Raw genomic sequence first — 57,671 nt, 5'->3', positions numbered from 1 at the left:
CTCCCACGTCCTTTGCACCAGGTGTCTGAAGAAAGCTTACCGGCCGTTTACCGTCAAATCCGATTGCTCCATAAGCGAAATCACTGGCTACAACGATGTTATGCTGGGCTGCAAACTGTACGGTCTGCTTGTAGAAAGTATGGCTTGCTACAGCGGACGTTGGATTGTTCGGATAGTTGAGGAACATCAGCTTGGCACGTTCTAGTTGCTGCTTTGTGATTCGTCCGTAATCCGGCAGAAATTGATTCGTTTCAAGCAATGGCATCATGACCATTTCAGCACCGGCAAGGGCCGCACCTGACCAATAATCCGGGTAACCGGGATCCGGAACGAGGCAGACATCTCCTGAGTTCAGCAGAATTTGACTAATTTCCACTAGTCCGGTTTTGCCGCCGAACAATACGGCTACCTCAGTGTCGGGATCCAGAACCACATCGTAATCTTCTTTGTACCGCTGGGCTATTGCTTCTTTTAAGTAACGATGCCCGCTGAAAGGAGGATATTTGTGATTGATTGGATCAGCGGCCGCTTCTTGCAGAGCAGTTACAATATGAGGAGCAGTGGGCAAATCCGGATTCCCTTGTCCTAGATTAATTACATCATGACCGGCAGCGATACGGGCGTTCGTTCGCTCTACAAGCTGGGCAAAGAATTGCTTAGGAAGCCGATCCATGCGTTCTGCCGGCCTAATTGAGATCGAACGGTACGATTCATCTAACATTTCTCATCCACTCCAGCAACCTGATTCGTTATCGGTTATCAAAATAATAACGATAATTTAGCATGTTTCCACTGAAGTGTATACCTTTTTTTTCATCGATTTCCGTGACTTACATGCGGTTTTTCTTTAAATACAACTTATCCGCTCGATTTTTCAGCCTTTCCTGTCGGTTCTGTAGTTAGCAACTGCTGTATAAATGGCTTAACATCGATGTTGATTCGCAATAAATAAGGCTTGCGTTCTTTGGAGAATACGAGAAGTAATGGCTCTTTCTCTGGACAATAGATAAGAAATACATCTTTCACTTGCACGGTCTCTCTAGGGAGGACGACATCAGCCGGGGATGTTAAAGGGATTCGCACAATATACCCGCATTGATGTCCAATTGTAAGCTGTGGGGATGGGCCAGTTATGGACTTGATCCATTGCACTGCAGTTGCTTGAAATTCCTTATTGTTCGGGAACGTCTTGACAATTCGCTGAGCCTTAATATCGAACAATTGGATAGGGGAACTTGCTGTTGAGTCACTGCCTTCATTTGGTGCCCATGCAAATATAATAGGCTTATTCAACATACTCGTACTGCAAACAAGGAAGATAGAGACTGTTAGGGCCCACTTGACCATACGTGGAATACGCATTATACATTTCATCCTTTCAAGACTGTGCTGGAGTTATTGTTCGTGTATATTCTTTCATTTCCGCTTACTTCCTTACATTGCCCATCTTGACTCCATTCCATGAAAAGGTATGATGAATGGTAGAAAGTGCTACGAAAATGAAAGTGTATTCGAAATGCCGATATGGAGGAGGGAATGCAATGAAAGAATTGTGGAATGTGTGTGCGATACAAATGGATGTAGCAATCGGCGAGCCGGACAAAAATATGGAGAGCGTGCTTCATCTGATCGGCAAGGCAATGGATAGAGAAAATAAACCCGATGTGATTGTGCTTCCGGAAATGTGGAATACGGGCTATGCACTTGAACGTATTCAGGATATATCAGACGTAAATGGACAACAGACGCAGCAGATGCTTACCATGCTTGCTGCGCGTTATGGAGTAAATATTGTCGGCGGCTCAGTATCTGTGCGTGAAGGGAATCAGATTTATAATCGCGTATATGTGGCAAGTCGAAACGGTGATATTGTCAGTTCCTATGACAAAGTTCATCTGTTTCAGTTGATGGATGAACATATTTATCTGTCTGCAGGGAATGGACTGGGGACGTTCATGCTGGACGGTGTGAAGTGCGGTGTAATCATCTGCTACGATCTTCGGTTTCCAGAGTGGTCCCGTACAATGGCGCTTCAAGGTACGGAGGTTCTTTTTGTCCCGGCAGAATGGCCGCATCCGCGTCTCCATCATTGGAATACGCTATTGATGGCAAGAGCGATCGAAAATCAGATGTATGTAGTAGCCTGCAATCGGGTAGGCACAAGCAAGGGAGTTAACGGACAAGAAACTACTTTCTTCGGTCATTCCGCAATTATTGATCCGTGGGGAGAGACGATCGCTGCTGCTGGGGAAAAGGAAGCATTGGTTCAAGCACCAATTGCTTTGCCACTTGTAACAGAGGTACGTAGTAGAATTCCTGTGTTCGCGGATCGAAGAGAATCGCTATATCAATCTGCTTTCGCAACTTATGGAAATACTTTCAAATCCGAGCATCTATGATGTCAAGAAAAGAGAGGCCTAAGCGAAACGAGAAGATGCTCGCACGACGCAGGGTTATCCTTTTTCTTATCCCCTTGTGTGCGGTCTGCTTGACTCTTCTAATCTGGTCGGGATATGGGGCTAATACAGTAAAGTTACTGCTTGGGAAGGCTCCTCAAGTCCAACTGAATTCAATTTCCCCTAAGGAAAGTCGTGAATCAATCGAGCAGAAGGTAGGGCAGGAGGGGGCAGAGGACGGCATTCAGGTGGAGCAGTGGCTGCAAAAGCTTACGTTGGATGAAAAAATTGGTCAAATGCTGCTGCTTGATCTATCTGCGCTTGCTGCAGAGCGACCCTCGACTCCTGTATCCCAACTTGTGACGCAATTGGCACCAGGGGGGATTATCTTATTCAAAGACGACATCAAGAGCGTGGAGCAAACGATTACGAATAACTTGCAAATGCTTCGCTCCTCGCAACTTCCTCTATGGATTGGAGTGGATCAGGAGGGTGGTGCAGTGAATCGCATACCGTTCGTCAGCGATTGGAATGGCAATATGGCAATTGCTGCGACCGGGGATCCCCGATTCGCTTCTGAAACTGCGTTTGAAATGGGGAAGATGCTACGCCTTCTTTTTTTCAACCTTAACTTCGCTCCAGTCGCTGACGTGAATGATGATCCATTCAATCCAGTTATTGGACTGCGTTCCTTCGGTTCTGAGCCTGATCAGGTATCCGCGTTTGTTCGCTCCTATGTCGAGGGGGCACATAAGAGTGGATTGCCTGCAATTGTAAAACACTTTCCTGGTCATGGTTCTACACGCACAGACTCACATGTCGGCTTGCCGAAGCTTCCCTATACATTGAAGCGGTTTGAGCAAGTGGAGTGGCTTCCCTTCAAAGCTGCAATAGAAAAAGGGGTGGACATGATCATGTCGGCCCACATTCAAGTTCCTCAAATAGAACCAAAGACAGCAACCTCACGAAAAGATGGCTCAGCGATCATGCTGCCTGCAACCTTATCTTCCCGCGTGCTTTCAGAGATACTGCGCAATCAATTGAAGTTTCGGGGTGTGATCATAACAGATGCACTCAATATGAAGGCGATAGCGGATAACTTTGGCTCAGAAGAAGCAGCTGTGATGTCGATTCAGGCAGGGGCAGATATTCTGCTTATGCCTCCTAAGCCCTATGAGGCCGTTGCTGCTATTCGCAAGGCGGTTACAAAGGGGACTCTTAGTAAGGAACGGATTGATGACAGTGTTCGCCGCATCTTGCAATTGAAGCTTGCTTATAAGATTATGGACGCTAAGCGAGCTTCGCGAATGAATGTGGATCAAGCGATTGAAAAGGCAAAGCTGTATATTGCGTCTAATCAAGCGGATAAACTGATGGATCGCATTGCAGAGCATGCAATTACAGGCTGGGGGGCACAAATGCCAAGCGAGCAGCCGCATGAGTTAATTACCTCAACGATGAATAAGGTGCTGCTAGTAGGTCATGATGATCGCAGTCTGGAACTTATGCAGCAGGCGCTGCAAGCAGAATTGTTGAAGCCAGGTGAATCAGCGTACAACGGGGCATCTTCACCGGCAACCAGGAATGCGATTGCGCAGCGAACATATTCCGTAACTTGTGAAATAGGTAAGCTGAAAGATAAGAACTTAGCTGCTCAAATTCGCTCCGCAGATGCTGTGATTATTGTGACGAACGATATATACCGACAGCCGCGAAGCGTCGAGGCAATTACGGGCCTCCTTGCTCAACTAGAACAGCAAAAAAAGCCTGTTGCAGTAATTGCAGCGGGTCTCCCTTATGATGTTCAAGTGTTGAGGAACGCTCCTGTCGGCTACGCCACTTATGGTCTAACAGAACGAAATGTGCGGATGGCCGCCCGTATCCTGCTTGGACGCGCCTCTGCCTTCGGTCAGTTGCCGGTAACGGATAAGTGATAGATTAACGGACAGCCAGCATTTATCCGTATGGCCTAGTCCGGATTGCGAGAACATAACGAACGCATTGCACGACAGGATTCAGTTCGCCACCATAGTACTACATGGATTCCCCGGCACGAGCGCGTGAGCCGAAGCGGGCAGTAATCGTCTCCTCTAAGGTTTGCATAAAGGCTTCTGCCGCATGCGACATATAGCGGCCTTCTCGATAAGCGATGACGAGTGTGCGGGAGGGCCTGCCTGTCAACGGGATATATGCCGGAACGAACTCACTTCGTGGAGCAGTTGCGATAAATGACGGCACTAAAGCGACACCCATCCCAGCAGCTACAAGGGATTGTACGGTCTCAATATTTGTGCTTTCGAACACAACATTTGGTGTAAAACCGGCGTCTTGGCAGAGCCGAACGGTAATTTGTCTAAATCCTTGACCGCGCTTCAATAAAATAAAGGGCTCATCAAGCAGATCGGATAGAGAAACAGGAGTTGCTTTGGAGCCCCCACTTTGCTGGACAGCAAGACGGTGCTGCGGAGGTACAGCGAGCAAAATCTCCTCCTCAACTACAGGCCGATAAGTGAGAGAATCGTCAGTCAGTGGCAAAGATAACAGGCACAGATCATTTTTGCCTTGTGCAGTCATTCGCTCAAGGTTGGAAGTTGAAGTGTCTTCAACAAGTACCAAATCAATGGCGGGGTAGCGCTGATGGAATTGCGGAAGCACGTGAGGGAGAATATGAGAGCCGGTTATCGGCATCGTCCCGATGACAACCTTTCCTTTTTTCGTTTGGCTTATATCGGCCATTTCGTTTTTGAGTTGTTCCATTGCATCGAGCATTTTCTGCGCGCGGTCAACAAATACCTCTCCAGCATGGGTTAGTTCCACTGAATTGGTCGTGCGTTGAAACAAAAGGACGCCGATTTCCTTCTCCAGTTTCGACAGTTGCTGGCTTAACGACGGCTGTGCAATATGCAGCTTCTCCGCAGCCCGCGAGAAGTTCCGCTCTTGTGCAATTTGTACAGCATAGAGCAGCTGTCTAAATTCCATGTCCGTTCATCCTCCTTATTGAACTGTTATAGGTTAAACCTATTATATTTATAGATATTATATCTTGGATCAATGAATAAGGAAATGCTATATTTGGTGGCAAGAGAAATAGAGAGAGAAGCGTAAAATCGCGGAGAGGTGAAGGAAATGACGACAAAGAAGACCATGTACGAAAAGATTTGGGATCGGCACGTCATTGTTCAAGAGGAAGGCAAACCGAGCATTTTGTACATTGATTTGCATTTGGTGCACGAGGTAACATCCCCCCAGGCTTTTGAGGGATTGCGTATGAGCGGCCGCAAGGTAAGACGTCCGGATCTTACTTTTGCAACGATGGATCATAATGTACCAACGAAGGATCGCTTCAATATAGCAGATCCAATCTCGAAGCAGCAAATTGATACCCTATCACAGAACTGTGCAGATTTCGATGTCACTCTGTTCGACCTGAACAGCATTGACCAAGGTGTCGTGCACGTTATGGGACCTGAGCTTGGTCTCACTCATCCTGGAAAAACAATTGTATGCGGAGACAGCCATACATCTACACATGGTGCATTCGGTGCTCTTGCATTCGGTATCGGCACAAGTGAGGTTGAGCATGTGCTTGCAACTCAATGCTTGCAGCAAGCGAAGTCGAAGACGATGGAAGTACGCTTCGTTGGCAAACGTAAGCCAGGCGTTACTGCGAAGGACATGATCTTGAGCTTCATTGCACAAAATGGGACTGATTTTGCAACAGGCTATGTGATTGAATATACAGGTGAAGCAATTCGGGAATTAACGATGGAAGAAAGAATGACAGTGTGCAACATGTCCATTGAAGCGGGTGCCCGTGCCGGACTTATCGCTCCAGACGATACAACCTTCCAATACTTGCGCGATCGTCAATATGTACCGCAAGGTGAGGCTTTCGAAGCCGCGATTGCAGAGTGGAAGGGCTATGTAACGGATGAAGGGGCTTCTTATGATCTTGTCGTTGAAGTGGATATGGATCAGCTAATCCCACAAGTGACATGGGGAACTAGCCCAGGTATGGGTACCGATATTACGTCGAATGTGCCAAACCCTGTTGATTTTGCAACTGAAAATGAACGCAAAGCTGCTGAGAAAGCGCTTGAGTATATGGATTTAAAACCTGGAACGCCAATGACTGATATTGCGGTCGATTACGTGTTTATCGGCTCCTGTACGAATGGGCGCATTGAAGATTTGCGTGCAGCTGCAGAGGTAGCTAGAGGCTACAAGGTAAATGAGAAGGTCACGGCCATCGTCGTTCCAGGATCTGGTCGAGTTAAGCTTCAAGCGGAAAAGGAAGGATTGGATCAAATATTCGTGGATGCAGGCTTCGAATGGCGCGATGCCGGATGCAGCATGTGCCTCGCAATGAACCCGGATGTGCTTCAGCCAGGACAGCGCTGTGCATCGACTTCCAACCGCAACTTTGAAGGGCGTCAGGGGCGTGGTGGCCGTACACATCTGGTATCGCCAGCAATGGCGGCAGCTGCGGCAATCAAGGGACACTTTGTTGATGTACGCAATTGGGAAATTAAAGCGGAAGTATTAAACTAAGGGAGGAACGAACGATGCAACCATTTACATCCATGAATGGTCTTGTTGCCCCAATCGATCGGGTCAACGTAGATACAGATGCTATCATTCCGAAGCAATTTTTGAAGCGTATTGAACGGAGCGGATTCGGACAGTTCTTGTTCTATGAATGGAGATTTGATGAGGACGGCAACGTTATCCCTTCGTTCACGTTGAATCAGCCACAATATGATGGAGCTTCCGTCCTGCTGTCCCGCGCGAATTTTGGCTGCGGCTCATCTCGTGAGCATGCGCCATGGGCGATTCTCGATTATGGCTTCCGTTGTGTCATCGCTCCATCCTTCGCAGATATATTTTACAATAACTGCTTCAAGAATGGCATCCTACCTATTAAACTGTCGGAAGAGCAGGTTGATGAGCTGTTTCGCCGTGCTGCAGAGAAGGCAGGGTATCGGTTAGAAGTGAATTTAGAAGAGAAGACAATTACAGATGCTTATGGCTTGAGCTACGCCTTCGATTTGGATGAGCATCGCCGTCAATTTTTGCTGCAAGGTCTCGATGATATCGGACTGACACTGAAGCATGAAGATGCAATTACGGCATACGAAGCTGCAAACGCAGACCGTGTTGCTTACCCAATGGTATAATTGAACGGCAAGATAGCAGTGTATAAAATCCCTGGATCGCTGTAGCGAACCGGGGATTTTTTTAGCGGTCAAGGTCGCTGGCTTTCGTGTGGCAAGTAGTGTAAAGCGCATGTCGGATCAAAAGGTTGCTACATACATGAATAATTTGCTCGATCAGTGCATTTAAAGAGCCGATTCCTTCCGAGGAGATGCTGGAACAAATACCTGAAATGTAAGATGAACTGCGGAGACCCCTGTTTTCATTATTTCTGCAGAAAAGAAGTAGCATGTGTTCAGTAGACCGATTTTCTATTTGCACTTTTTGTATGATCAGGCACGAAATAGTGAACGGTCTATTTTTGGTTGTTACGTATCTTGTCAATATTTATGTTCAAATGTGCAACTTTTGTCTTGCCATGGGGGAGTAGGTGTTTTACATTTAATACGAGGGATATTTTAGCAGATTATTTTTAGCCAAAAAATGTAGAAAACACGCAACTTTTGTACTTTTTATACGTCTAATAATACGTCCGTTCTTAATAGACAAATAGAATAGTGCGGAACATGACGAAAGGATGTAGAGGTGAAGATGCAGAAAAAACAAAAATTTGCGGTTGGATTGCTATTGATGCTGTTATGTTTAGTGTTTCCTTCGATGGGACAAGCTGCGCCTGATACAAGCTTGTACTTAAATGGGAATTCTTTGGCCTTGCCAGAGAACATTTCAATGCTGAACAATTCGGTCATGGTCCCGATTCGCGTCGTTTCCGAGGAGTTGGGTTATAAGGTTGATTGGAATCAGAAGGCGAAGACGGTAGCTATAAATGATAATAGCAGAAGCTTGAATCTCACCGTCAATCAGAAGACGGCGACAGTTGATAACAAAGATGTTACACTCGTTGCACCTCCGATTATTAAGAGCGATATTGCGCTTGTCCCACTTCGTTTTATCGGCGAAAATATGGGACTGAAGGTAGACTGGGATAATTCTACCAAATCGGTGTATATGTTTACATCCGAAGAGGTGGTGACGCCTCCAACTACCAATCCGGGCAATGACTCGTCATCAGACAATGGCAGTAATACGGGAGGCTCTGGCGAAGAGCAAGTGAAGCCAGACAGCAATCATGCAGTTGTTACGGATTTCTCATTTGACAATAACCAATTACATATCGCATTAGATCATAATGTAAGACCGAGCATTACGACAATGGATAGCCCTGACCGGGTTGTTATTGACTTGCCGAATGCAGTGTTTTCGGATCAATTTTATGAGAAATACAGTTTCAAACAGGATGGGCAAGGGGAATATGTAGTATCAGATTACCCAGATGTTCAGCGAATTCGCTTTGCAATGTTCAGTGACAAACCGAACACCGTGCGTTTCGTAATCGATGCAAGCTATCCATTGAATGGCAACGTCACACTGAATGATCAAGGTCTGACAACAATCGCGCTGTCGCAAGCTGTCGGGAATAATGGCAACAACAATGGCGGTACAACGAAACCGCCAGTTACACCAAATAAGCCGAATGGTACGTATACCGTTGTCATTGATGCCGGTCATGGAGGCAAGGATTCCGGTGCGATCAGCTTGACCAAGAAGACGGAAAAGGACTTTACTTTGGCACTTGCCTTGAAAGTCGGAGAGTTACTTCGTAAAGAAGAAAAGATCAATCTTGTTATGACGCGCGAAGACGATTCATTCCCTGAATTATCGGATCGTTCATCGCTTGCGAACAAAATTGGTGCGGATATATTCGTATCGATACATGGAAACAGTGCGAAAAATAGCCCTTCTGTAACAGGTACGGAGACGTTCTATTATCACAAGAGCAGCGAAGCACTTGCCAAGACGTTGCATAAAAATTTATTGAATGGAACGCAATTTAAGGATCGGGGTATCAAATTTGGAGATCTCCATGTCGTTCGAGAAACGAAGATGCCGTCGGCTCTGCTCGAAATAGGCTTTTTAACGAGTACGAATGACGAACCTCAGATGTTCGATGAGCAGTTCCAATGGCGCGTTGCAGAGAACATTGTCAAAGGAATTAAAGAATATTTGGGCGTTTCCTGATTCCTGATAATGCAACCTTTTGCAGACTGTAGCGTTATGAACGATGTAAAGGAGGTCATGATTGATGAAGACACGCAAATGGTGGGCGCTGGCAGCAGTAGTACTATCCATTACAATTATAAGTGCATGTGGCGCAAAGCCGACGACGAATGGAGCTCAGCCAGATCAACCAACAGCAGAACAACCGACGACAGAAAAGCCGTCCGGGGAGACGACACAACCTGAGCAGCCAATAACAGACAACAACACCAATGGAGAATCCAAAGCTGACAAAAAGGAGCAAACGCTCGATGTCTACGTTTCGGATGACCAATTGATGGAGCTGAAAAGCTACAAAAAGAAGATTCAGTTTGCAAATGATAATGAAAAATATCAGGCTGCGTTAGAAGCATTACAATCGTCTGATAATGACAAGGACATTCCATTATGGAAAAGCATCGACTTTAAATCCGTAAAAATGGAGAATGGTACGCTTGTCATTGATATTCATATTACGGAAGAGGGCCATCTTGGCGCTGGAGGCGAACAGTTCGCGTTAGAGTCTCTCACGAAGACGATGTTCCAATTCGATGAAGTAAAGGCAATTGATATTCTGGTAGACGGAAAATCAGATGAAAGCTTGATGGGACATGTAACCTTGGATCATCCAATTAAGCGTCCTTAAAAAGAACGAAACGTGTTAGAAAAACAAAATAATACCAGTAATTATTCGAGAACAGGGGCAGGAATTGCCCCTGTTCTTGTCGAAAAAGAACATCTTACGAGGAAATTTATGTGGAAGGGGATGCACCATGCAATCAAATACAAAACCACGTGTGCGCAAAGCACGTGCCTTAACAAGTGCGTTATTGGCCGTATCCATGATGCTGACAACTATGCAATTTGCTATGGCAGCGGAGTCGAATTCGGCTACGAAGACGAATCAAGTAACATCAACCTCGAATACAAGTCCGATATTCAGCGATGTTAAGCTTGGTTATTGGGCAGAAAAACATATACATAAGCTTGCTGCATTGGGTGTTCTTAAGGGGGATAACGGGAAGTTCCGTCCCGGAGATGCTGTAACACAACAAGAAGCGATCGCAATGGCTATTCGCTACATGGGGCTGGAGGGTGAACTCAATTCTACAGATTCCGTAGCCCTTCCTGCTGATTTTAAAGTAGGCACTTATTTCAAGCCATATATCGTTCTTGCACTTCAAAAAGGACTTTTGGACAAAAATGAACTTGCAAATCCAGATAAGAAGCAAGCATGGGGCGATAAGAAGGCAACTCGTGAATGGGTAACGAAAATATTGGTTCGTGCAGTCGGCAAGCAAGCGGATGCGGAACGTGCGATGAGCAAAAAAACAACGTTTGCTGACAATAGTAAAATCAGTGCTACTGCATTGGGTTATGTCAACACAGCAGTTGATCTTGAATTGACAACTGGATTGACCGGCAATCGTTTTGATCCTCAAGGCAATGTAACCCGTGCGCAGCTCGCAACGTTTTTCAGCCGCGGAGAAAAAGTGTACAAGGTGAAGCATGCTTCCGAGGCACTCGGTTATGTAATGAGCATGAATGATCAAGAGATGCGTCTCTACACGGAGGATGGCAAATCAGTATCCTACCGCTGCGACAGCAAAACGATGTACTATAAAACAGACAGCGAGCAGGCGATCAAGGCTTCCGAGATCGGGTTATATATGAAAATCCGAGTTGTTGTACAATCGGGTAATGCAACTTATATTGAATTGATTGACGCAGAGCCGAAGGTGGAGACGTCTACCGTTAAGCTGAGATACGTTGCGCCTTCAGAGAAGAAGCTGTACTTTACGAGAGATGGCTCTGATGCATTGTCTGATATTGTGTATGACAGCAGCGCGACAGTATTCAAAGATGCCAGCGGCAACACGATCGAGCCTTCCAAGCTGGTTACGGACAGTGAGCTTGTTATCAAGCGGGAGACATTTACGAATGAACGCAAAATCATTGAGGTGCAGATTAAATCGGGACCAATCAATAAGTCTGCTAAAGGGACAATCACTTCGGTAGATGCTAAAAACCGTTCGGTTACGATCAAATCCGAGAGTGGAGAAAGCGAAACATACACGGTTGCAGAGGGCGCTTACGTACGGTATAAGGATCAATTGTTGTCCGGGCTTAGCAGTCTCAAGGAAAATGATAAAGTCAATTATACGGTGAAGAATAGCGTCATCACTGAAATCGAATTGATGAACGCTCAACAATTGACCATTACGGGAACCTTATATGAAAAAGGTACTTCGAAAACCAGCATTACGATCCGAAAAGAAGACAATAGGTTGGAAGCGAAATTGCTTGCGCGTGAAGTAACGATTGATATTGATGGCATGAAAAATCCTTCCTTCGATGATATCGTAGCTGGTGAATACGGGGATCGTGTAGAATTAACGCTAAACAGCGATGATCTCGTTACGAACATTAAGGTCATGAACCGGAAGGCCGAAATGTTAATTGGAGCTACGGTTGTAGATTACGATAGAGGGAACAATTTGTTGATGGTGATGGACGAGCGCAAAGAGCCGCATGCTTTCAAGTTGACAAATGAAACGCGTTTTGAGAACAACGGAGTTAAGGTTGCAGTTGATGATATCGCGAGTCAATTAAAAGATGGCAAGCGTAAGGTTAACATTCAATATACAGCTAAAAATGCGCTCCTTGTGCAGTTTGTCAACAAGTTTGAAGGGACGTTTGTCTTTGCTAGCTCAACCGCTAAGACGGTGACGATGAAGCTTGCCAATGGGCAGACGGTTACGCTGCCGTATAAGAGCAACACACTTAGTGTTGAAAAATATGGAAAGAGCGGCGTTTCATTGAATGATGTGAATAATGGTGATACAATTGTAGCTTACTTCACTGATGATCAGTCTTCAGTAACATCACTTGCCGTTCGTCAAACCCTGCAGTTTGAGGTTGCGTCTCGTGATGCAGCGAAGTATCGCATGCGCTTGCGCTCGAACGGTTCAACAATCGAGGAATTTTATGTAGGCAGTGCAACGATTTATGATTTGAACAACAACAAGATCAAGATTGCAGACTTGAAGGATAATGACTATGTCAATGTTGTATTGGACGGACGCTCTATCGTGGAGGTGCGTCAAGTTCAAGTTACATACGGTCGAGTAGAGTCTGTAGATACGAACAACGGTTCGATTCGTGTGCGCGACAATGGCGGTTCTTTGTCTGTCCACCAAGTAGGCAAGAACGCGCAAATTCAGGTTGATAATTCCTCGACATCGAATTTGAGCGCGTTGAAAGAAGGAGACCGTGTGGAGGTGCGCAAGGACACAAGCGATCTTGCAGTTGTGAAGCTGATCAGCGGCGTGAAGCGCAGCTTCTGGCGTTATAATTCCAGTACGAGTGAATTGTACGTCAAACGCACCATGGCAGAAAATAATTATATATTCAATGTTCATCCGAATGCATTTATTCATTCGAAGGGCGAGAAAATCAGCCTGTCTTCCATTAAAGAAGATACCGATATTATGTTGTATATGATTAAGGATCAGGTTGTTGAAATCGAGAAAGTGTCTTAAACTACGATTAGGTTCACTACGAGCCGTCTCACCTTTGCGGGTGAGGCGGTTTTTAGGTGAACCGTCAAGAAGAATGGATAGAAAGGTGAGGTGACTCCTAGATGGCAACAAGTGTCCGCGTCCGTCATATTCTCGATACGATTGCTCAGATGTACCCTGACGCGCATTGCGAGTTGACTCACTCCAATCCGTTCGAATTGACAATTGCAGTCCTGTTGTCAGCCCAATGTACAGACGAGACGGTGAATAAGGTAACGGCCACGCTGTTCCAAAAGTATAAATCACCGGAGGATTATTTAGCTGTTCCACTCGAAGAGCTGGAATCGGATATTCGTCGAATTGGTTTGTTCCGCAACAAGGCGAAAAATATTCAGAAGCTATGCCAAATTCTCATTGATAAATACAGTGGTGAAGTACCTCGGGAGCACGCTCAATTGACAGAGCTTCCGGGTGTCGGCAGAAAGACGGCCAATGTGGTCGTTTCCAACGCCTTCGGTGTGCCTGCAATGGCAGTGGACACACATGTCGAGCGCGTCTCCAAGCGCTTGCGACTAGCTAACGAAGACGATAGTGTGTTGGAAGTGGAGAAGAAGCTGATGCGAAAAATTCCTCGTGAAGAATGGACAATCACGCATCACCGGTTAATCTTTTTTGGACGTTATCATTGCAAAGCGCAATCCCCCCAATGTGACATTTGTCCGCTGCTAGATAGTTGTCGAGAGGGTAAAATACGTATGAAAGCGACCAAACCTAGAAAGACTGGAAAATATAAGAACGTGGATGGGAGTCGGTCGTGATGAAATGTATTTCGGTATACACGAATGATTTTGAACAATTTTCTAATATTTATGAAAAAATTATGCAAACACCTCTTCAAGAGGATGAAGAACGTGAAATTGACGGTGTTACGGTATATGCAGCTGGACAAGTCCCTGATCAGTATGTCGAACGTATGCGCCAAAAACGTGATGTTGTCGTTATGCGTGTGAAGGATGCAGGAATTACAATCTTGCAGCGCGGAGAACAATTCGAAATCATTCTCCCTGAACAGCAAAATATGGTACACTAGAAACCGAGTAGAAGGCAAAAAGAGGAAGCCGATTACTCGGTTTTTTCTATGCCTAGGCATAATATTAGGCGTTCTGTTAGTTATCGATGCGACGAGGGAGACGTGAATGGAGAAGATGAATGCGAGGTTGCACACCAATTCGGCCATTGCGGAGAAAGACAGCGGGGAACTCGGAAAATGGCTGAAGCATACAGCGGAACAGATGCAGCATAGGGGAGATGTGCAGCACGCCGAGAAGATGCTGGAACTTGCGAAGAAATGGCAAGAGTCGATCGTGATGGTTACGTTCTGCGGCCATTTTTCAGCAGGAAAATCAAGTGTGATTAATGCATTGTGCGGCAAGCAGCTGCTGCCATCCAGCCCAATTCCAACGAGTGCAAATGTAGTTACGCTCCGTTATGGCGAGCGCCATGCACGGGTGCTTCGGCGGTTAGGGGATGGATCAGTACGGGAGGAGCCTGTCCAATTTGAGCAATTGGATGAGATATGCCGCGATGGTATAGGCATAGAGCGTGTTGTGCTCTTTGATGAAATTGAGTGGATGGAGCAAGGAGTCGCTCTGCTGGATACTCCAGGGGTCGATTCAACAGATGCTGCTCATCGGGCGGCTACTGAGGAAGCCATGCATCTGGCTGATATTGTGTTCTATGTAACGGATTATAATCATGTGCAGTCAGAGACGAATTTTGCGTTTGCAAAGGAAGTTGCAGATGCGGGCAAGCCGCTTATTTGGATCGTCAATCAGATTGATAAACATCGTGAGCAGGAGCTGACCTTCGAATCCTATCAACAGGATGTGAAAAGTGCACTGGATGCGTGGCAGCTTAAGCCTGAGGGTGTGTTTTACATATCTGTTAAGCAGCCTGAACATCCGCTTAATGAATGGAATGCGCTTGAAGCTTATGTGCGCCAAGCTGCTATGGAACGGTTGCCGCTCGTTCGTTATGGCATTATGCGTGCGGCATGCGAGATGATTGCAGCGCATGCCAAGTTATTGAAGGAGCCTTATGTAAGCAAGCGTGAGCAATTCATTGAACGTATAGGTGACGAGGCTGCCTTGATGACGTGGAAGGAGCAAGTGCGCCAAGCGGAACAACGAGTTGCGGAGCTTACAGCACGGCAAGAGGAAGTAAATGATCTGTTTCAGAAGCAGCTACAGCAGCTGCTTGCCAATGCAAATGTGACGCCTGCAGCTATGCGTGATCAGGCACAGCAATATTTAGAGTCACGCAAGCCAGGCTTCAAGGTTGGCTTCTTATTCTCTGGGGTGAAGACGGAAACGGAACGTAATCAACGTCTGAATGCCCTTACATCCATATGGAAGGATGGATTGCGGGCGAATGTAGAAGTTCATCTCATCCAAATGATTCGTGCACTTGCTGAGGAGGTTGGGGCGGACGGTCAAGAAGCATCTTCTGCTATGGAGAGCGCATTGCCTGATTTGGGCAAAAGCTGGCTGGCAGCTTCGGTATCAGAAGGGGCAAGCGGCTCGCCAGAGTATAACTTGAATTATTGCCGTTCGCTTGCTGATGAAGCTCGAACCTTACTGCGCAGAGCTGCTCTGACCGTTGCAGAGCCTTTGTTGAAGATCAAGCTCCAGCGATATCGAGATGATTTTTTGCAAGCAGAGAAAGAGTTAGCAGAGATGAAGTCGCTTCATCTTGATTACACAGAATTGGAGAGCAGCTTGCAGGCAATTGATCAAATGGAAGCGGAGTTGGCTCGTCAGATCGAATTGTGGCTGCCAGCCGATAAGCAGCAGCATGGATGGAACGGTCTGCTTCCAGATGTTCTTAGCGTGAAGCAGCAAGCGAGCAGCAAGCAGAAAATAAAAGGCGGCCACTCGGTATCGCAGTCGATGAACAATGCAGAATGCAATTCTAATGCTGTCAATAGGCTTGGCAGTTCTGCTCAAGCGGTGAAACGCTCTGATAAACAGGCAATCGTTGAGTCGTGGCTGGAGCTGTCTGATGATGATGGTAACAGAACAAATGAGGAGCAGGATGAATATGCGCAAGCCTATGCAAGTAGATATGGATCAGCACAAGGGCTTTATGAGCATGGTACAACGGTATCCGGAAGCTCTCAGCAGCCAATTGAAAATTCGGAAGCACCTAGACAAGTCCGTCGTAGGCTGACAGATACGGCTGGAAAGCTCGAACAAGCAGCAGGCGTTCTTGAACAGCTGGATTCGATGCGTATGCTTGCGTCAGAGATGCGCGACAAGGCCAAACGGCTAGTTGAGAACCGCTTCACAGTAGCGCTATTCGGGGCCTTCAGCGCCGGGAAATCATCATTCGCGAATGCCCTTATCGGACAGAACGCTCTCCCGGTATCGCCCAACCCGACGACAGCTGCGATTAATACAATCGCTGCTGCAACAGACGCGCACCCGCATGGCACGGCGCGCGTAACGATGAAGCGCGAAGCGAAGCTGTTAGATGACCTTCGCTACGCGCTGGAAACCTTGGGCGAGCAGAGTGCTTCCACCATGGAGATGGAGGAAGCGCTGCATGCGCTCGCCCGGATTCGCCCGGAGACGATTCATCCTTCCGGGCGCCCTTACTACCGCTTCATCCAGGCTGTGAAGCGGGGAATCGATAAGGCTCGAGGCCTATTGGGCCAGGAGCTTATGGTCGATGAAGCAGAATATCGCTTATTCGTAAGCGATGAATCTCGTTCAGCCTTTGTTGAACGTATTGATCTATTTATTGACAGCGAGCTCACGAGACAAGGCTTCGTCTTCGTAGATACACCAGGTGCAGACTCAATTAATGCAAGGCATACAGGTGTTGCATTTGAGTATATGAAACAAGCCGATATCATTTTGTTTGTGACGTACTATAACCACGCTTTTTCACAAGCAGATCGGCAATTTCTTACCCAACTTGGCCGTGTCAAGGATGCCTTCGAGCTGGATAAAATGTTCTTCGTTGTTAACGCATCGGATCTAGCCGCTTCTCCAGAAGAGCTTTCAAGCGTGCTTGATTATGTAGAGGATAGACTGCGTGAGTTCGGCGTACGTAATCCCCGTCTATTTCCGATATCCAGCTTGCAGGCCTTGGAAGGCAAACAGCAGGCACAATCCGAGAAGATTGAAAAGTCAGGGATAGAAGCGTTCGAGCAGTCGTTCCTGCAGTTCGCAGGCAATGAACTAAGTCAACTCAGCATCCATTCTGCCCAAATCAGCTTGGAGAGGGCAGCTAAGCAGTTGAAGGCCATGTGGGACGCCTCTCACGCTGATGCTGCAGAGCGCGAGCGGGAATTGCTCCGCTATCAGAACTTGGTTGAACAAGCCCACAGCAGCTGTTCGGAGTGGCTAAAGCGTGATGAGACAAGTGCATTCCGCCAAGAAGCAGATGAACTGCTTTATCATGTGAGCCAGCGGCTGCAGTTCCGCTTTGGCGCTATGTTCTCTCATGCGTTCAACCCGGCTTCGCTGCGCAGAGATGATCGTAATATCGACAGTTCTTTGCAGCGCTGTTATGTAGAATGGAGCCGCATATTTACCAAGGAGCTTGCGAATGAATTGTACGCAACTTCTCTGCGAATGGAGCAAAGCGCAAAGAAACTTGTAACGAGCTATCGTAATCGCCTCCAGCAGACAATCACGGAGCAGTTGCCTGGATACTCGCCGACAGAAGAAGCTATGACTGCTTGGCCAACCCCTGAGGTATCCGGTGAGATTAACTTGCCGAATGTTACAACACGCTGGATTCGAGGCTATTTCCGTAATAGCAAGGCATTCTTTGAAGGCAATGGCCGAAGTGAGCTTAGGCAGGCATTAGAGCTTCAGACGATGCAGGCTGTCAAGCAGGCGACAGAGGAGCATCGGGAGCGATTCATCAAGCATATGCTCACGCATTATCACCAAGTTGTCCAAAAGTCCTACACAGAACTTTCTGAAGCGTTGGATCGATATATGGAAAGATTAAGCAGCGCTTTACAGGCAGATGTCGATGAAGGTCTGCTTCAAGCGGTGATGAGCGCCATGGAAGAGGTAATATCTGCCGATAAAGTATCAAACGAAAGAGATGAATTTTAGCAAAATTGATATCAAAACCGTATCAATCCCTTACAAACGCTTACCGGACATATGTTTGGTAAGCGTTCTTTATTGAATAATGAACCACAAGTCAGTAAATCAGACGATTTAAGAGAAATGTTTGGATATGTTCCCACTAACCTCGGAAAAATCGAGCACAATCCGCATTATGATGAAATTGGCGTTTTGCTGTTGTGTTTTCATGATGATAAACTGCATTACATCTCACGAGAACGTAGAAAAGGGGAGGAGAATCCATGAACGTCTTCAAGCGGCTAAGCACGTATTACTGGCCGAAAAAAGGCTACTTAATCGCATCTATCATTTGCTTGATGGCGGCAACCGCGCTCGGACTGGTGTATCCCAATCTGCTGCGCATATTGATTGACGACGTCATAGCAAAAGAACGATTCGATTGGGTGCCTTGGCTGGCATTGACGGTGGTCGTCGTTGTCAGCATTAAAGGCACCCTCACATTTTTACACGGCTTTTTTGGCGGAAGACTAGGCAACTACGTTGCCTACGAGATGAGGAATGCATGCTATCGCAAGCTGCAATTTCTCTCATTCCGGTATTATGACAAGGCAAGAACAGGGGACTTGATGTCTCGTTTGACAGCAGATCTCGAAGGAATTCGCAACTTTATTGGCTTCGGGTTCGCCCAAATTTTGAACATGGTGCTGATGGTGATCTTTGGCGCAGCAATGATGTTCTCTATTGACTGGAAGTTAACGCTAACTACGCTTATCCCAATCCCGTTGCTTATTCTGGTAGCACTTCGCTTCGAGTCGAAGATTCATCCGGCTTTCCGTGAAATGCGCGTTGCCTTTAGCCGGCTGACAACGGCGGTTCAGGAGAACATTACAGGTGTACGTACGGTCAAATCTTTCGCGCGTGAAAGCCATGAAGTAGACAAATTCTCTGTTCGTTCCGAAGCATATAAAGAAAATCAAATTCATGCTGCTACATTATGGGGACGTTATTTCCCGATCATGGAGCTTCTTGCTTGCTGCTGTGTCGCTATGCTGCTGGCAGTTGGCGGTACGAAGGTTATCAACAAGGAGCTGTCTCTTGGCGAATTGGTTGCATTCTTCAGTATGATTTGGTACATTATCGGTCCGATGTGGGGGATCGGCTTCCATATCAATAACTACACCCAATCTAAGGCATCTGGAGAGCGTGTGCTTGAACTTCTTGATACACCCGTTGACGTTGCGAACAATGAGCGTGCGATGGTGCTCAAGGATGATGAAGTAAAAGGGCATGTTCAATTCAAAGATGTATCCTTCCGTTACGAAGGAGATGTAAACGCTCTTAGCCACATCTCGCTTGATGCGACGCCAGGTAAAGTGATAGGCCTTCTAGGCGGAACAGGGGCAGGGAAAACGACCATTATCCAGCTGCTCATGCGCGCATATGACGTGAAATCAGGAAGCATCACATTGGATGGACACGATATTCGAGATCTTGATGTGAAGAGCCTCCGGAGCCAAATGGCTACCGTATTCCAAGAGACGTTCTTATTTTCGTCTTCAATCTATAACAATATTGCCTACGGACGGGATGATGTTACGGAAGAGGAAGTGATCCGTGCTGCGAAGCTTGCTCAAGCTCATGACTTCATCATGGAGCTTCCACTCGGCTACGACACAATCGTAGGCGAACGCGGTATGGGGTTATCTGGCGGCCAGAAACAGCGCATTGCAATTGCTCGTGCCTTGCTGAAAGATCCAAAGATTCTAATTTTGGATGATGCGACAAGCGCGGTTGACATGGATACAGAGCATGCGATTCAAGCGGGCTTCCAAGAGGTTATGCGTGGTCGTACCGTGTTCATTATCGCTCACCGCATCTCGTCGCTGCGACATGCTGATGAGATTCTAGTACTGGAACAAGGACATATTGCACAACGAGGTACCCATGAACAGTTGATCGTAGTGCCTGGCACGTATCAAGATGTGTATCGGATTCAATATGCAGATAAACTTGATTCAGATTTGACAGGAAATTCAACGAAAGATTCAACGATGAGCAGAGAGCAGGTGAGAGTATGAGTGAGGCTCGATTTACAGCAGCATCCTCGGCACCGGGGCGAGCAAATGAACACGACAGCGCTGCTTCTGAAAATGTCGAGCGCAAGCGCTCCAGATTCGTTTATCAAGATGATGATGCAATTGAAAAGCCCTTCAACTGGGCCCAAATGCGCCGCCTGCTCGTCTATATGAAGCCATATAAGCGCCAGTTGCTCCCAGTACTGCTCGTCATGATGGTACTGGGTACGATAACGAAGCTCGCGATCCCATTTCTAATTAGTTATGCTATTGACCATGCAATACAGCCGACAGATGGGAATCCGTCGCTTCGAATGTTGTATATCATCGCGGGAACGGTACTTGGACTCTACATTGTTCAATGGGGGGCCAATGCGTTCCGGATCAAATTTATGAATGTGATCGGCCAACGTATTATTTATGATTTGCGTGCAGATTTGTTCAAGCATATCCAGAAGCTGTCGTTCCAGTTTTATGACAAGCGTCCAGCTGGCTCTGTGCTCGTGCGCGTAACGAATGATGTCAATTCCTTACAGGAATTGTTCACGAACGGAGCAGTCAATACATTAATTGATTGCATGCAACTGATAGGTATCATTATTATTCTATTGTTTTTAAATGTACAGCTTGCATTGGCTGTTATGATAACCGTGCCTATTATGTTCTTAGTGTCTACAAAGCTTCGTAAGAAGATTCGATTTGCTTGGCAGGATGTTCGTATGAAGCAATCTCGGATTAACTCACACTTGAATGAAGCCATTCAAGGTGTTCGCGTAACGCAAGCGTATACACAAGAACAACAGAATATGGAATTCTTTGATCATATGAATATGGTGAACAAGAAATCCTGGGATCGCGCTTCTGCCATGAACCAATCGTTTGGGCCTGTGATCGAGATAACTAGCGCAGTGGGTGCATTTATTCTTTTCATGTATGGGTCTTACTTAATACAGAGTCATGCGATAACCGTCGGGGTACTATTTGCTTTTGCGCAATACATAGGGAACTTCTGGGAGCCTATTAACCGCTTAGGGCAAATGTATTCACAAATGTTGATTGCCATGGCCTCGTCAGAACGTATCTTTGAATTTATGGATGAACAGCCTTCCATTCAGGATGCAGTATCATCAAAGGCACTCCCGCCGATTCATGGCGATGTGGAGTTTGAGAAGATTTTGTTCGAATATGAAAAGGGACGTCCTGCATTGAAAGGAATCTCGCTATCTGCTAAGGCAGGCGAGTCTATCGCGCTTGTCGGACATACCGGATCAGGAAAGAGTACCATTATTAATCTATTGTGCCGCTTCTACGATACGACAGAAGGCCATGTCTTGATCGACGGACATGATATTAGGCAGGTGACGATTGAAAGTCTTCGTTCCCAAATTGGCATCGTGCTACAGGATACGTTCATCTTCTCTGGCACAATAAGAGACAATATTCGTTTTGGCCGTCTCGATGCAACGGATGCAGAAGTAGAAGCTGCAGCGAGAGCGGTATATGCGCATGATTTCATCGTGAATACGAAGGACGGTTATGATACTGAGGTTGAGGAAAGAGGGAACGTCCTCTCTATGGGTCAGCGTCAGCTAATCTCGTTCGCGCGTGCGCTGCTTGCAGATCCGAGAATTCTCATTCTCGATGAAGCAACGGCAAGTATCGATACGGAGACGGAGCTAAAAATACAAGAAGCGCTGAAAACATTGCTGCAGGGCAGAACATCCTTCATTATCGCACACAGATTGTCGACCATTCGCAATTGCGACAATATCGTCGTGCTTGATCATGGCGTTATTCAGGAACAGGGTACGCATGAACAACTGATGGATATGCGGGGTACCTATTACAATCTAGTAGCAGCGCAGTATAAATATATGTAGGCATTTCTTGTACGGCGGTTTGTGGTGCAGGGAGTTGCTTTCAGAATTAGAGGGGCGGCCGATATCGATCGGTTGTCCCTTTTTGATTTTGAGTGTTAGCTTTGCTGTACCCCCTGCAGTTTGCAAATAGGAACATGAACAGGTAATGTAAAGGGAGAACGGAGTTCAGGGATTGAGACAGGAGGACTAGGATGAGTCGTAAATCGGTATCGCGGCAATGGTTATGGATTGCTTCATGCGGCGTGGGATGCACGCTGCTATTGCTCGTTGGCTTCGGACTCGGAATTGCGGATATTATATATCCTGCTTCTGTTCCGTTTGCGGATGCGCCTGGGGTGAAGACTTCACCGACAACAGATACCGCCACTCACACAGAGCAGGAGATACGGATCGCTGCTCTTGGCGATTCTTTGACAAGAGGCACTGGCGATGGTACGGGACAGGGCTATGTTCGTCGCGTGGTGAGTACGCTTGAGAAGAGCAAGGAGAAACCGGTTTCGCTTTTGAACAATCTGGCAGTGAATGGGCTTCGTGCAGATCAGCTTATGGAGCGTTTGGAGAAAGATAGTGCGGGTTATGTATTGAAACAAGCGAATGTCATTCTGTTGACGATCGGCGGCAATGACTTATTCCAAGGAGCTCAAGCAGAACAGATGAGCGCCAAGGAAATGCAGTTGGATACGCTCATCGCTAAGGCGGATGCGGGAATTGTTCATTTGAAACAGGTGCTGGCTCAGCTGCGTAAGTGGAACCCGGATGCGCTAATCATCTATGTAGGATTGTATAATCCGTTTGCAGATTTACAGGCGATGCGTGAAATCGGCAATGCCGTCGTGCAGAAGTGGAACGATTCAGCTTATACGCTGATCAATAAGGACAAGAATATGATGATGGTACCGACCTACGATCTGTTCCAGCAGAACAGCAGCAAGTATTTATCGTCTGATCATTTTCATCCGAATGGAGAAGGATACGATGCTATTGCTAAGCGGATTGTGCAAAGCATCAAATAATAGATGGACATATGATATCGGCCGGGAGGTGGCTCAGTGATGGAGCATGCGAAGGAAGTAGTATTATCAGTTGAGCATGTAAAAAAGAAAATAGGCGCAAAGCTGATCATAAAAGATGTAACCTTCGAGGTTCGTGCAGGAGAGATCTTCGGTTTCCTTGGGCCGAATGGCTCTGGCAAAACGACGACCATTCGTATGCTGGTTGACTTAATTACGCCAACTTCAGGCCGAATTACCGTATGCGGACTTGACGTCAATCGCAATCCGGAGCAGGCGCTGCGGCATGTTGGCTGCATCGTGGAGAATCCGGAAATGTATAACTTTCTGACAGGGTGGGAAAATTTAGAACATTTCGCCCGGATGGTGAATGGAGTTGGATCGGAACGTATCCAAGAAGTTGTTGAAATTGTCGGTTTGTCCAATCGGATTCATGACAAGGTGAAAACATACTCGCTAGGGATGCGGCAGCGTCTTGGAATCGCACAAGCGCTGCTGGCCGAGCCGAAGCTGCTCATTTTGGATGAGCCTACGAATGGATTAGATCCGCTTGGCATTAAAGAACTGCGTGCATTCATTCGTATGCTGGCCGATAGCGGCATGGCTGTGTTCGTATCGAGTCACTTGCTCAGTGAAATTCAACTGATGTGCGATCGTGTAGCTATTATCAGCAATGGAGAAGTGCTTGCTGTTGACGATGTAGAGCAACTGCTTACGGGACGCAATCAGTTCGTGGTTTGGCAGGCACAACCCGTGGAGCGGGCTGTGGAATTGTTAACCGAGAACAATGGAGTTACGGTATACACACGAGAGAATGCGCCAATTGATGAGTCGGCCCTGATAGGACTTCCGGACTATGCGATCGTTACCGAAACTCCTTCTGACTATATACCAGAATTGAATCGAAAGATGCTGCAGGCCGGCATCGAAATAGAGGGAATTCAGCGCATTATGCCTACCCTGGAGCAGTTATTTTTAGAAATAACGGAGGGTGAACGCATTGAGTAGCTTGCTGCCGCTTATCCAAAACGAAACATTAAAAGTATTGAAGAAAAAGCGATTTTATGTCATCATGCTCATATTGATCGTGTTAATCCCCGTCTTCACTTATGCACAAATGAAGATGGCGGAAAGCAGCCGGGCGAAATTCAAGGAGGACTGGCGCCTAGAGCTTCAACAGCGAATTACAGATATTCAAAATTCGCTGGGCAGCGATCGTATACCAGAAGAGTGGAAGAAGTATCGGCTCATCATGCTGCAGCAGCTGCAATATTATTTGGATCATGACGTGAATCCAAGTGAGCCGAACGGAGTGACATTTACCCGTACCTTTATGGATAATGCGGTGACGCTGTTCATCCCGCTGCTTGTCATGGCGATCGCCTCAGATATCGTATCTTCGGAACGTTCGACCGGGACGATTAAGATGCTGCTGACCAGGCCGGTACGCAGATGGAAGGTGCTCATGAGCAAATGGGTTGTTCTCATGATGTTTACCGGCATCATTGTTGTCATGACAGCGCTGCTCGCGTATCTTATTTCCGGAGCTGTGTTCGGTTATGGGGGATGGACTTTCCCGATATTTACCGGATTCTCGCTGTCGGGCACTAATGTGGACTTCAATGCCGTACATACGCTTCCCTCATGGCTGTACTTGCTTATGCAATGCGGTCTGATCTGGTTCTCCAGCATTGTTGTCGCAGCGCTCGGGTTTATGATATCTGTGCTCGTCCGGAGCACAGCAGCAAGCATTGTAACGCTGATGGCAACACTGATTGCAGGTACCATCTTGTATAATATGGCCTCATCTTGGCCGACTGCCAAATACCTGTTCATGATTAACTTAAAATTGACGGACTATATGGCGGGTACACCGGCTCCTGTAGAAGGCATGAGCTTGCCGTTCTCTCTTGCGGTATTAAGTATATGGGGCATGATTTCCCTATTCATTGCATTCCGTGTCTTTACGAAACAGGACATCTTGAATTAAAATAAGAATGCGAAACATCTGTTTGCATCCGGACGATATAAGTAATGGGGATTTCTGCTCCTTCGTCCGGCAGCGGCAGATTTTCTTTTGCCAACGAAGGTTGGAACGCTAAAAAGATAGTTTCAAAAAGCCGCTTTTGATCATAAAGCATAACGGGAAGTAACTCGTGAAAATGTTCAGCAGCTAATTTTGCATTCGCTTGCAACCTTACTGATGCTGAAAACTGGTCTTTTTGAACACGTATTGTTTAGGAAACACGCATGATTATTGATTATGCACTACATGTAATTTGAAGGAGGAGCATGAATGGTCGAGCAAGTCGATATGTTCGGACAGTCGCCTGAGAATGGGGGGGCATCTGGCAACCGCAATTCTGAGTATGGGGCTGACGACATTCAAGTGCTCGAAGGGCTTGTCGCGGTACGCAAACGGCCAGGGATGTATATTGGCAGTACAAGCTCCTCGGGGCTGCATCATCTGGTATGGGAAATCGTAGACAACGCTGTCGACGAGCATCTCGCCAAATTTTGCTCTCAGATTGATGTGACAATTCACAAGGATCAGTCGGTCACCGTTCGAGACAATGGACGAGGAATTCCGACGGGTATGCATAAGACAGGGGTACCGACTCCGCAGGTCGTTTATACGATCTTGCATGCGGGCGGTAAGTTCGGTGGCGCAGGCTATAAGAAATCTGGGGGTCTGCACGGCGTTGGCGCTTCAGTCACGAATGCGTTATCGGAATGGCTTGAGGTTGAAATTTGCCGCGATGGCAAAATACATCGCATGCGCTTTGAAACATGGACGGATAAGAAAGGCAAAGAGCATGTCGGCGAACCGGTAACGGGGCTGGAGATTGTCGGTAATACGAATCGCACGGGTACAAAGGTAACGTTTAAGCCAGATGCGAAGGTATTCCATGGCAATATTCATTTGAATTATGACAATCTTGCTGAGCGATTGCAGGAGATTGCATTTTTGAACTCTGGCTTACGGGTCACATTGAAGGATGAGCGGACAGGAAAGGAAGAAACTTTCCTATATGAAGGCGGAGCAAGCGAATTTGTACGATTTTTGAATGAAGACAAAAGTGTGCTGCATGAAGTCATTCATTTCACGGCTGAGAAGGATGATATTGAAGTCGAGATTGCGCTTCAATATAACGATGGGTATACGGAAACAATCGTATCGTTCGTCAACTCGATCCCAACTCGTGGCGGCGGTACGCACGAGACAGGCTTCAAGACAGCCTACACGCGTGTGATGAATGAATATGCGCGCAAGAACAGCTTATTGAAGGAAAAAGATAAAAACCTGGACGGGAACGATCTCCGTGAAGGTATGATGTCAGTCATTAACGTGAAAATGTCCGATGTGGAATTTGTCGGCCAAACGAAAGATCAGCTCGGGAGTGCGATGGCAAGGGGCGCTGTGGATACCATCGTATCCGAGCATATGAGCATTTTTTTAGAGGAGAACCCGCAAATTGCGCAGATGCTTGTCAAGAAGGCGATTCAGGCATCCAAGGCGCGTGAGGCGGCACGCAAGGCAAGAGAAGATGTTCGGTCAGGCAAGAAGCGCAGTGAAAGCTCGAACCTGAACGGCAAGCTGACACCGGCGCAGTCGAAGGATTATACGCGCAACGAGCTCTTTATTGTCGAAGGGGACTCGGCGGGTGGCTCTGCGAAGCAGGGACGCGATTCCAAGACGCAGGCGATCTTGCCGCTGAAGGGGAAGCCAATGAACCCGGAAAAGGCGAAGCTCGCTGATATTCTGAAAAATGATGAATATCGAACGATCATCCATGCGATCGGAGCAGGGGTAGGCTCCGATTTCGATGCTGATGAGAGCAATTACGCGAAGATCATTATTATGACAGATGCTGACACAGACGGTGCGCATATTCAAGTGCTGCTGCTCACTTTCTTCTATCGATATATGCGGCAGCTTATTGATAAGGGCAAGGTATATATTGCACAGCCTCCGCTATATAAGATATCGCATAAGAAGGGCAAGCACTTGACGGTTCGCTATGCTTGGACAGACGAGCAGCTTGCCAGCTACGTGAAGCAGTTCGGACAAAGCGCTGAGATTCAACGTTATAAAGGTCTTGGCGAGATGAATCCCGATCAATTGTGGGAAACGACGATGGATCCGGAAACGAGAACATTGCTGCAGGTGCAGATCGATGACGCCGCCAAGGCAGAGCGCCGCGTGACGACATTGATGGGCGACAAGGTGGAGCCGCGCAAGCGCTGGATCGTAGAGAACGTTGACTTTGCGGAGTTCGAGGAATAGAAAGGTGAGAGACACATGAGCGTATCGGAACAATTCAAACCCGCGTTCTTGGAAGACGTGGTTGGCGACCGATTCGGGCGCTATTCCAAATATATCATTCAAGATCGCGCGATACCCGACGTTAGGGACGGTCTCAAGCCGGTTCAGCGACGCATCTTGTATGCGATGTATGAATCTGGCAATACACCGGACAAGCCATATCGCAAGTCGGCCAAAACGGTCGGGGACGTCATGGGTAATTATCACCCGCACGGGGATTCTTCGATATATGACGGTATGGTGCGTATGGCGCAGCCATGGAAGATGGGGCATGTCTTGATTGACGGTCACGGCAACTGGGGGTCAATTGATGATGACCCGGCAGCCGCAATGCGTTATACGGAAGCAAGATTGTCTTCCATTGCGATGGAGCTACTTCGGGATATTGAGAAGGATACCGTTCCGTTCCGTCCGAACTTTGATAATACGGAAGAAGAGCCTGTCGTATTGCCATCACGCTTCCCAAACTTGCTCGTAAATGGCGTTAGTGGGATTTCGTCCGGTTTTGCAACGGAAATTCCGACACACAATTTGCGGGAAGTGATTGAGGCATGCATCGCCATGATCGACAAACCCGAGATTGATTTGGATGAGATTATTAACATTGTACAGGGGCCAGACTTCCCTACAGGTGGAATCATCATGGGGGCGGAAGGCATTCGTGATGCATATCGTTCGGGTAAGGGGCGCATTTACATTCGCGCGAAGACGGATATTGAGGAAGTGCGCGGAGGTCGTCAGCAGATCGTCGTCACTGAAATCCCGTATCAGGTTGTGAAGTCGCGCCTTGTTACTGCAATGGAGAACATCCGGCTGGAGAAGAAGGTAGACGGCATTGCAGAGGTTCGCGATGAAAGTGGACGCGAAGGGATGCGCATTGTCGTTGAACTGAAAAAGGATGCGGATGCGAGCGGGATTTTGAACTATTTGTTTAAGAAGACGGACTTGCAAGTGACCTATAACTTCAACATGGTAGCGATCGTGAACAAGGCTCCGATGCAAATGGGCATTTTGCCAATGCTTCAAGCCTACATTGAACACCAGAAGGAAGTTGTCACGAATCGTACCCAATACGACTTGGCGAAGGCAGAAGACCGGGCACATGTGTTGGAGGGCTTGGTCAAGGCACTTGATATCTTGGATGCGGTGATCGCAACAATCAAAGCTTCGAAAAATCGTCAGGATGCGCAGCACAACTTGATTGAACAATTTGGTTTCTCTGAACGGCAAGCCGATGCGATCTTGACATTGCAGCTTTATCGCTTAACGAATCTGGAATTGACTTCATTGATGAAGGAATTGGATGACATTCGTAAGAAGGTTGCCGATCTTCGCTCGATTCTGGAGAGCAGCAAGAAACTGATGAAGGTAATTAAGAAGGAATTGACGGACATTCGCGATCGATATGGAATCGATCGGCGTTCAGTCGTGCAGGGAGAAGTCGAAGAAATCAAGGTTAACCTTGAAGTAATCGTCAATGCTGAGGATGTTCTCGTCAGCCTGTCCAATGAAGGATACATCAAGCGAACGAGTCAGCTATCCTTCACGCGTTCTGGCGGGGAATGGGAAGCATCTGGTGTCAAAGAAGGTGACTACATCCGTCAAATCAATGAAGTGAACACTTTGGATCGCCTGCTTATCTTTACGCAGCGGGGGCAATATTTCTCCTTGCCTGTCCATATGATTCCAGAGTTCAAATGGAAAGACAATGGTACAGCCATTGTTAATGTTATTCCGATTGCGAAGGAAGATTCCATCGTAGCTGCCATTCCTGTCAAGTCATTCGCGGACGAGCAGAGCTCGCTCTTGTTCGTGACGCGTCGCGGTCAAGTGAAGCGTACGATGCTTAAGGAATACGAAACAAATCGTACAGGGGCAGTCGCCGCGTGCAAGGTAGCAGATCAAGATGAGTTATTGGCCGTCATGCTTAGTGATGGTTCAGCAGACCTCCTTCTCGTGACAGAACAGGGAATGGCAATCCGATTTGCAGGAGCAGAAGTAAACCCGATGGGACGAGCGGCTGGTGGTGTTCGTGGAATGCAGTTAAAGGATGACGATGCCATCACAGCTGCTCTACAGGTTACGGGCGAAGAAGGAGAAATAACCGTTCTTACGGATATCGGATGGGGCAAGCGCTCCTTGCTGCTTGATTATCCAACACAAGGCCGGGGCGGCAAAGGAATGGCAACATTCGAGTTCAAGGAAGGGAAGCGAGTGAAACCGAATGGGAAGAAGCTAATCGGCGCTTACTTCAGCAAAGAGGCGTATCCGATAACGATCATTACCGAACAGGGACACTTGCACCAGCTTATTACCGAGCATGCACCGCTGATGGACAAAAGGGCACAAGGACGAAGCTTGGTTACCTTAGATAAGGAAGATACAATTGTAAATACTACAGTCATTATACCGCCATCTTCTTAATCGAAGGGCTTGTGCGGTGGATTCAGCACATCGTGCAGGGTAATGACAATTTCTAATAGGACCCACAATGGGACGGGCTCATCGAGCCGCTCTGCCCACTGTGGGTCTTTTATGATCCCGATTTTCACTGCTTTTTGAAAAATGTCGGCTTTGGCCTGATCCATTGTGTTCCCTCCTCGCAGTATGAAGCAATGTAAATGTTAGAGAATGTATGGCAAATGCCTATATGTTATTATATGTGGGAAATGATTGCACGGTTCCAAATCGTAACAAGAAGCGATATGAGTTTGGGATGAAACTACATTCAGAAGAGGGATGATCCCGACTAGAAAAATGTGGTATAATTTAGTTGTTTGTAGATCGACATGGGAATAAAGGGGGAGTCGCTTGCATGCATGCAGCCGAATTTGCCAAGCTATGGTCGAAATTATCCAAGGATTATAAGTTGATGATGGACGAAGCCCTTTCGCCAAGTCTGACAGAGAGTCAGTTAACCGTGTTGGAGCGAATTGCGGAATATGGAAAGGTCAAGCCCTCTGATTTATTGCCTCATCTAGCTACGACCCCGGCCGCAATTACAACATTGATGGATCGCATGGAGAAGAATGCACTAATTATTCGCGAGCGGGATCAGGATGATCGTCGAATCGTGTGGATCCAAGCTACAGAATTCGGCATGCAGGAAATGCGCCGCGGAGTAACGATTCGCGAGAATTATTGGAATGGCATCTTGCATCGTATCTCTACACACAATCAGCAGCTACTTATTCTCTTGCTTGGCAAGCTGACTCAATCGCCGCAACCGTCTGTTGTTGAGAAAGAGACGGCTGCAGCGTCAGAGCCTGTTCGTGCTGGGCAATAGCTAAGGTGAGACTGGGGCAGGGAGAATAACGGGAACAGCCGCTCTTGATGCCAGATGGCTGTATGTGCTGTTGAGCATCTTTTTCATAGCCTGATACTGCTTTGTGCTTAACCGTTTGTCAGAACGGGCTTTAATTGTTTGCTCCAATGGGAGTACGCGATATTTGCGCTTGTCGCGAGCACCGTCAATATGCACCCATGTTGGAATTGTTGTTATTTTTTTTAGCTCGATTGTACCTTCAGGCATGTGTTTGTTAATTTCCACACCGAAGATTACTCCTATATTCGTGCCATTGCCTGTCTGATTGGATATAAAGTTCCCCATAGAATAGATAATTAGCCCATCACGCTTGGAGCCGTCGGGCTCTCTTACAGTAATACGCTCATATGGCTGGATGACATGTGGATGAGAGCCTAATATAATATCTGCTCCAGACTGGATAAGAGTGTGCGCTAGTCGGATCTGATCTTGATTCGGTGTATGCTCATATTCTGTACCGAAGTGCAATGCAATCGCTACAACATCTGCACCAGCCTTTTTCGTTTTTTGAATATCCTGAATCATACGCTTCTCATCAATGAGAGATACGAGATACGGTTTTTGCTTCGGAAGTGGAATTCCGTTTGTACCGTACGTATAAGCGAGAATCCCTAATTGTATTCCGTTTTTCTCAAATAAGGTTGGTTGATTGGACTCCCATAATGAAGCTGAGATGCCCTTCGTCACCAATCCTTTTTTCTTCAGCACTTCTCTTGTGCGCAATGCTCCAGCTTCGTATCGATCCATGGAATGATTGTTTGCAGTCGTAACGATATTGAAGCCGGCGTACTTCAGTGCATCTGCTAGTTCTGGGGGGGCATTGAACATCGGATACCCAGTGTATACCTTCTCTCCGCCAAGCAATGGAGTCTCTAGATTTGCCCAACACCAATCTGCATCCTCGAGAATAGGCTTAACCTTTGTGAAATAGTTGTTAAAATTGTAGGTGCCTGTCTTCTTATTCAGATAAGCAGGGAATTGAGGAGAGTGCATCATAATATCTCCTACAGCAAGAAGTTTGCTGGATAGGGTATATGGCTTTATTTTTTCATTGCTTGGAACGGTGGTGCTTGCCGGGATGTCGGCTGTAGAGATGGAATGATCGGTAGCAGATGTTGAATGAGAGCTGCTATTAGGCATCGAATTATTCGATTTCGGAGATTTGGTCCGTTGGTTGTCGTTGGTTGCAGGCTCTGTATTGAAATGATCCTGAGCCGCTGAACGCAATGGCGAATCAATTGCACAAGCGGTGGATGAGAGTAAAAGAATAACTACGATTATCAGCATCCATATTGATACATAACGTCTGTTGCTCATCTCCATATTCCCCTCCTTTCAAGCTCAAAACAGTTCGATATGCACATATGCTTAATCGTTACCTGAGCTTATTGGCGTACACCTATGTACAATCGCATTGAAGAGATGCAAGTAAGTTCCTCCGCAATGCGATCGTACAAACAGGATGCTGTGTGATATGACTGATTACTAGCCAGTAAGATGATCACAATACTTCATGGTGGATAGGCAGGGATCCTGTACATTAACAGGATGCATAGATAGACGGATCCCATAAGTTCCACGGATATTCCTCGGGCGGTCTCGAATAGAAGTCCATGACTTCCTTCGCAGTCGGATGAGGAAACGACAGCCGGACAGACCATAGTGCGATCTGCTGTCCAGGCTTATTGCATTCGGCGCCGTACTTTTGATCTCCGTACAACGGACAACCGATTGTCTTCATCTGAACCCGTATTTGATGTGGCCGTCCGGTATGAAGTTGTATTCGTACAAGCGTCAAATCTCCGCTCATACCAGCTACTTCATAAGACAGTCGCGCTTCTTTGGCTCCAGGGGTATTCGGAGCAACGGCGCGAACTGTGTTCGTACGCACATCCTTCAGCAAATGATGCGTTAATGCATCGCTGTTCTGTGGGGGACGACCATGAACGATTGCCATATATACCTTGCCAAGCTTATGCGTCCGTACAACATCAGATAATCGAGATGCAGCCTTGCTAGTCTTGGCGAACACCATAGCTCCACCGACAGGGCGATCCAGTCGGTGGACAAGTCCTACATATACATTGCCTGGCTTTGAATAGCGTTCCTTTATATCTTGCTTCAATAAGGAGACCATATCTGCATCCTGAGTATCATCCGCTTGCGAGAGGATATTAACAGGCTTCTCGACAACGATTATATGATTATCCTCGTATAAGATGCCGATTTGCGGAGCAGCAGGTTGGCCTAACATAGATAGTTATGCCTCCCATCTTCCTAATATGCCGCAAGGAAGCACCATTCCTGACTTCGTAATTGGAATGCCTACTTCACCACAGGACAGCTTGCCGCCATAACGCTTCTTCATTGTCATGTTCAGCATATTGCTGAGAACAGTTGGCGACAGTCCAGTTGTATAGGAATTGATTTGCAAGAACAGCGGATTATCTGACATGATTGTCGTACAGAACTCAAGGAACGGATACAAGCTTTGTTCCAGCTTCCAAGTCTCTCCGCCTGGTCCTCTTCCATAGGAAGGGGGATCCATAATAATGGCATCATATTTGTTGCCTCTGCGCTGCTCTCTTTGCACGAACTTGAACACGTCGTCCGTAATGTAGCGAATCGGGTGAGATTGAAGATCAGACAATTGTGCGTTCTCCTTGGCCCACTGTACCATTCCTTTGGCAGCGTCCACATGGCATACCTCTGCACCAGCAGATGCGCACGCCAATGTCGCACCGCCTGTGTAAGCGAAGAGGTTAAGTACTTTGACAGGACGATTCGCATTCCTAATCTTGTTCATCATCCAGTTCCAATTCACAGCTTGCTCTGGAAACAAGCCTGTATGCTTGAAGTTTGTGGGCTTAATGTAGAACTTGAGGTTCTGATATTCAATGGTCCAACGATCTGGAATGGGCTTTTTCATATCCCATTGTCCGCCGCCGGAAGAACTGCGGTGATAGTGGCCATGAACATTGCGCCATTCATCTGTTTCGCGGTCTAGGGGCCAGATAATCTGTGGGTCTGGGCGACGGAGAACTACATCTCCCCAGCGTTCGAGTTTCTCCCCACCGCCTGTATCGATTAATTCATAGTCTTTCCAATCAGTAGCCATGTACATGTAGTGTGACTTCCTTTCTTCAGTTCAAACTTCCTTAACACTAAGCGTTATTGTACTATAAACAAGCTCAAGCTTCCAGAAAGTTTACGAAAGCAATACCCGCATGAGAGAAATTCATGCGGGTAGGGTTCAAAATAGGTTATTCAGTTTGAAATTTATAGCCTACGCCTCGTACAGTCACGATGTAGCGTGGACGTGTAGGATCAGGCTCAATCTTTTTGCGCAAATTACTAATATGTACCATAAGCGTTCGTGTATCGCCGAAGCTCTCAGTATTCCAAATATGTTGATATAGCTGCTCTAACTTAAATACTTTATTCGGCGATTGAGCCAAATAAGCGAGTAGGTCGAACTCTTTGGCAGATAATGCGACAGCTTTACCTTGTACAGTTACGGTGTGGCTTTGCAAATCCATCTCTAATTCTTCAAAGGAGAGTTTGTGCTGTGTTGAGCGCTGTAGCGCTTGAGCAGAGAGGGAGTTACGGCGCAAATGAGCCTTGACCCTTGCGACAAGCTGACTTGGGCTGAATGGCTTCGTAATATAATCATCCCCACCAACGGTCAGGCCTAAAATAATATCCACATCGTCACTTTTGCAACTAATGAAGAGAATGGGCACATTTGACGTCTTGCGAACTTCCTTACATACCTCAATACCATCCAGTGACTTCAATAAAATGTCTAAAATAATCAAGTCCGGTTCGATTTCCTTCATCATCTGCAGGGCACTGTATCCGTTGTCTGCGACGTACACGCGGTAGCCTTCCCTACGCAAATATAACGATATGAGTTCGGTAATCTCTATCTCATCATCAACGATTAATATTTTGCTTTCACTCACTGCAGGTTATCACCTCCGCCACTCCTATTATTATAGCGAATATCGTCAGGATATGGCAATCTATTCCTAATTACGACATGAATAGATCAAATCCTTACATTCTTCTATCGTCAAAAAAGTTTACGTGTTATAAAATGGAAGAGTTGAGGAGGGCGTCAAAAAAATATGCGTCGAATATCATTTCATATTATGATGGCCATGATTATAGTTACAATCATTATTTTACATGTTGCCGGCTCTATTATTGATTCAAAGCGTGCTCCGATTGCAGAAAATGGCGTAATTGACCTTCGAAATTGGAACTTTGAAAAAGATGGGATTGTGCCTCTTAATGGAACATGGAAGATGATGTGGGGGAGCTTGCTTCCTACGGAGCGTTCGATAGAACCAAATCCTATGATGACAGATGTAAGGGTGCCATCCTCTTGGAATCAGTTAACGAATCCGGGAATCCCTAATATAGGTACGGGAGCCGGAACATATTATCTTACAATTAAGAAAGAGGCAAAGGATACCCTACTGGGTGTGTGGCTTCCAAGTATAAATAGTTCATATCGCATGTGGGTGAATGGTAAGCCGATTATTCACGAAGGACAAGTATCGGAGTATGTGGAATATGCTGTTCCTTCCGTAAAACAACGAATGGTTATGATTAATATCCCTGGAAGCACTGCTGATATTGCCATTGAAGTTACGAATTTCTCTCATCATCGTGGCGGAATATGGCAGCCAATATATCTGGGTTCATCGGAGAAAATCATTAGTAAAAGCAGGTTAGAACTGGTTCGTGACAGTATGCTGTTCGGTTGTTTGTTAATGGTGGGGCTTTATCATATTGGATTGTTCATAGAAAGGCGCAAGGATTGGTACACGTTTCTATTTGCAGTTCTATGCATTGCAATGGCGGGACGGATATTAACGTCTGGAGATGCCATTCTACTTACTTGGTTCCCAAGCTTATCATGGTATTTCGTTATTCGTTTGGAATATGTACTAATGATCGTGGCGACGATGGCCGGATGCGGTTATATGAGATATTTGTTTTATGAGGACGCTTGTTATAAAACCTATGTTGTAATGAATATAGCAGGAGTAATACTCATAGGCACCATTATACTCCTTCCAGTACTTTCTTTTACCTCCAAACTCTCTATCTATCAATTCTATGTGATAGGTGCGGCTTGTTACGTATTCATAATGAATATAAAAGCGGTTCATAATCAACGGCTGGGTGCGCATATTGCATTGATCGGATTCACCGTTCTTAATATATTGGTCGTTAATGATATTTTATATTATCATTCGCTTGCTCCTATTCGAGACTTGGCTCCAATTGGGCTTGTATTTTGCATATTTATGCAATCGCTTATGATCTCGTTAAGGTATTCAAAAGCGATGTATGACGTTGAATCGGTAACTATCGAGCTGCGAGAACTGAATGCGAATTTAGAGGAGAGGATACAAGAACGTACAGCTGCATTGACACAAATGAATGCGAATTTAGAGTTGAAAAATTTTGAATTAGAACGAATGGAAACCTCGCGTAGACATTTATTTACGAATATTTCACATGATTTACGAACACCGATGACCTTAATCCGCGGCTATTTAGAGGCGCTGCAGGATGAGGTAATTCAGGATAGAGAACAGCAAAAAAAGTATATTCGCCTTATGCTTAATAAAATTAATGGCTTGAATCATCTTATTGATGATTTGTTTGAGCTGTCTAAGTTAGAGGCCAGGAGAGTGCCTGTAGCGATAGAGTCGGTACTGCTGGAGCATTTTATTTCTCATTTGGAAGAGCATTACGAGCTGGAGCTGCGAAGCAGAGGCCTGCTATTCGCATGTTATAACCTGACGTATCGCAATGCTCCCCCGGTCAGCATTATGCTGGAAGTTGACATTGATCGCATGATGCAAGTGTTCGACAATATTATCTATAACGCAGTCAAATTTACGCCAATTGGTGGTTCCATAACGATTGAGGTTGACTATGTAAAGCAGGATCAAGCGGTTCAAATTAAAATCACCGATACCGGTATTGGTGTGGGTGAAGAAGACTTGCCTTATTTATTTGATCGATTTTATAAAAATGATAAGTCGCGCAATTCGATGACAGGCGGCAGTGGGATTGGACTGGCAATTGCTAAAGAAATTGTTGAGTTGCATTTAGGAAGAATTGGAGTTGAGAGCGTGCAAGGACATGGAACGACATTTTATATCATTTTGCCCGCTCAAGTGAAATAGCTCAGACACATCGTTTTATCGCTTGGAAGAAATAGATTGCCGCATTAGCTGGAGTGTTTGTTGTCTTGAATCGGCATCTAGCCCGTGCCATAGCTGTAGAAGCTGATTTGTCTCATGTGATTCGATATAGGAATGATCATTGATAAGATAGTCTACAGATACGTCGAATAAGACGGCCAACTTCAGTAAGGTGGAATATACGGGTTGCCGATTGTTAATTTCATAATGGCTATATGCCGAACGAGTCAATCCAATATGACGGGCAACTTGCTCTTGCGACATATTTCGGACGGTTCGTAAATTGCGTAAGCGCTCTCCAAATGTCATAGCAGGTCTCCTTTGAGAAAAATATGCTAGAGTGGGGTCGCAAATTTATAGGTTTGTAGTTTTACATGTAATGTATGATACAAAATGTATCATGTCAAGATTGTTTTAGAATATCATCTATTACTGCAAAAGGCGTAATTCCAAAAAGGAATCACGCCTTTTGCAATATCTATCAAAACGATTCTGTCAAGAAACTACGATGCTAATTCGGTTTAATATAAGGACAAAGCAAGGGTGTCCATTTCTCGTCTTGAATGCAGAATTGCTTCTGATCCGATAATTTCAATACTGATCAGTGTTTCAAGGCATGTTTTAATCGCTCGCTTACCTGTATTCATTTTGCGATTGAGAGCATCCATGAGTAAAGAGAATGTATTTTTGTGAGACATATTTGTGCAAAACACGGGTATTTTTCGTTGTTGGAATTCAATATAAACTGTTTTCATCTGGCAACGGACCTCCTTCTATTGATCTATTTCCGTTAATCTTATAATACGAAAGGAACATTAAATGAACATTAAAAAGTGAAGACAATGTTGTTACATTTGCAAAATATATGGAAGAAATCTATAAATATCGTAGAAAAAAGCCACTTGATTGTGATTGAAGTCGAAGTAACCATTCCCTAATATGCACGATTGGGCACTTAACGGCATATATCGTATGTAGCGATGCGTAAGGGGGATGGAAAGTTGGAAAAGCGATTGTCACTGTGCATGATTGTAAAAGATGAGGAATCGTTTATCGGCAACTGTCTGGACAGTGTGAAACATGTGGTGGATGAGATCATTATTGTTGATACAGGTTCAACGGATAAAACCGTATCGATATGCCAATCGTATGGTGCGAAAATCTATGAGTTTCCTTGGAATGACAGCTTTGCCGACGCTCGCAACTTCGGTTTGAAGCAGGCGACGGGCGATTGGATATTGTGGATGGACGCAGATGAGGCACTGGATCCGGATCAAGCGGTGTTTGTACGCGATATTTTGCAGGAAGAAATGGCTCATATCGGAGTTATCCGATTAATTAACTATATTGGTGAAGATACGCCAAGCAACGCACAGACTTATATCGTTGGTCAGCATCGCTTGCTGCGAAATCATATGGGATTTCAATTTAACGGAAACATACATGAACAGTTAAATGTTCAAGAGGTGCTTGGAGAGCATATTGAATGTAAGATCCTGCCTGTGAAAATTCACCACTATGGATACTTACAAATTGTTACCCAAGCACGCAGCAAGTCTGAACGAAATTTACGACTACTGCAGATTGAAAAAGAAAAGCCGGAATACAGCCCGTGGATCGATTATCACATTGCTAGTGAGCAGTACCGGTTGCAAAGGTATGCAGAAGCCTATGAATCAGTAAATACTTCCTTACTGCGATTTATTGAAATGAGCAAGCTGCCGCCATCGCTTTTGTACAAATTAAAATATGAGTTAATGCTCATTCTAGGTAGCTATGATGGAGCATGGCCATCGATTGAAAAGGCTATTGCCCTGTATCCGGATTACGTCGATCTTCACTTTTTCAAAGGAATTATTTTGTACTTGAAACAAAAATACGATTACGCATTGCCTGTGTTTCGGCACTGTATTGAGTTAGGGGAAGAAAATCTCCAACATCTTATCTTGCGGGGAGTAGGGAGCTTTCACGCATGGTACTACATTGGACAGTGCTTAGAGCGGTTGAATCAGCGGGAAGAAGCAATTCAGGCTTATGAAAACTGTCTTCGGGAAGACAGCGGTCATACTTCTGCAAAGGATGCACTAGGCTTGCTGCTTGACCCACCGAATCAGGTACAGCAAGAAGATATTCATCAGGAGAACATGAAGGAAGCGCAATTGTCAATCCATCAGTCTGCACCGAATACAATAAGTTTATGTATGATTGTGCGCAATGAAGAGACTGCTTTGGAACGCTGTCTTAGAACTGTCCATAAGATTGTGGATGAAATCATTATTGTCGATACAGGCTCGACAGATCGAACGAAGGAAATTGCAGCCCAGTTTCATGCACGTGTGTTCGATTTTGAATGGATAGACGATTTTGCTGCAGCGCGGAATTATGCCTTTAGTCAAGCAACGAAGGAGTATATTTTGTGGCTAGATGCGGATGATGTGCTGGAAATCAAGGATCAAGTTCTCTTAAAGGAACTAAAGAAAACACTTTCGCCAGATGTTGATAGCGTCACGATGCATTATGTATTAATGGTAGATGAAAAAGGAAATGCTACATCCAGTCTGCGAAGAAATCGCTTAGTTAAGCGAGCCCGCGAGTTTAAGTGGCATGGGCCCGTGCATGAATATTTGGAAGTAGGCGGACATATTATTCATAGTGATATATGTGTAACCCATAAGAAAGATAAGCAATATACCGATCGCAATCTCCGAATCTACGAGAAGAGACTCGCCGCCGGTGAGGAGTTTTCGCCACGTGATTTATATTATTTTGCAAATGAATTGCGAGATCATTCCCGTTTCGAAGAGGCTGCGAATGGATATGCAAAGTTTTTGAATACAGGGCAAGGCTGGATAGAAGACAATATTCAAGCATGCCGGAAAATGGCAGAATGTTATGGCAAACTAGGTCAACGACATAATCAGTTTATGGCGTTGTTCCACAGCTTCACCTACGATAAGCCACGTGCTGAAATATGCTGTGCAATCGGAGCTATGTGGGTGGATTCCGGGCACTATCACCAGGCTATCTATTGGTTTGAGCAGGCAACGAAGCTTCCGGCAGATGAAGGTCAAATGTCGATGGTAGAGCCGTCTTCCTGGACGTGGGTACCTCATTTGCAATTGTGCGTATGCAATGATCGGCTTGGGGAGATAGAGAAGGCTTGTTACCATAATGAGGTGGCGTTATCCTTCCTCCCTTCACATCCTAGCATGCTCCATAATCAACAATATTTCCGTGACAAGCTTGGAGAAGAACGGTATGAGAAGCTGCGGATTCAACAATAAAGGAGAGTTCGAGTTCAAAGTATGTGATCGCGAAATGAGGGGATTGTGTTGAAAGTCAGTATCGTCATTTTAACATTGAATCAATTTTCCCATACGATACGATGTCTGGAGAGCATTCGCAAGCATACGCCGGAGCCTTACGAGATTATTATCGTTGACAATGGTTCAACTGATTTAACGCTCCCCTATTTAAGACTGCAATCAGACGTCACCTTGATTGAAAATCAGGAAAATGCAGGGTTTGCCAAAGGCTGCAATCAAGGTGCTGCTCGTGCTTCTGGGGATCATATTCTATACTTGAATAATGACACTATTGTCACACCCAATTGGCTAACAAATATGCTGAAAGTTCTGCATTCCAGTGAAGATATCGGAATGGTTGGGCCTTTAACGAATTATTCGAGCGGCCATCAGCAAATTCCAGTGACCTATACAGATTTATGGGATTTGAACGCTTTTGCCAAGGAGCATGAAGCAAGACATGCAGGAACGGTCACGGAGGTTCGTCGGCTTGTTGGCTTTTGTATGCTGATGAAGCGCAGTGTCGTTGAGGAAGTTGGAGGATTTGATGAACGTTATGGCCTTGGCAATTATGAGGATGATGATCTCTGTTTACGAACGGCAAATGCAGGGTACCGTATGCTCATTGCGAATGACGCTTTCATTCATCATGTTGGCCATGTGACGACGAATCAGCTTGAACAGGCAAGCCTGCTGCAATTGTTGTACACGAATCGGGAGCAAGCACGCCGGAAGTGGGGAGCCGACATATTCGACTTGATTTACAAGGCGGAGTCAACCATTACGATTTGTATTCGATTAACTAATCGGGCAGAGCCTTTGGACGCTTGTTTGACATCAGTTGTTGAGGTAGCAGATGAGATTATTGTATGCAATTGTACAGGAGATCGAAGTGAAGACATTGGCGTAATCACTAACGTTCCGATTCGATGGCTCCATACAACGGAAGTTGCAGATGACGTAGGCGATTGCATACTGCGCCAGGTATCTGAATATGCCACTAAAGATTTCATTTTCCTTCTTGATGCTACGGAGTATTTGCCATCCGCTGAACGAAGACAGCTTCGAGCGCTGAAGCGGTCTTTGGAGCCAGAAGTGAGTGCAGTCTGGATGAGGGAAGAAAGGGAGCGGGAAGACAGACGAGCAGAAGGAGGGGAACGGTTGAGGTTGGTTCGACGCAATGTTCAGTTGTCCATCCCCACTCCGTCTGAATTACAGCATCAAGATCCGGGGGAGAGCAGTGCAGGTCGTTATGTCAAAAGTGAAATCCGTGTGGCAACTCTCGTATAAATGAAATCTTGCAGTAAGAAAGCCTGAACCTTTACTTTCCGTTATAATACGGAAAGCCGGTTCAGGCTTTTATTCATATCTATGTTATCGCGGAATGATGCTCGCTCCATTCTGGATGGGCTGCAAGCAACGTATGGAGAGCATGATTGGCAGGCTCATATGCAGGATTGAACTGCAGAGCTGCCCGGTAAGCATTAACTGCTTCGTGAAGGTTATTTAATTGCTCATAGCATTGTCCCTTATAATAATAAGCGTGGAAGCTCCCGCTGCCGCGGAGTGTAAGGTGGTTCAATTGCTCATCTCCTAATTGGATGCAGTTATGGAACGATTCTAGCGCTTGTTCAAACTTGCCTAACTGATAGAGGATAACTCCTTTGTATAAATGAAGATCCACATAGTCTGGATATAAGATTAAAGCTTTATCAATTGCAGGCCAAGCCCCTTCGATGCTCCCTGTTTCGATCAGGATCGAATATTTCAGCTTATAGACGAGAGAAGGAGGTGCAAGTCCTTCAGACAGAAAACGAATAATTGCCAAATTGATATAATGGAATGCTTGATCATATTGTTTCATTCGGGAGTATTCACTTGCCAAGTGGTACTCTAGCCACGAGTTAGGCTCATTGGCCGCCCTCGCTTTATGCAGCAAGGCTATATTGCGCTCATTTTTATTTTTGGCATGGGTTACATCATTTAAATAACCGTAATGATACAATTTGATTGGTAACGTCTCAATTTGAGATTCATCCTGGTTTGGCAGCACATCTTTAATATTTAATATTTCATGTATGCTGAACTGGAACTTAAACCCTTTGTTATTTCGAAAGAGACGTGTATGAGAAATGTGATATGTATCATTCTCATTAATCGAATCACCAATAAAATTTATTAAATGAATCGAATAAATGTCCTTGTCCAATGTAGGCAGCAACGCTTTTACTTCATCACGATCTTCCTTAGCCAATTCTTCGTCGGCGTCCAGCCACATGATCCAATCCCCAGTCGCCTGCTCTAATCCAAAATTCCTTGCCATGGCGAAATGATCTTGCCACTTATGCGTCAGTACACGTGCCCCATATTCTCGGCATATGTCAATCGTCCGATCCGTTGAACCGGTATCGACAACAATAATCTCGTCTGCAATAGACCGAATACTTTGCAAGCAGCGTGCGATGACGTCCTCCTCATTCCGAGCAATTAGGCAGATGGATAATGTAGGAGATTGCATGATTTTCACCCTTCTTTCTTCATATGAGATAAATAACTGTATGCGATGTCGGGAGTTGATATTCAGGGGAACCTGCTTGACTGCACATGTTTTTTCGTCCAAATTGTTCTGGAGAGAATGCCCAAGCAATGAACATTATTACGCATATGAGATAAACCCTCAGACATAGGATGATTAACGTAAGTTGCAATGAGGTGCTTGCAAAAGGAAAAGAGAGAGGTGAACTGTTTTGTCACAGGCTAATATTCCTAATATTACACCCACTATTTCGATTACCCTTGGTCAAACCGTTACATTGCTTTTGGCATCAATCGCGCTGGAGGAACTGGCGCTTGCGCACATTGTGAATGCTGAGGCAGAAAAAATTCAACTCGTTGTCGGTACACTTGCCCCTGGGATCACCCCAAGAGCAACAGTGGAGGACTTACTTGCGATTGACGACAGTGTAAGAAGAACATTACAAGATGTTATTAAGAAAGAAATGCTGCTCCAATTTAAGTTAGACAGCATACTTACAAGTTTTCCTGGATTGTAAATAACGTGCAGGTCTAGGTATCAAAACTGCAAGCACCTCATTCCACTTGCATTTCTCCTGTGGATATAAAGATCCGCAGGAGAATGCACTTTCATGAAGTGCTGCATACCTGTCATGTTCCGGGGCAAATCAAGCCCGAAACTCAGCATGATACATTTGCCTGTGGCATAAAAATAATGGGAATCGAACTTTGTTATGCATCTGGTTAGGAAGAGAACAACAATAAGGAGGCAAGGTACAATGTCCATGCCCAATATTCCGGATATTAAGCCGGAAATCATTTTGAAGCGGAATGAAGTCGTCAATTTACTGCTAACATCAATCGCACTTGAGGAAATTGGATTGTCCCATATTATCAACGCAGAAGGAGAAAAAATTCAAGCTGTCATTAAGAAACGGGAGCTGTGTTTGTCAGAGGCGCTTAAAATTAACGACAGTGTAGATCGGATGCTGAGAAACATTGTAAAAAATCAAATGTTATTGCATTTTAAGCTGGAAGATGTAATTCGTCTCGAGAAGCACCATCACCACGAGCATTGTGAGCATTGTGAGGATTGTGAAGAGTAGGCATTTGTTCATATCTAGGGAGAGAGAGGAGGGAGAACATGAGCATCCGAAATGAAGATGACCGCATTCCAACAATTGATGAGGCTGTTGCGCATCTGCTGCAATCGCTCTCTCTCGAAGAAGGTGCCCTTGGACAATTGCTCCTCACGGAAGCTGAGAAGGCAATGGCATTCGTTGGCAAGGACAAGAATTTCCCTTCTCATCCAACGCCTAAAGAAATTGTAGATTACAATTCCTCTGTGGTCCAAATTCTTGATTCCATGTTAATGGCGGAATGGCTGCTGTTAAAAAAATTAAATATGGTCGTACATATGGAGTTCCAGGCGCCAACGAGGTCTTCTGCTTCAAAGATCCCGAATAAGGGGCAAAAATGGAGCAAGGGAGATGTGTTCGATACCACAGATAACGACTTGGATTATTAACAACAAAGCTGGAGCGGGGTGGATGATGAGCAATGAACAAGACGTTTCAACCACTGTCAAAAATGCTGCTAGCTGTGTTCCATCTCATCCATGCGCTGGATATAAGATGGGATCAGAAAAATAAAGAATTGCATGTTGTCCAAATACTATCCATGGTGGATACGTTAAGAGAGCTGCATTTATGCACGTACCGAAGGGTTCAAGTATATAAGCAGACCGTAATTGATGCACATACCGAGCATTTGGATGATAGACAGATTAAGGAAGTGCTTGATTCTGTGCGCCGCACACAATTCTTGCTCGGAAGATGGAATCTAACAAATCGGTTATTAGTCGAGCAGCTGCAGGATCATCTTCGGTATTTAGAGGACTATTATCGAGCCTTCAATCAAGTTAAGCTGGAGCAGCCAAACCAAAAAATCGTTCAGCCTGTTCAATCTGTCAATCAAGTATCCTATGTATGGGATGCAGTAAAGGTGGCCGGTGCTGTAAAGAAAAGAAGGCCTCCGAGTTCCGCATCAGTACCCAAAAATGTTCGCAAGCCCCGATCTACAAAAAAACAAACGAAGATGAAACCTTCAGAACAAGTGTTCATTGTCACCAACCATCAGGTGAATGAGGATGTGCAGTCAAATCAAAATAGGATTGTATCTAAAATTGGCAGCAGGATTTACTACAGAAAATAAAGGCTTGACGCGCTACATCACAATCATCGGGAAAGGAGATTGCCTGATGGCAGACACGGGTCTTATTCGGATTGAGGGTTCCAGCTACTATCTTCCAGGGCGATGGGCCGTTGGCGTATATCTAGATTTCGATACCAGATGTGCGGTGCTCATTGACAGCGGTGCGGGTACAACTGTAGCGCAGCAAGTGGATCATGCTGTCAAGGCACACGGTTGCAAGGTAGCAGCCATTATTATAACCCATGGTCATGAAGTACAATTTCGAGGAAATCAATATTTCAAGGAGCAATATCCAGATATTCACATATACAGCACTCATCAAACGGGTATGTACTTGCGACATAAGTCAATATTCAGTTCAGAATTACCGTTTGGGGCCCCCATTTGCGAAGGCAATATTTGCATGCCAGATCATTCCATAACCGACTTTATTCCGCATGCGGATGGATCTCTTCAGATTGGGGCTATTACGCTGCAGATTCTAGCGCTGCCAGGACATTGCTCCGGTATGATTGGTGTCATTACACCAGATGATGTTGTATATTGCAGCGATGCTATGTTCGGTTATCATACTTTGTCAAAGCAAAAGCTTCTTTATTATACGAATATTGCAGAGGCCAAAAGTACATTCCGCAAGCTGCTATCACTTAGAGCCTCCGCTTATGTTCTGTATCATGGCGGTTGTATTAAAGGGATGATGAACCTGGTGAAGCAGCATATGACCCGGATAAACGAGACCACTCATTTTATCCTGAACCTCGTACAAGACAGCCCGCTAACGATGGAGACAATTATTGAGAAGGTCATGAGACGGTATGAAGTTGAGCAGTCTGTGCAGCAATATCATGTTGCCAATGCCATTACACATGCACACGTGACAGAACTATATCAAAAAGGTCTCGTATTGCAGTATTTGTATGGCGGGTATTTGTATGTGGCAGGAAGTCATCGGGATGTAATGCCAGACACCGATGAGGAGCCGGAACATATAATAAAGAACAATTTATTATATGTACCAAGCTAGTCTCAAAAGCTCTAAAGGGGGAGCATGTCATTTGGAAATACACGAGCAAAGAGAAGATAACCACGAATCAGACATATCCTCAGGACTGCTGGAAGATGCTGATGAATATATGGGAAAAAGCGAGTGGGAGCAGGCTATTGTAATTTATGAGCGATTGTTGGACAAAGGGGAATTAGAAGCTTCCACTGCAATTACCGTTTGTGGACTTTTAACGACATGTTACACGAAACTGGGCATGAACGCCAAAGTGCTAAGAACCTTGTTCCGAAGATTGCAATATGAGCGGCCGAATGCAGAACTTTGCTGCCATATAGGCTATCAGTATTTCATACAAGAGCTGTGGTCAGATGCGGCATATTGGTATGAACTGGCGACACAGCTTCCATCTGATGCTGTTCATTCAGGTGCTGATGCCAATCGCACATGGCTTCCACATTTGCAGTTATGTGTATGCTATGACAGGCTGGGAGATCTCAACCGGGCTTATAAACATCATCTGCAGGCTGCGCTATATGTACCGGATCATCCAAGTGTAATACGTAATGAAGTATACTTCAGCCCCTATTTTGAGAAGCTGGACAGGAGCAGATCTCAGAATTGCGGGCTATCTCTGCTTATTCCGTCGGTTCCGGAGCGGCTTTCCGCCTTATCTCGTCTCCTAGCGGATCTTCATCAGCAGGCTATGGGTAAGCCTGTAGAGATACTTGTCCTAATTGATAATAAAAAAAGAACAATTGGCGATAAACGAAACCAATTGCTGAAACAAGCACAAGGTCGATTTGTTGCCTTTATTGATGATGATGATCATGTCAGTCCCAATTATGTAGATACATTGCTGGAGGCTATTGATCAGCAGCCGCGCGCAGACTGCATCGTGTTTGACGTACAGGTCAAACTAAATGGGATTAAAGATAAATTGTGCAAGTACGGTATTGAATACCAACACGGGCATGACGAGCATTATTATTATCGCAAACCGAATCATCTTATGTGCTATGCCAAACGAGTTGCTATCGAACATCAGTTCCAGGACATTAGCTACGGTGAAGATGATGAATGGGGAGGACGGTGCGCTGCAGACATTCGACTCCAGCATCGCATTCCGCAAGTGCTGTATACGTATGATTGGGTAGCTAAGCCCTGGGATTGGTACGATAAACAGTAATCCATAACAATTGGTGTAACAAATGGATTACCTATCTGAATACATCGTCTGAAGCTGTTGGGAGATATGAGGATACATTTCTAAGTAAGCCGTATCTCCCTTAGGAAACAAAACACCTAATCCGCTAGAATGATCGAATTGGAAAGAGGGATACTGGGTCTTTAACTCATCCCAAAATCTCCAAACGCCAAAACCATGAAGTTGGACGGATATATCATGGAATAGAACGATCCCGTTCTCTGCTACTTTGGGGAGCCATGTATGATAATCGTGGTGGACTGCTTCATATTCGTGGAATCCATCAATATGAAGCAGATGAATCGAGTCATCCTCGAAATTTTGCAAGGCTTCGTCAAACGTACTTTTTATAAGGACAGCCACTTCTGGATATAATGCAGCTGCGATCTGTTCTACTTCTTCATATACATCCTTACTATAGGAGCCGGAATGTGAATCGCCTTCCCATGTATCAACTGCATAGCATTTAGCGGCTAAGCCATTGTCTTTGACTGCTTCACAGAAGCTGAAGAAGGATGCTCCCCAATGCGTGCCTAATTCTACGATGCACTGTGGCTTTACAAATGAAATGAGATCATATGCGAATGCTCGATGTCCCAGCCAAGCGGAATGGGGGAGCAGATGAGGAGCAATTTGCTCATATTCGAAGCTTTTTCGGTGTAGTTTCCAATCAGACATATAGATACCTTCTTTCTAAAATAAGGGGAATTTTTGATGTTTATAAATGGAGGATAATGAAAGAAAATGAAATATCAAGTTACCTTCGAAACCAAATGCTATGAAAAGGACTGGAGGATGTTGTTAAAAACAGATCGACTGCAAAGAGCGGTGAGCCTGAATAAGTACCCGTTCTCAGAGGTGATTCTCTATATTAACAATGTAAATGATGTGGCAGAGGTGTCCTTCTATGCACAGCGGCTAGTTGATTCAGGCGTGCTTACCAAATTCGAGGTCGTTGATGATTATGCTGACGAGGCATTGCACTATTTTCAGATTGATAAAGACTCATTTGCCGGAGGCTATTATTATTCTATTGCAGAGCTGGTAAGTATATACCGATGCCAGACACCTTATTTGCTCCATTTCTCTGGCGATTCCATACTAGAGTCAACCTTCTCGTGGATTGATGAGGCGATTTCGCGAATGGAGCAGAACCCTTGTATTAAGGTAGCGAATCCAGTGTGGAATCGCAGATATGATGAAGCGATGTTAGAAGCGGGTAGTGAGGATGAGCTCTTTTATATCGGCTACGGCTTCTCTGATCAATGTTATCTAGTGAATGTGCAAGATTTCAAACATGCTAACTATAATCAGACACATCCTGCATCTAGACGGTATCCGGTATATGGCGGCGAGCTATTTGAAAAACGAGTAGATTCGTGGATGCGACATAATGGGTTTAAACGATTGACTTTTAAGTATGGTAGTTATGTCCATCCTTGCTATTAAGGGCGGAGATATGAGTGAAATAGGCATTAGGTAGCAGTAGTGTCCAGAACACCTTATCCTTAAAAAACATATATGTATAGGGTAATCGAAATTACTTTTAAGGATAGGGAGGGATGGTTGTTGTCTCAAGCAAATATTCCCAATATAACACCAATTATTTCCGTTACTAGAGATGACGCTATAAATCTGTTGCTGTCCTCTATTGCTTTAGAAGAGCTGGGGTTAAGCCATATCATCAACGCTGAAGGAGAAAAAATACAGTTTGTGCTCGGAACTTTGCCGGGTGTGTCATCTCCTCCAGCAACCTTAAGCGATATATTATTAATCAATCAAAGTGTAAGAGACACGCTTCGTGATGTTACGAAAAAAGAGCTGTTACTTCAATCGAAGCTGGAAACTATTTTACAGGTACCTGTTGCTGTAGGAATAACAGGAGCAACTGGGGCCACAGGAGCAACGGGAGCCACGGGTGCGACAGGAGCCACGGGAGCAGGTGTAACCGGAGCAACGGGAGCGACAGGAGCAACGGGAGCCACAGGTGCAACTGGTGCGACAGGGGCAACGGGAGCAGGAGTAACCGGAGCCACGGGAGCGACAGGAGCAACGGGAGCCACAGGTGCAACTGGTGCGACAGGGGCAACGGGAGCAACGGGAGCAGGAGTAACCGGAGCCACGGGAGCGACAGGAGCAACGGGAGCCACGGGGGCAACTGGTGCGACAGGGGCAACGGGAGCCACGGGAGCAGGAGTAACCGGAGCCACGGGAGCGACAGGAGCAACGGGAGCCACAGGTGCAACAGGTGCGACAGGAGCAACAGGAGCAACGGGAGCAGGAGTAACCGGAGCCACAGGAGCGACAGGAGCAACGGGAGCCACGGGGGCAACAGGTGCGACAGGTGCAACAGGAGCAACGGGAGCAGGAGTAACCGGAGCCACGGGAGCGACAGGAGCAACGGGAGCCACGGGTGCAACAGGTGCGACAGGGGCCACAGGAGCAACGGGAGCAGGAGTAACCGGAGCCACGGGAGCGACAGGAGCAACGGGAGCCGCAGGTGCAACAGGTGCGACAGGTGCAACAGGAGCAACGGGAGCAGGAGTAACCGGAGCCACGGGAGCGACAGGAGCGACGGGAGCCGCAGGTGCAACAGGTGCGACAGGAGCCACAGGAGCAACGGGAGCAGGAGTAACCGGAGCCACAGGAGCGACAGGAGCGACGGGAGCCGCAGGTGCAACAGGTGCAACAGGTGCAACAGGTGCAACAGGTGCGACAGGAGCCACAGGAGCAACGGGAGCAGGAGTAACCGGAGCCACAGGAGCGACAGGAGCCGCAGGTGCAACAGGTGCGACAGGAGCCACAGGTGCGACAGGAGCCACAGGTGCTACGGGAGCAGGAGTAACCGGAGCCACGGGAGCGACAGGAGCCACTGGGGCAACAGGAGCAACAGGTGCAACCGGGGTAACGGGAGCGACGGGTGCGCCTGGACCGGTAGTGGCATCTATTATTCCGTTTGCATCATTTCTTCCAGTCTTGTTATCGACTGTGCCATGCGGTGCACCAGGAATTGGCGCTCTTATTGGTTTCGGTAACAGTGCGCCAACACCTACGATTATTGGACCTACAATAGACTTAACCGGGGGACCTGGTATACCGCTCAATCTTGCATTTACAGTTCCACTTGGCGGAACCATTACGTCTATAGCTGCATACTTCAGTGTTACAACAGGACTCTGCTTAGACTGTATGGGTGGGGTTAATCAATCCTTAACCATTCATGCACAACTTTGGCAATCAACCACACCAGACAATATATTTACTCCGATTCTGGGAACACTTGTTGATCTGCAGCCACCATTGACTGGAGTCATAACTGCGGGTGAGCATGTGAATGGATTGGTATCGGGATTAAATATCCCAGTGCCGCCTCAAACTCGTTTGCTTATGGTATTCTTCGTAACGACTTCAGGGGTTCAAGAGCCAATTGCAATTGCAGGCTATGCAAGTGCAGGAGTTACAATCCAATCAGCTCAATAGGTTTACCCTCTTAGGAAGGGAAATGAAAAACGGCAGCTTCTTGGGTCAACGATTGTCATCGTTTGACTCAAGAGCTGCCGTTTCCTATATACGTTATGTCTAATTATTGATTCGTGTCGATATCTGCCCACATTTCTTCATCAACATCAAGCTTAATCTGATGACGAAATACTCGTTGTCCATACTCGTTATTCATATACTGTTCAATGGCTTCGAGCAGATTGGATTCAACTAAGTATTGGGAACGGTCATGCACCCACACCTCAGCAGTAAACCCATGCTCTTCGTCCCAGCAGAGCTCAACGTTTACATCTTCCGGACGAACCTGCTTGCGCATTGCAATATGAAGGCATACAGCATTAATGAGCTCGTCCATAGACAGACGATATTGCATTAATTCCACCGCCCAGGGCCAGGTGTAGATGGGTTGCGTTTATTTCTGAACCTCTTCACAACCATCATAACTAGGCTAATGAGAAGGAATAATGCCATAACGTTGATCATGAGTCCTAAGATATCTCCCATGAATCCGAGATTACCGAACATGCTGCCAAACAGCATGCCGGCCAAACCACCGATCATTAAGCCTTTCATGAGGCTGCCACCACTGAAAAACCCGCGATTTTGTGTCGGTGCCGTGCTTGATGTTTTACTCTGATTCGTGTTGTCTGAACGGTTAACTTGATTATTTGTAGACTTATTTGGAGCAGGCTTGTATTTCTGCACTCCAGAGCGGAAAGAACCGCCGCGCTTGGCATCGGCAATGTCCATCATCGTCGGTGTAGTTACCGCGAAGATAAGGAAGAATGCCATAACGACCATAATCCACTTATTACGCATGAATTGCCTCCCTATTGATGTAATAATTGTTGACAAGTAGTAATACGGATTCAAGGAAATAGAGGTTTCAAATAAATATTGAAATTGATACAATAAATGAAATCAAGTTCATTGTCATATGTGCTTATTTGTAGTAAGGAGGAACGCAATGCAATATCCGGCAGCGTATATTGAATATATGGCTCATTTTCACGGGTCTCGAGATTGGTTCGAATGTCATGAAATTATGGAGGAATATTGGAAAGAGGAGTCCTCTGAGGTACGAAAGCGCCAATGGCTGGCTCTTGTTCAAATTGCTGTTGGGTTGTACCATGAACGTCGCGGGAACGTAAAAGGAGCCTTGAAAATGTTTTCAAGTGCACTGGAACATGCTGAATTCATTGATTGGGGAGCGATTGGCCTCAATGGTGAAAGATTGAAAAAGGAATTGAAAGATCGGAAAGTATGGCTGATGGATTCCCAAATGGGGACTGACTGTGTACCCGATTATTCGGAGTGGAACTTCCCGATTGAGGATCCGATTTTATTAGACTTATGCACTCGTTTTTGTACGCAAAAGGGATGGGGATGGTGCACGAATGGCAGCCATCAGGACGCAGCGATAAGAGATAGGCATTTACTTCGAGATCGCACAGATGTGATTGAAGCGAGACAGCAAGCATATGAGACCAGGAAGCAAGAGAGACGGGGGTGATGCCTGCTGAAGAGCAGGCTCCCGTCTGCATATTGAGCACGGCACGGACGGGAAACCGAATCTCTTCTTACTCGGCACCATCATGTTCTAGCATTTGAACGACCCAGCGGCACCACTCAATTTGAGCAGCTGCAAGAGAAATGGCACGGTGAAGCAAAATATAGTCGCCAAAATGCTTGGAACGAATATGTCGTTCTTTTTCTGGAATGCGATCAAGCAATTTTTCGAAATAAGCTGTCTTGGTTTCTAACTGCTTCATGCGGGTAAGGAACAACGGAATCGTAATTTCTTTTTCAGCCATCCAAATGCACTTTGTCTTTAAGCTCAACTCGTCACGTGTTGTTTGCTCCGCAGGAGGTTCCCCTAGCCAATCCAGTACGACAGATTTCCCTTGTTCTGTAATGGAGTATACCTTTTTGTCAGGCTTGTCCCGCTGTTCGATGCGTACAAATTGAACCAGTCCCTCACGTTCGAGCTTTGCCAATAGCGGGTAGATTTGGCTGTGCTTCGCTGGCCAAAACGGCTGTATGCGAAGCATAAGATCGTAACCTGAATAGGAATCGCTAGCCAGCAAGCCAAGCAGACCGTATGATAGTGTGTTTAGCAACTCTAACCCCTCCTTATTTCGATTGACCCCTTCTATCATTCCTAAAGAAATATACAATGACCATTATATGTAAAAACATACATAATAGCAAGATCGTTTCACAATAATGATATCGTTTTTCATGTGCTTTTGAAATGGGGCAGACCTTGTCTGAACAGGGGCTGTTGCGTCGTATAGAACAAGGGGGTATGATTGGGGAGCAAGCATGATAAGGAAATGGGGTTATTGTCAATGCCATTATCACATCGTACACAAAACCGGACGATACCGGTCATTATATTATCTGGATTTTTAGGTACTGGGAAGACAACTCTTTTGAAGCAGTGGCTGCAGTGGAGCACAGAGGCTCAACTGGTTCCCGCCGTCATAATGAACGAAGTCGGCGAGGTGAATCTTGATGGCCAGCAGCTTCCGCCAGAAGTAGCCATGAAGGAAATGCTCGGAGGATGCATATGCTGTTCTTTCCGTGGTGATTTCAGTATGAAGCTGTACGAGCTTGTACAGGAGGAGAATCCTGATGTCATCTATGTGGAATGCACGGGGATTGCAGAGCCTATGGAACTAGTCGAGTCGATTACTGAAGTATCCCTTTACTCCCAGATCGTATTAACGAATATTGTGACCGTAGTAGATGTCAAGCATCTTGGAGATTTGTTGGCAGATGAATCTGGGCTGCAAAAGGCGAATCGCAAGATGGTGCGATTGCTGGAAGAACAAATCCGTGCAGCGCATATGATCCTGCTGAATAAGTCTGACTTGGCAATTGCGGATCAAATTGAACTTGTACAGCAGCAGGTACGGAAATGGAATGAACATGCGAAGCTTGTCATCACCGATCACGCTGTTATGGGACGAGAGATGTGGCTTCAAAGCTGCATAAATGCCGGAGGATCCCGTTTATTCGTTAAGGATGATTTACAGTCCGACAATCAAATCGATGCCTCCGTGAGCCATGAACATAGTGAGCAGCCTATGGAACATACAAAGCATGAAGCGCATCATCATGCACATGCTCATGACTTTGTTACCGCGTGGACATACTCTTTGACGCAACCAATGGACAGTGAACGCTTTGAACAGTGGCTGTCCTCGCTGCCTGCGAACGTGTACCGGGCAAAAGGGATTGTCAGCTTTACGGACACAACGAAACGATATATGTTTCAATTCGCTTATCGAACATCTGATTTTATCCCGGTTGCACCACAAGGTGAAGTGAAGGATGTGCTCGTTGTAATTGGTGAGCATTTAGATACGAATTTTTTAGAACAGACGCTCCAAGAGAAAGTATTCCAGTTATAATAGTTTATTTTGCATTCATGAAGCAAGAGCAACGATTACTAATTAAACACGGAGATCGTAAAAGGATGAAGCAAACCGACTTTCATCATAATTTCAATCAGTTTTTTGACGGGCTTGAAATGCAAAGAAGCGACGGAAAGCGTAATGAGCAATTGCTGCTTCCTGCACATATAGGAGAAGGCGCGATTCGAAGGTTCATTCCTCGTACGGATATCGAAGTTATTGTTTCTAAATATTCGATGCACAATGATCGAACCGTATCGCTTCGGACAAAGGCGGCTATGGTTGAGCTTCAGTATTGCCTGAAAGGTGCTCGGGAAGTGAGCATCGCCGGGGTCAAAAATGAATTTTCACCGGACAGTTGCTCACTGCAATTCATTAATCAAGCGAATGCGAGCTTTGAGTTCATTGGAAATACAACGTATCATATGGTAAGTATCGGCATCCCGATCCACACGTTTCATCATTTTATGGAGGAAAGCGACGGGACTCGAAAAATTGATTTTGCCCATATTCTGGGAAGCCGCTCCTATTATTGTGAGCATGAAGCCATCACGCCAACGACAACAATACGGTTGCAACAAATATTAGACGCATCGACGATCGCTTATACCAAAAATATCGAGCTGGAATGCAGAGTAATGGAATTACTGGCTGAAGCCTTTCATCAGTTTTTCAATGAACGATGCAGCAGATCCAGAACGTTAACAAAATTGGATATGCAAAAAATAAAGGACGCAAAGGATATTATTTTGCAGCAAATGGCAGATCCTCCATCATTGCTCGAGCTGTCTAAAATGGTTGGACTGAACGATTTTAAGCTAAAAAACAGCTTTAAAGAGATGTATGGCACGACAGTGTTTGGCTATTTACGAGAAAAGCGTTTGGAGAAGGCGTTACTTCTCCTTCAGCAAGGGAAGCTGAACGTGACGGAAACCGCATTTGAAGTAGGGTACACGAATGCGAGTTACTTCTCGGAAGCTTTTCGCCGAAAATATGGGGTGAATCCAGGAAGCGTCGTTGTAAAGCGCAATAATGATGACTGCTATCAATAAAATACATGATGGTGAGCCCACTTTTCATCTCGTTGATAATCAGTGTTAATAATCCATAAGCAAACAGGTACAACCTGTTTCAGGAAGGAGGGAGCTTATGGGTAAAAAAATCTCCCTTTGTGATCTTATTAGCTGGAGCGTTTCCGATTGGTCGAAATTACAGCGGGTCATTGGGTACCGTACCTTCCTAAATGAACAATTGTATCTCCATTGGCATTTGACAAACGCAAAAAGCTCCTGTACTAGAAAGGGAATCCCGTTCTAATGCAGGAGCTTTGCCCGTGTCTATGTAACGGAATTAGCGGGTAGCTGAGGGCGTATGGTGCCCTGGTTCCGCATCGTTGTTATCCAAGTAGCGATATCCATCTGCTATCCATTCCAATGCACCCGTATCAGGATGAATAACCATACCATGAACCGGTACATCTGAAGGGAGCAGCGGGTGCTTACGAAGCACTTGCACACTGTTCATAACCCCTTCATGGACATCATTGAAGCCTCGCAGCCAGTGGTGCAGCTTAATTCCGGAGTTCGTCAGCGTATCCAGAACAACATCCTCAACGCCGCGCTGTTTGGCCTTGTCAATAATATGTTGAGAATTCAAGCCAGTCATCCCGCAGCCATAGTGTCCGATAACGATAACTTCATCTGCTTCGAGCTCGTAAATAGCGACAAGCACACTCCGCACAACACTTCCGAATGGTTGTGAAATAATTGCACCTGCGTTTTTAATAATTTTGACGTCGCCATTTCGCAAATTCATTGCTTTTGGAAGGAGCTCGACGAGTCGAGTATCCATGCATGTAATTATGACCATTTTCTTGTCGGGGAATTTGTCAGTCAAATACTGTTCATATTCGCGTTTCTCGACGAATTCACGGTTGAAATCTAAGATGTTAGACATGTTTGACATGTTATTTCCTCCCTTACATGTTGACGCCTCATTTGTCACGGTAATCATGGCATGCGACGTGTGTGGAATAAATTTGTTGTGCACTGCTCAGCTTGTAAAAGCCGCTACTTCCCGATACATCAAGGTTCAATTTCTCATCAAAGAACACAATATGATGCCGGTTCATAACGAATTCAAGCGGTGCATTGCAAGGTATTGGCAAGTCATCCGCGTCAGCATGTGGGATAATCCAAATTGCAGGTACTCCGTTGACGGCACAGCCGCAACCGTCCGTATCGTGTACAAGCTTAATGATTCCGCCATTTGCGGAGCTGAGACGCTGCTGGAGCTGCTGTTCTGCTGCTGCAGTCACTTGAATGGAAATTGACATCGTATCTGCTCCTTTATGGCTTGTAATGTTCGAGAATAAGTTGAAATAGTCATGTTAAAAATGATTCCAAAATAGAAATCGTTATTCACAATCGCTTTCGAATGTTGATTATATCGTTTTCACCGCGTATCATCAAGAAGAAAGACCATACATAAAACGAGGTGAAGTGTGCATGAATGCGCAAAATGAGGCAATCTTGCAGAAATTTCGGGATATAACAACAAAACTGAAGAGTTATGAAGAAGCATTGAGCATCATGCATTGGGATTTGCGCACGGGTGCTCCGCGCAAAGGTGCAGAGCAGCGTTCCAAAACTATCGGAGCGTTGTCCGAGGACATGTTCAAATTGTCCGTATCCGATGAGATGGGTGAATGTTTGGATGCATTGGAGCAATCCGAAGTGTTCGAGCAGTTGTCTGCTGCAGATCGGAAAATGGTTACGGATGCGCGCAAGGAGTATAATCGCAGCCGAAAAATTCCTTCGAAGCTGTATCAGGAGTATGTGGTATTGACATCACATGCGGAAACGATGTGGGAGGAAGCGAAAGAAAAGGCTGATTTCGAGATGTTTGCTCCATATTTGCGCGACATCGTGGCTAAGACACAGCAATTGATCGATTACTGGGGTGTGAAGGATACTCGGTATGACACGCTGCTTGATATGTACGAGCCAGGAATGACAGTAGAGAAGTTGGATGCCATTTTTGGCAAACTAAAAGAAGGTCTCGTACCTCTTGTTCATGCTGTGCAGGAGAAAGGCGAACAACCGGCTCATGATTTCTTGCATCTCGATTACGCAATCGAACAGCAGAAGGAAATTAGCCAGCATCTGCTGAAGGAAATGGGATATGACTTCGAGGCAGGCCGCTTGGATGAAAGTGTGCACCCGTTCATGATCGGCTTGAATTCGGGGGACGTTCGCATTACGACGAACTATAAGACGGATGATGCGGCAAGTGCAATATTCAGCTCTCTGCACGAGGGCGGTCATGCGCTGTATGAGCAGAACATCAAGAAGGAATTTGACGGCACGCCGTTGTCTACTGG

Annotated in this window: 50 protein-coding genes and 1 pseudogene (2 of these 51 cut by a window edge); 34 read left to right on the top strand and 17 right to left on the bottom strand. The window is 45.8% G+C overall.

Annotation, left to right across the window (positions count from 1 at the left end):
- Both NO352_RS12350 and NO352_RS12345 read right to left on the bottom strand, forming a co-directional pair.
- Window positions 1-721, bottom strand: the 5' portion of a protein-coding gene (locus NO352_RS12350; RefSeq protein WP_289355794.1) for a pyridoxal phosphate-dependent aminotransferase. The gene continues 473 nt to the left of window position 1, outside the view; only the first 721 of its 1,194 coding nucleotides appear in the window; the start codon lies at window positions 719-721; its stop codon lies off the left edge, out of view.
- A gap of 137 nt (window positions 722-858) precedes the next feature.
- Complete coding sequence (locus tag NO352_RS12345) at window positions 859-1,362, bottom strand: type IV secretion system protein VirB6 (RefSeq protein WP_268599679.1); 504 nt, start codon at window positions 1,360-1,362, stop codon at window positions 859-861.
- Between the two features lie 179 nt (window positions 1,363-1,541).
- Between NO352_RS12345 and NO352_RS12340 the strand changes: the two genes are divergently transcribed.
- The gene (locus NO352_RS12340) at window positions 1,542-2,399 is read left to right on the top strand and encodes a carbon-nitrogen family hydrolase (protein ID WP_289355793.1); all 858 of its coding nucleotides are present in this window, start codon (window positions 1,542-1,544) and stop codon (window positions 2,397-2,399) included.
- Between the two features lie 89 nt (window positions 2,400-2,488).
- Complete coding sequence (locus tag NO352_RS12335; protein ID WP_289355792.1) at window positions 2,489-4,330, top strand: glycoside hydrolase family 3 protein; 1,842 nt, start codon at window positions 2,489-2,491, stop codon at window positions 4,328-4,330.
- Between the two features lie 100 nt (window positions 4,331-4,430).
- Here the strand turns inward: NO352_RS12335 and NO352_RS12330 are convergent, their stop codons facing one another.
- Window positions 4,431-5,375, bottom strand: coding sequence for a LysR family transcriptional regulator (locus tag NO352_RS12330; RefSeq protein WP_262866619.1), 945 nt, complete (start codon window positions 5,373-5,375; stop codon window positions 4,431-4,433).
- 147 nt (window positions 5,376-5,522) lie between these two features.
- Here NO352_RS12330 and leuC point away from each other — a divergent pair, with 147 nt between their 5' ends.
- From leuC to gyrA, 15 genes are all read left to right on the top strand, one after another.
- Window positions 5,523-6,947, top strand: coding sequence for a 3-isopropylmalate dehydratase large subunit (gene leuC / locus NO352_RS12325; RefSeq protein ID WP_289355791.1), 1,425 nt, complete (start codon window positions 5,523-5,525; stop codon window positions 6,945-6,947).
- 14 nt (window positions 6,948-6,961) lie between these two features.
- The gene (leuD, locus tag NO352_RS12320; RefSeq protein WP_289355790.1) at window positions 6,962-7,573 is read left to right on the top strand and encodes a 3-isopropylmalate dehydratase small subunit; all 612 of its coding nucleotides are present in this window, start codon (window positions 6,962-6,964) and stop codon (window positions 7,571-7,573) included.
- A 568-nt stretch (window positions 7,574-8,141) separates the two neighbouring features.
- A complete protein-coding gene (locus tag NO352_RS12315; RefSeq protein WP_289355789.1) occupies window positions 8,142-9,629 on the top strand; it encodes an N-acetylmuramoyl-L-alanine amidase in 1,488 nt (495 codons plus the stop codon).
- Window positions 9,630-9,693: 64 nt separating this feature from the next.
- Window positions 9,694-10,293, top strand: coding sequence for a GerMN domain-containing protein (locus NO352_RS12310; RefSeq protein WP_005547062.1), 600 nt, complete (start codon window positions 9,694-9,696; stop codon window positions 10,291-10,293).
- 127 nt (window positions 10,294-10,420) lie between these two features.
- Complete coding sequence (locus tag NO352_RS12305) at window positions 10,421-13,189, top strand: S-layer homology domain-containing protein (RefSeq protein WP_289355788.1); 2,769 nt, start codon at window positions 10,421-10,423, stop codon at window positions 13,187-13,189.
- A 101-nt stretch (window positions 13,190-13,290) separates the two neighbouring features.
- Window positions 13,291-13,986: an endonuclease III gene (nth, locus tag NO352_RS12300; protein ID WP_005547066.1), complete on the top strand. Its 696-nt coding sequence runs from the start codon at window positions 13,291-13,293 to the stop codon at window positions 13,984-13,986.
- A complete protein-coding gene (locus NO352_RS12295; protein ID WP_005547068.1) occupies window positions 13,986-14,258 on the top strand; it encodes a hypothetical protein in 273 nt (90 codons plus the stop codon). The genes nth and NO352_RS12295 overlap by 1 nt, the downstream gene beginning before the upstream one ends.
- 106 nt (window positions 14,259-14,364) lie before the next feature.
- Entirely contained in the window at window positions 14,365-18,303 is a 3,939-nt protein-coding gene (locus tag NO352_RS12290; protein ID WP_289355787.1) for a dynamin family protein, read from the top strand.
- 257 nt (window positions 18,304-18,560) lie between these two features.
- Window positions 18,561-20,357: an ABC transporter ATP-binding protein gene (locus NO352_RS12285; RefSeq protein WP_005547074.1), complete on the top strand. Its 1,797-nt coding sequence runs from the start codon at window positions 18,561-18,563 to the stop codon at window positions 20,355-20,357.
- Window positions 20,354-22,234, top strand: a complete 1,881-nt coding sequence (locus NO352_RS12280) for an ABC transporter ATP-binding protein (RefSeq protein ID WP_289355786.1) — start codon at window positions 20,354-20,356, stop codon at window positions 22,232-22,234. The genes NO352_RS12285 and NO352_RS12280 overlap by 4 nt, the downstream gene beginning before the upstream one ends.
- 191 nt (window positions 22,235-22,425) lie before the next feature.
- Window positions 22,426-23,247: a GDSL-type esterase/lipase family protein gene (locus NO352_RS12275; RefSeq protein ID WP_289355785.1), complete on the top strand. Its 822-nt coding sequence runs from the start codon at window positions 22,426-22,428 to the stop codon at window positions 23,245-23,247.
- 39 nt (window positions 23,248-23,286) lie between these two features.
- Window positions 23,287-24,252: an ABC transporter ATP-binding protein gene (locus NO352_RS12270; RefSeq protein ID WP_289355784.1), complete on the top strand. Its 966-nt coding sequence runs from the start codon at window positions 23,287-23,289 to the stop codon at window positions 24,250-24,252.
- On the top strand, window positions 24,245-25,234 hold the full coding sequence (locus NO352_RS12265) for an ABC transporter permease (RefSeq protein ID WP_005547083.1): 990 nt from the start codon (window positions 24,245-24,247) through the stop codon (window positions 25,232-25,234). The genes NO352_RS12270 and NO352_RS12265 overlap by 8 nt, the downstream gene beginning before the upstream one ends.
- 306 nt (window positions 25,235-25,540) lie before the next feature.
- Window positions 25,541-27,532 (top strand): DNA topoisomerase IV subunit B, encoded by a 1,992-nt coding sequence (parE, locus tag NO352_RS12260; protein WP_262866622.1) that lies wholly within the window; start codon window positions 25,541-25,543, stop codon window positions 27,530-27,532.
- A 15-nt stretch (window positions 27,533-27,547) separates the two neighbouring features.
- Window positions 27,548-29,995, top strand: coding sequence for a DNA gyrase subunit A (gene gyrA / locus NO352_RS12255; RefSeq protein ID WP_268621250.1), 2,448 nt, complete (start codon window positions 27,548-27,550; stop codon window positions 29,993-29,995).
- Here gyrA and NO352_RS12250 read toward each other — a convergent pair.
- On the bottom strand, window positions 29,992-30,159 hold the full coding sequence (locus NO352_RS12250) for a hypothetical protein (protein WP_005547088.1): 168 nt from the start codon (window positions 30,157-30,159) through the stop codon (window positions 29,992-29,994). The two genes, gyrA and NO352_RS12250, sit on opposite strands and share 4 nt — an antisense overlap.
- Window positions 30,160-30,386: 227 nt before the next feature.
- Between NO352_RS12250 and NO352_RS12245 the strand changes: the two genes are divergently transcribed.
- Window positions 30,387-30,857 carry a MarR family winged helix-turn-helix transcriptional regulator gene (locus NO352_RS12245; RefSeq protein ID WP_268599671.1) on the top strand — a complete coding sequence of 157 codons (471 nt, stop codon included), beginning with the start codon at window positions 30,387-30,389 and terminating at the stop codon, window positions 30,855-30,857.
- On the opposite strand, the gene NO352_RS12240 is transcribed toward NO352_RS12245, so the two are convergent.
- From NO352_RS12240 to NO352_RS12225, 4 genes are all read right to left on the bottom strand, one after another.
- Complete coding sequence (locus NO352_RS12240) at window positions 30,858-32,213, bottom strand: CapA family protein (protein ID WP_262866623.1); 1,356 nt, start codon at window positions 32,211-32,213, stop codon at window positions 30,858-30,860.
- Between the two features lie 223 nt (window positions 32,214-32,436).
- Window positions 32,437-33,150, bottom strand: coding sequence for an RluA family pseudouridine synthase (locus tag NO352_RS12235; protein WP_289355783.1), 714 nt, complete (start codon window positions 33,148-33,150; stop codon window positions 32,437-32,439).
- 6 nt (window positions 33,151-33,156) lie between these two features.
- Window positions 33,157-34,020, bottom strand: coding sequence for a class I SAM-dependent methyltransferase (locus NO352_RS12230; protein ID WP_005547093.1), 864 nt, complete (start codon window positions 34,018-34,020; stop codon window positions 33,157-33,159).
- Window positions 34,021-34,159: 139 nt separating this feature from the next.
- The gene (locus NO352_RS12225) at window positions 34,160-34,861 is read right to left on the bottom strand and encodes a response regulator transcription factor (protein WP_163978823.1); all 702 of its coding nucleotides are present in this window, start codon (window positions 34,859-34,861) and stop codon (window positions 34,160-34,162) included.
- 165 nt (window positions 34,862-35,026) lie between these two features.
- Between NO352_RS12225 and NO352_RS12220 the strand changes: the two genes are divergently transcribed.
- On the top strand, window positions 35,027-37,108 hold the full coding sequence (locus NO352_RS12220) for a sensor histidine kinase (RefSeq protein WP_005547095.1): 2,082 nt from the start codon (window positions 35,027-35,029) through the stop codon (window positions 37,106-37,108).
- 15 nt (window positions 37,109-37,123) lie between these two features.
- Here NO352_RS12220 and NO352_RS12215 read toward each other — a convergent pair whose 3' ends face one another.
- The gene (locus tag NO352_RS12215; RefSeq protein ID WP_005547096.1) at window positions 37,124-37,435 is read right to left on the bottom strand and encodes a helix-turn-helix domain-containing protein; all 312 of its coding nucleotides are present in this window, start codon (window positions 37,433-37,435) and stop codon (window positions 37,124-37,126) included.
- Between the two features lie 212 nt (window positions 37,436-37,647).
- On the bottom strand, window positions 37,648-37,881 hold the full coding sequence (locus NO352_RS12210) for a hypothetical protein (protein ID WP_005547097.1): 234 nt from the start codon (window positions 37,879-37,881) through the stop codon (window positions 37,648-37,650).
- 225 nt (window positions 37,882-38,106) lie between these two features.
- Between NO352_RS12210 and NO352_RS25280 the strand changes: the two are divergent.
- The 3 genes and pseudogenes from NO352_RS25280 to NO352_RS12200 form a co-directional block, all read left to right on the top strand.
- Window positions 38,107-39,174, top strand: a pseudogene (locus NO352_RS25280) (glycosyltransferase family 2 protein); the annotation flags it as partial.
- A gap of 96 nt (window positions 39,175-39,270) precedes the next feature.
- On the top strand, window positions 39,271-40,410 hold the full coding sequence (locus NO352_RS25275) for a glycosyltransferase family 2 protein (RefSeq protein WP_051135126.1): 1,140 nt from the start codon (window positions 39,271-39,273) through the stop codon (window positions 40,408-40,410).
- A 48-nt stretch (window positions 40,411-40,458) separates the two neighbouring features.
- Complete coding sequence (locus NO352_RS12200; RefSeq protein WP_289355782.1) at window positions 40,459-41,721, top strand: glycosyltransferase family 2 protein; 1,263 nt, start codon at window positions 40,459-40,461, stop codon at window positions 41,719-41,721.
- Window positions 41,722-41,800: 79 nt separating this feature from the next.
- Here NO352_RS12200 and NO352_RS12195 read toward each other — a convergent pair whose 3' ends face one another.
- Complete coding sequence (locus NO352_RS12195) at window positions 41,801-42,949, bottom strand: TPR domain-containing glycosyltransferase (protein ID WP_289355781.1); 1,149 nt, start codon at window positions 42,947-42,949, stop codon at window positions 41,801-41,803.
- Between the two features lie 229 nt (window positions 42,950-43,178).
- Here NO352_RS12195 and NO352_RS12190 point away from each other — a divergent pair, with 229 nt between their 5' ends.
- From NO352_RS12190 to NO352_RS12165, 6 genes are all read left to right on the top strand, one after another.
- Window positions 43,179-43,484 carry an alpha-helical endospore appendage domain-containing protein gene (locus tag NO352_RS12190; protein ID WP_005547103.1) on the top strand — a complete coding sequence of 102 codons (306 nt, stop codon included), beginning with the start codon at window positions 43,179-43,181 and terminating at the stop codon, window positions 43,482-43,484.
- A gap of 240 nt (window positions 43,485-43,724) precedes the next feature.
- On the top strand, window positions 43,725-44,051 hold the full coding sequence (locus tag NO352_RS12185; protein WP_005547104.1) for an alpha-helical endospore appendage domain-containing protein: 327 nt from the start codon (window positions 43,725-43,727) through the stop codon (window positions 44,049-44,051).
- A gap of 38 nt (window positions 44,052-44,089) precedes the next feature.
- The gene (locus tag NO352_RS12180) at window positions 44,090-44,473 is read left to right on the top strand and encodes an alpha-helical endospore appendage domain-containing protein (RefSeq protein WP_262866624.1); all 384 of its coding nucleotides are present in this window, start codon (window positions 44,090-44,092) and stop codon (window positions 44,471-44,473) included.
- A 32-nt stretch (window positions 44,474-44,505) separates the two neighbouring features.
- Window positions 44,506-45,159, top strand: a complete 654-nt coding sequence (locus NO352_RS12175; protein WP_289355780.1) for a hypothetical protein — start codon at window positions 44,506-44,508, stop codon at window positions 45,157-45,159.
- Between the two features lie 46 nt (window positions 45,160-45,205).
- Window positions 45,206-46,183 carry an MBL fold metallo-hydrolase gene (locus NO352_RS12170; RefSeq protein ID WP_289355779.1) on the top strand — a complete coding sequence of 326 codons (978 nt, stop codon included), beginning with the start codon at window positions 45,206-45,208 and terminating at the stop codon, window positions 46,181-46,183.
- A 31-nt stretch (window positions 46,184-46,214) separates the two neighbouring features.
- Window positions 46,215-47,348, top strand: a complete 1,134-nt coding sequence (locus tag NO352_RS12165) for a glycosyltransferase family A protein (RefSeq protein WP_289355778.1) — start codon at window positions 46,215-46,217, stop codon at window positions 47,346-47,348.
- 27 nt (window positions 47,349-47,375) lie between these two features.
- Here NO352_RS12165 and NO352_RS12160 read toward each other — a convergent pair whose 3' ends face one another.
- Entirely contained in the window at window positions 47,376-48,044 is a 669-nt protein-coding gene (locus NO352_RS12160; protein ID WP_289355777.1) for a class I SAM-dependent methyltransferase, read from the bottom strand.
- A 66-nt stretch (window positions 48,045-48,110) separates the two neighbouring features.
- On the opposite strand from NO352_RS12160, the gene NO352_RS12155 reads away from it, so the two are divergent.
- Both NO352_RS12155 and NO352_RS12150 read left to right on the top strand, forming a co-directional pair.
- Window positions 48,111-48,815, top strand: coding sequence for a hypothetical protein (locus NO352_RS12155; protein ID WP_005547116.1), 705 nt, complete (start codon window positions 48,111-48,113; stop codon window positions 48,813-48,815).
- A gap of 120 nt (window positions 48,816-48,935) precedes the next feature.
- Window positions 48,936-50,846 (top strand): exosporium glycoprotein BclB-related protein, encoded by a 1,911-nt coding sequence (locus NO352_RS12150; RefSeq protein ID WP_289355776.1) that lies wholly within the window; start codon window positions 48,936-48,938, stop codon window positions 50,844-50,846.
- 103 nt (window positions 50,847-50,949) lie between these two features.
- Here the strand turns inward: NO352_RS12150 and NO352_RS12145 are convergent, their stop codons facing one another.
- Together NO352_RS12145 and NO352_RS12140 are read right to left on the bottom strand one after the other, a co-directional pair.
- A complete protein-coding gene (locus NO352_RS12145; protein WP_005549819.1) occupies window positions 50,950-51,240 on the bottom strand; it encodes a YxcD family protein in 291 nt (96 codons plus the stop codon).
- Entirely contained in the window at window positions 51,240-51,686 is a 447-nt protein-coding gene (locus NO352_RS12140) for a hypothetical protein (RefSeq protein WP_005549820.1), read from the bottom strand. The genes NO352_RS12145 and NO352_RS12140 overlap by 1 nt, the downstream gene beginning before the upstream one ends.
- Window positions 51,687-51,834: 148 nt before the next feature.
- Between NO352_RS12140 and NO352_RS12135 the strand changes: the two genes are divergently transcribed.
- Window positions 51,835-52,380 carry a DUF309 domain-containing protein gene (locus NO352_RS12135; RefSeq protein ID WP_289355775.1) on the top strand — a complete coding sequence of 182 codons (546 nt, stop codon included), beginning with the start codon at window positions 51,835-51,837 and terminating at the stop codon, window positions 52,378-52,380.
- Window positions 52,381-52,447: 67 nt separating this feature from the next.
- Here the strand turns inward: NO352_RS12135 and NO352_RS12130 are convergent, their stop codons facing one another.
- Window positions 52,448-52,987, bottom strand: coding sequence for a PadR family transcriptional regulator (locus NO352_RS12130; protein ID WP_163980104.1), 540 nt, complete (start codon window positions 52,985-52,987; stop codon window positions 52,448-52,450).
- Between the two features lie 192 nt (window positions 52,988-53,179).
- Here NO352_RS12130 and NO352_RS12125 point away from each other — a divergent pair, with 192 nt between their 5' ends.
- On the top strand, window positions 53,180-54,286 hold the full coding sequence (locus NO352_RS12125) for a CobW family GTP-binding protein (RefSeq protein ID WP_289355774.1): 1,107 nt from the start codon (window positions 53,180-53,182) through the stop codon (window positions 54,284-54,286).
- Window positions 54,287-54,351: 65 nt separating this feature from the next.
- Window positions 54,352-55,341, top strand: coding sequence for a helix-turn-helix transcriptional regulator (locus NO352_RS12120; protein WP_289355773.1), 990 nt, complete (start codon window positions 54,352-54,354; stop codon window positions 55,339-55,341).
- A gap of 298 nt (window positions 55,342-55,639) precedes the next feature.
- On the opposite strand, the gene NO352_RS12115 is transcribed toward NO352_RS12120, so the two are convergent.
- Window positions 55,640-56,254, bottom strand: coding sequence for a beta-class carbonic anhydrase (locus NO352_RS12115; RefSeq protein ID WP_005549831.1), 615 nt, complete (start codon window positions 56,252-56,254; stop codon window positions 55,640-55,642).
- 28 nt (window positions 56,255-56,282) lie between these two features.
- Window positions 56,283-56,624: an iron-sulfur cluster biosynthesis family protein gene (locus tag NO352_RS12110; RefSeq protein ID WP_005549833.1), complete on the bottom strand. Its 342-nt coding sequence runs from the start codon at window positions 56,622-56,624 to the stop codon at window positions 56,283-56,285.
- A 172-nt stretch (window positions 56,625-56,796) separates the two neighbouring features.
- On the opposite strand from NO352_RS12110, the gene NO352_RS12105 reads away from it, so the two are divergent.
- A protein-coding gene (locus tag NO352_RS12105) for a carboxypeptidase M32 (protein ID WP_005549835.1) crosses the window boundary here: on the top strand, window positions 56,797-57,671 show its 5' portion. The gene runs 643 nt beyond the window's last position; the window shows 875 of its 1,518 coding nt (coding positions 1-875); it begins with the start codon at window positions 56,797-56,799; the stop codon falls past the right edge of the window.

The organism is Paenibacillus sp. S-12 (assembly GCF_030363895.1).
In the GTDB taxonomy this organism is placed as follows: domain Bacteria; phylum Bacillota; class Bacilli; order Paenibacillales; family Paenibacillaceae; genus Paenibacillus_B; species Paenibacillus_B alvei.
This window is presented reverse-complemented; position numbering and strand designations above follow the sequence as displayed.

What these genes read in the sequence shown, in the direction of transcription:
- NO352_RS12345 (WP_268599679.1), bottom strand. Translation starts at nt 1,362, where the DNA reads ATGCGTATTCCACGTATGGTCAAGTGGGCCCTAACAGTCTCTATCTTC.
- NO352_RS12340 (WP_289355793.1), top strand. Translation starts at nt 1,542, where the DNA reads ATGAAAGAATTGTGGAATGTGTGTGCGATACAAATGGATGTAGCAATC.
- NO352_RS12330 (WP_262866619.1), bottom strand. Translation starts at nt 5,375, where the DNA reads ATGGAATTTAGACAGCTGCTCTATGCTGTACAAATTGCACAAGAGCGG.
- leuC (WP_289355791.1), top strand. Translation starts at nt 5,523, where the DNA reads ATGACGACAAAGAAGACCATGTACGAAAAGATTTGGGATCGGCACGTC.
- leuD (WP_289355790.1), top strand. Translation starts at nt 6,962, where the DNA reads ATGCAACCATTTACATCCATGAATGGTCTTGTTGCCCCAATCGATCGG.
- NO352_RS12315 (WP_289355789.1), top strand. Translation starts at nt 8,142, where the DNA reads ATGCAGAAAAAACAAAAATTTGCGGTTGGATTGCTATTGATGCTGTTA.
- NO352_RS12310 (WP_005547062.1), top strand. Translation starts at nt 9,694, where the DNA reads ATGAAGACACGCAAATGGTGGGCGCTGGCAGCAGTAGTACTATCCATT.
- NO352_RS12305 (WP_289355788.1), top strand. Translation starts at nt 10,421, where the DNA reads ATGCAATCAAATACAAAACCACGTGTGCGCAAAGCACGTGCCTTAACA.
- nth (WP_005547066.1), top strand. Translation starts at nt 13,291, where the DNA reads ATGGCAACAAGTGTCCGCGTCCGTCATATTCTCGATACGATTGCTCAG.
- NO352_RS12295 (WP_005547068.1), top strand. Translation starts at nt 13,986, where the DNA reads ATGAAATGTATTTCGGTATACACGAATGATTTTGAACAATTTTCTAAT.
- NO352_RS12290 (WP_289355787.1), top strand. Translation starts at nt 14,365, where the DNA reads ATGGAGAAGATGAATGCGAGGTTGCACACCAATTCGGCCATTGCGGAG.
- NO352_RS12285 (WP_005547074.1), top strand. Translation starts at nt 18,561, where the DNA reads ATGAACGTCTTCAAGCGGCTAAGCACGTATTACTGGCCGAAAAAAGGC.
- NO352_RS12280 (WP_289355786.1), top strand. Translation starts at nt 20,354, where the DNA reads ATGAGTGAGGCTCGATTTACAGCAGCATCCTCGGCACCGGGGCGAGCA.
- NO352_RS12275 (WP_289355785.1), top strand. Translation starts at nt 22,426, where the DNA reads ATGAGTCGTAAATCGGTATCGCGGCAATGGTTATGGATTGCTTCATGC.
- NO352_RS12270 (WP_289355784.1), top strand. Translation starts at nt 23,287, where the DNA reads ATGGAGCATGCGAAGGAAGTAGTATTATCAGTTGAGCATGTAAAAAAG.
- parE (WP_262866622.1), top strand. Translation starts at nt 25,541, where the DNA reads ATGGTCGAGCAAGTCGATATGTTCGGACAGTCGCCTGAGAATGGGGGG.
- gyrA (WP_268621250.1), top strand. Translation starts at nt 27,548, where the DNA reads ATGAGCGTATCGGAACAATTCAAACCCGCGTTCTTGGAAGACGTGGTT.
- NO352_RS12250 (WP_005547088.1), bottom strand. Translation starts at nt 30,159, where the DNA reads ATGGATCAGGCCAAAGCCGACATTTTTCAAAAAGCAGTGAAAATCGGG.
- NO352_RS12245 (WP_268599671.1), top strand. Translation starts at nt 30,387, where the DNA reads ATGCATGCAGCCGAATTTGCCAAGCTATGGTCGAAATTATCCAAGGAT.
- NO352_RS12240 (WP_262866623.1), bottom strand. Translation starts at nt 32,213, where the DNA reads ATGAGCAACAGACGTTATGTATCAATATGGATGCTGATAATCGTAGTT.
- NO352_RS12235 (WP_289355783.1), bottom strand. Translation starts at nt 33,150, where the DNA reads ATGTTAGGCCAACCTGCTGCTCCGCAAATCGGCATCTTATACGAGGAT.
- NO352_RS12230 (WP_005547093.1), bottom strand. Translation starts at nt 34,020, where the DNA reads ATGTACATGGCTACTGATTGGAAAGACTATGAATTAATCGATACAGGC.
- NO352_RS12220 (WP_005547095.1), top strand. Translation starts at nt 35,027, where the DNA reads ATGCGTCGAATATCATTTCATATTATGATGGCCATGATTATAGTTACA.
- NO352_RS12215 (WP_005547096.1), bottom strand. Translation starts at nt 37,435, where the DNA reads ATGACATTTGGAGAGCGCTTACGCAATTTACGAACCGTCCGAAATATG.
- NO352_RS12210 (WP_005547097.1), bottom strand. Translation starts at nt 37,881, where the DNA reads ATGAAAACAGTTTATATTGAATTCCAACAACGAAAAATACCCGTGTTT.
- NO352_RS25275 (WP_051135126.1), top strand. Translation starts at nt 39,271, where the DNA reads ATGAAGGAAGCGCAATTGTCAATCCATCAGTCTGCACCGAATACAATA.
- NO352_RS12195 (WP_289355781.1), bottom strand. Translation starts at nt 42,949, where the DNA reads ATGCAATCTCCTACATTATCCATCTGCCTAATTGCTCGGAATGAGGAG.
- NO352_RS12185 (WP_005547104.1), top strand. Translation starts at nt 43,725, where the DNA reads ATGTCCATGCCCAATATTCCGGATATTAAGCCGGAAATCATTTTGAAG.
- NO352_RS12180 (WP_262866624.1), top strand. Translation starts at nt 44,090, where the DNA reads ATGAGCATCCGAAATGAAGATGACCGCATTCCAACAATTGATGAGGCT.
- NO352_RS12175 (WP_289355780.1), top strand. Translation starts at nt 44,506, where the DNA reads ATGAACAAGACGTTTCAACCACTGTCAAAAATGCTGCTAGCTGTGTTC.
- NO352_RS12170 (WP_289355779.1), top strand. Translation starts at nt 45,206, where the DNA reads ATGGCAGACACGGGTCTTATTCGGATTGAGGGTTCCAGCTACTATCTT.
- NO352_RS12160 (WP_289355777.1), bottom strand. Translation starts at nt 48,044, where the DNA reads ATGTCTGATTGGAAACTACACCGAAAAAGCTTCGAATATGAGCAAATT.
- NO352_RS12155 (WP_005547116.1), top strand. Translation starts at nt 48,111, where the DNA reads ATGAAATATCAAGTTACCTTCGAAACCAAATGCTATGAAAAGGACTGG.
- NO352_RS12145 (WP_005549819.1), bottom strand. Translation starts at nt 51,240, where the DNA reads ATGCAATATCGTCTGTCTATGGACGAGCTCATTAATGCTGTATGCCTT.
- NO352_RS12140 (WP_005549820.1), bottom strand. Translation starts at nt 51,686, where the DNA reads ATGCGTAATAAGTGGATTATGGTCGTTATGGCATTCTTCCTTATCTTC.
- NO352_RS12135 (WP_289355775.1), top strand. Translation starts at nt 51,835, where the DNA reads ATGCAATATCCGGCAGCGTATATTGAATATATGGCTCATTTTCACGGG.
- NO352_RS12120 (WP_289355773.1), top strand. Translation starts at nt 54,352, where the DNA reads ATGAAGCAAACCGACTTTCATCATAATTTCAATCAGTTTTTTGACGGG.
- NO352_RS12115 (WP_005549831.1), bottom strand. Translation starts at nt 56,254, where the DNA reads ATGTCAAACATGTCTAACATCTTAGATTTCAACCGTGAATTCGTCGAG.
- NO352_RS12110 (WP_005549833.1), bottom strand. Translation starts at nt 56,624, where the DNA reads ATGTCAATTTCCATTCAAGTGACTGCAGCAGCAGAACAGCAGCTCCAG.